The 54,410-nt window shown below is 65.0% G+C and carries 60 protein-coding genes (2 of these 60 only partly in view); 36 read left to right on the top strand and 24 right to left on the bottom strand.

Going from position 1 to position 54,410, the window contains the following annotated elements:
- Positions 1-371, bottom strand: the 5' end (the start) of a protein-coding gene (locus tag AC1DW9_RS01355) for an elongation factor G (RefSeq protein WP_441505232.1). The gene continues 1,708 nt to the left of window position 1, outside the view; 371 of the gene's 2,079 nt are visible here — the first part of the coding sequence; it begins with the start codon at positions 369-371; its stop codon lies off the left edge, out of view.
- 395 nt (positions 372-766) lie between these two features.
- On the opposite strand from AC1DW9_RS01355, the gene AC1DW9_RS01360 reads away from it, so the two are divergent.
- Positions 767-1,069: a putative quinol monooxygenase gene (locus tag AC1DW9_RS01360; protein WP_476769944.1), complete on the top strand. Its 303-nt coding sequence runs from the start codon at positions 767-769 to the stop codon at positions 1,067-1,069.
- 169 nt (positions 1,070-1,238) lie between these two features.
- Here the strand turns inward: AC1DW9_RS01360 and AC1DW9_RS01365 are convergent, their stop codons facing one another.
- The gene (locus AC1DW9_RS01365; RefSeq protein WP_441505230.1) at positions 1,239-2,027 is read right to left on the bottom strand and encodes an SDR family NAD(P)-dependent oxidoreductase; all 789 of its coding nucleotides are present in this window, start codon (positions 2,025-2,027) and stop codon (positions 1,239-1,241) included.
- Between the two features lie 454 nt (positions 2,028-2,481).
- On the opposite strand from AC1DW9_RS01365, the gene AC1DW9_RS01370 reads away from it, so the two are divergent.
- The 8 genes from AC1DW9_RS01370 (at position 2,482) to leuD (ending at position 7,234) form a co-directional block, all read left to right on the top strand.
- Positions 2,482-2,868: a hypothetical protein gene (locus AC1DW9_RS01370; RefSeq protein WP_476775174.1), complete on the top strand. Its 387-nt coding sequence runs from the start codon at positions 2,482-2,484 to the stop codon at positions 2,866-2,868.
- 127 nt (positions 2,869-2,995) lie between these two features.
- On the top strand, positions 2,996-3,391 hold the full coding sequence (rplS, locus tag AC1DW9_RS01375) for a 50S ribosomal protein L19 (RefSeq protein WP_043233560.1): 396 nt from the start codon (positions 2,996-2,998) through the stop codon (positions 3,389-3,391).
- A gap of 115 nt (positions 3,392-3,506) precedes the next feature.
- On the top strand, positions 3,507-3,683 hold the full coding sequence (locus AC1DW9_RS01380) for a hypothetical protein (protein ID WP_162531536.1): 177 nt from the start codon (positions 3,507-3,509) through the stop codon (positions 3,681-3,683).
- Between the two features lie 93 nt (positions 3,684-3,776).
- Positions 3,777-5,195 carry a 3-isopropylmalate dehydratase large subunit gene (leuC, locus tag AC1DW9_RS01385; protein ID WP_476775175.1) on the top strand — a complete coding sequence of 473 codons (1,419 nt, stop codon included), beginning with the start codon at positions 3,777-3,779 and terminating at the stop codon, positions 5,193-5,195.
- Between the two features lie 22 nt (positions 5,196-5,217).
- The gene (locus tag AC1DW9_RS01390; protein ID WP_113512190.1) at positions 5,218-5,463 is read left to right on the top strand and encodes a hypothetical protein; all 246 of its coding nucleotides are present in this window, start codon (positions 5,218-5,220) and stop codon (positions 5,461-5,463) included.
- The gene (locus tag AC1DW9_RS01395) at positions 5,463-5,936 is read left to right on the top strand and encodes a metallopeptidase family protein (protein WP_441489458.1); all 474 of its coding nucleotides are present in this window, start codon (positions 5,463-5,465) and stop codon (positions 5,934-5,936) included. Before AC1DW9_RS01390 ends, AC1DW9_RS01395 begins: the two co-directional genes overlap by 1 nt.
- Before the next feature lie 3 nt (positions 5,937-5,939).
- On the top strand, positions 5,940-6,572 hold the full coding sequence (locus AC1DW9_RS01400; RefSeq protein ID WP_476775176.1) for a LysE family translocator: 633 nt from the start codon (positions 5,940-5,942) through the stop codon (positions 6,570-6,572).
- Positions 6,573-6,631: 59 nt separating this feature from the next.
- A complete protein-coding gene (gene leuD, locus AC1DW9_RS01405; protein ID WP_043233564.1) occupies positions 6,632-7,234 on the top strand; it encodes a 3-isopropylmalate dehydratase small subunit in 603 nt (200 codons plus the stop codon).
- Positions 7,235-7,240: 6 nt separating this feature from the next.
- Here leuD and AC1DW9_RS01410 read toward each other — a convergent pair whose 3' ends face one another.
- The 3 genes from AC1DW9_RS01410 to AC1DW9_RS01420 all read right to left on the bottom strand — a co-directional run bounded on the left by AC1DW9_RS01410 (position 7,241) and on the right by AC1DW9_RS01420 (position 10,899).
- Complete coding sequence (locus AC1DW9_RS01410) at positions 7,241-8,503, bottom strand: DUF1501 domain-containing protein (RefSeq protein WP_476769948.1); 1,263 nt, start codon at positions 8,501-8,503, stop codon at positions 7,241-7,243.
- Positions 8,504-8,508: 5 nt separating this feature from the next.
- Entirely contained in the window at positions 8,509-9,939 is a 1,431-nt protein-coding gene (locus AC1DW9_RS01415) for a DUF1800 domain-containing protein (RefSeq protein WP_476775177.1), read from the bottom strand.
- Positions 9,940-10,095: 156 nt separating this feature from the next.
- Positions 10,096-10,899 carry a DUF4394 domain-containing protein gene (locus AC1DW9_RS01420; protein ID WP_441489462.1) on the bottom strand — a complete coding sequence of 268 codons (804 nt, stop codon included), beginning with the start codon at positions 10,897-10,899 and terminating at the stop codon, positions 10,096-10,098.
- 201 nt (positions 10,900-11,100) lie between these two features.
- Here AC1DW9_RS01420 and AC1DW9_RS01425 point away from each other — a divergent pair, with 201 nt between their 5' ends.
- Positions 11,101-11,664: a sigma-70 family RNA polymerase sigma factor gene (locus AC1DW9_RS01425; RefSeq protein ID WP_441489463.1), complete on the top strand. Its 564-nt coding sequence runs from the start codon at positions 11,101-11,103 to the stop codon at positions 11,662-11,664.
- Positions 11,661-12,437, top strand: a complete 777-nt coding sequence (locus AC1DW9_RS01430) for an anti-sigma factor (RefSeq protein WP_476775178.1) — start codon at positions 11,661-11,663, stop codon at positions 12,435-12,437. Before AC1DW9_RS01425 ends, AC1DW9_RS01430 begins: the two co-directional genes overlap by 4 nt.
- An 18-nt stretch (positions 12,438-12,455) precedes the next feature.
- Here the strand turns inward: AC1DW9_RS01430 and AC1DW9_RS01435 are convergent, their stop codons facing one another.
- The 3 genes from AC1DW9_RS01435 to dapB all read right to left on the bottom strand — a co-directional run bounded on the left by AC1DW9_RS01435 (position 12,456) and on the right by dapB (position 16,270).
- Complete coding sequence (locus AC1DW9_RS01435) at positions 12,456-13,547, bottom strand: ATP-dependent DNA helicase (RefSeq protein ID WP_476775179.1); 1,092 nt, start codon at positions 13,545-13,547, stop codon at positions 12,456-12,458.
- A gap of 80 nt (positions 13,548-13,627) precedes the next feature.
- Positions 13,628-15,271: a methyl-accepting chemotaxis protein gene (locus tag AC1DW9_RS01440; RefSeq protein ID WP_476775180.1), complete on the bottom strand. Its 1,644-nt coding sequence runs from the start codon at positions 15,269-15,271 to the stop codon at positions 13,628-13,630.
- A gap of 195 nt (positions 15,272-15,466) precedes the next feature.
- Complete coding sequence (gene dapB / locus AC1DW9_RS01445) at positions 15,467-16,270, bottom strand: 4-hydroxy-tetrahydrodipicolinate reductase (RefSeq protein WP_476775181.1); 804 nt, start codon at positions 16,268-16,270, stop codon at positions 15,467-15,469.
- 92 nt (positions 16,271-16,362) lie between these two features.
- Here dapB and AC1DW9_RS01450 point away from each other — a divergent pair, with 92 nt between their 5' ends.
- Positions 16,363-17,223 carry an alpha/beta fold hydrolase gene (locus AC1DW9_RS01450; RefSeq protein WP_476775182.1) on the top strand — a complete coding sequence of 287 codons (861 nt, stop codon included), beginning with the start codon at positions 16,363-16,365 and terminating at the stop codon, positions 17,221-17,223.
- Between the two features lie 6 nt (positions 17,224-17,229).
- On the opposite strand, the gene AC1DW9_RS01455 is transcribed toward AC1DW9_RS01450, so the two are convergent.
- Positions 17,230-17,814 (bottom strand): GNAT family N-acetyltransferase, encoded by a 585-nt coding sequence (locus AC1DW9_RS01455; protein ID WP_476775183.1) that lies wholly within the window; start codon positions 17,812-17,814, stop codon positions 17,230-17,232.
- 91 nt (positions 17,815-17,905) lie between these two features.
- Here AC1DW9_RS01455 and AC1DW9_RS01460 point away from each other — a divergent pair, with 91 nt between their 5' ends.
- The gene (locus AC1DW9_RS01460) at positions 17,906-18,520 is read left to right on the top strand and encodes a LysE family translocator (RefSeq protein ID WP_476775184.1); all 615 of its coding nucleotides are present in this window, start codon (positions 17,906-17,908) and stop codon (positions 18,518-18,520) included.
- Positions 18,521-18,536: 16 nt separating this feature from the next.
- Here the strand turns inward: AC1DW9_RS01460 and AC1DW9_RS01465 are convergent, their stop codons facing one another.
- Both AC1DW9_RS01465 and AC1DW9_RS01470 read right to left on the bottom strand, forming a co-directional pair.
- Positions 18,537-19,232: an SDR family oxidoreductase gene (locus tag AC1DW9_RS01465; protein ID WP_441505217.1), complete on the bottom strand. Its 696-nt coding sequence runs from the start codon at positions 19,230-19,232 to the stop codon at positions 18,537-18,539.
- Positions 19,233-19,265: 33 nt separating this feature from the next.
- The gene (locus AC1DW9_RS01470; RefSeq protein WP_476775185.1) at positions 19,266-22,865 is read right to left on the bottom strand and encodes a hydantoinase B/oxoprolinase family protein; all 3,600 of its coding nucleotides are present in this window, start codon (positions 22,863-22,865) and stop codon (positions 19,266-19,268) included.
- A gap of 240 nt (positions 22,866-23,105) precedes the next feature.
- On the opposite strand from AC1DW9_RS01470, the gene AC1DW9_RS01475 reads away from it, so the two are divergent.
- The 4 genes from AC1DW9_RS01475 (at position 23,106) to AC1DW9_RS01490 (ending at position 26,650) form a co-directional block, all read left to right on the top strand.
- The gene (locus tag AC1DW9_RS01475) at positions 23,106-23,654 is read left to right on the top strand and encodes a TRAP transporter small permease (protein ID WP_476775186.1); all 549 of its coding nucleotides are present in this window, start codon (positions 23,106-23,108) and stop codon (positions 23,652-23,654) included.
- Positions 23,655-23,657: 3 nt separating this feature from the next.
- Complete coding sequence (locus AC1DW9_RS01480) at positions 23,658-24,965, top strand: TRAP transporter large permease (RefSeq protein ID WP_069879665.1); 1,308 nt, start codon at positions 23,658-23,660, stop codon at positions 24,963-24,965.
- A gap of 35 nt (positions 24,966-25,000) precedes the next feature.
- Complete coding sequence (locus tag AC1DW9_RS01485; protein ID WP_476775187.1) at positions 25,001-25,996, top strand: TRAP transporter substrate-binding protein; 996 nt, start codon at positions 25,001-25,003, stop codon at positions 25,994-25,996.
- 96 nt (positions 25,997-26,092) lie between these two features.
- Positions 26,093-26,650 (top strand): winged helix DNA-binding protein, encoded by a 558-nt coding sequence (locus tag AC1DW9_RS01490; protein WP_441489475.1) that lies wholly within the window; start codon positions 26,093-26,095, stop codon positions 26,648-26,650.
- Positions 26,651-26,748: 98 nt separating this feature from the next.
- Here the strand turns inward: AC1DW9_RS01490 and AC1DW9_RS01495 are convergent, their stop codons facing one another.
- Positions 26,749-27,369 carry an NAD(P)H-dependent oxidoreductase gene (locus AC1DW9_RS01495; RefSeq protein ID WP_476775188.1) on the bottom strand — a complete coding sequence of 207 codons (621 nt, stop codon included), beginning with the start codon at positions 27,367-27,369 and terminating at the stop codon, positions 26,749-26,751.
- A gap of 79 nt (positions 27,370-27,448) precedes the next feature.
- Between AC1DW9_RS01495 and AC1DW9_RS01500 the strand changes: the two genes are divergently transcribed.
- Positions 27,449-28,099 (top strand): TetR/AcrR family transcriptional regulator, encoded by a 651-nt coding sequence (locus tag AC1DW9_RS01500; protein WP_476775189.1) that lies wholly within the window; start codon positions 27,449-27,451, stop codon positions 28,097-28,099.
- Between the two features lie 313 nt (positions 28,100-28,412).
- Here AC1DW9_RS01500 and AC1DW9_RS01505 read toward each other — a convergent pair whose 3' ends face one another.
- Together AC1DW9_RS01505 and AC1DW9_RS01510 are read right to left on the bottom strand one after the other, a co-directional pair.
- Positions 28,413-28,955: an SRPBCC family protein gene (locus AC1DW9_RS01505; RefSeq protein WP_441505210.1), complete on the bottom strand. Its 543-nt coding sequence runs from the start codon at positions 28,953-28,955 to the stop codon at positions 28,413-28,415.
- Positions 28,948-29,274, bottom strand: a complete 327-nt coding sequence (locus AC1DW9_RS01510) for an ArsR/SmtB family transcription factor (protein WP_476775190.1) — start codon at positions 29,272-29,274, stop codon at positions 28,948-28,950. Before AC1DW9_RS01510 ends, AC1DW9_RS01505 begins: the two co-directional genes overlap by 8 nt.
- A gap of 155 nt (positions 29,275-29,429) precedes the next feature.
- On the opposite strand from AC1DW9_RS01510, the gene AC1DW9_RS01515 reads away from it, so the two are divergent.
- The 6 genes from AC1DW9_RS01515 (at position 29,430) to AC1DW9_RS01540 (ending at position 34,436) form a co-directional block, all read left to right on the top strand.
- Positions 29,430-30,317, top strand: a complete 888-nt coding sequence (locus AC1DW9_RS01515; RefSeq protein ID WP_441505209.1) for a DMT family transporter — start codon at positions 29,430-29,432, stop codon at positions 30,315-30,317.
- A gap of 172 nt (positions 30,318-30,489) precedes the next feature.
- Positions 30,490-31,620 (top strand): iron-containing alcohol dehydrogenase, encoded by a 1,131-nt coding sequence (locus AC1DW9_RS01520; protein WP_476775191.1) that lies wholly within the window; start codon positions 30,490-30,492, stop codon positions 31,618-31,620.
- Between the two features lie 146 nt (positions 31,621-31,766).
- Positions 31,767-32,240 (top strand): hypothetical protein, encoded by a 474-nt coding sequence (locus AC1DW9_RS01525; RefSeq protein ID WP_441489482.1) that lies wholly within the window; start codon positions 31,767-31,769, stop codon positions 32,238-32,240.
- A 36-nt stretch (positions 32,241-32,276) separates the two neighbouring features.
- Entirely contained in the window at positions 32,277-32,921 is a 645-nt protein-coding gene (locus tag AC1DW9_RS01530; RefSeq protein WP_476775192.1) for a ribonuclease T2 family protein, read from the top strand.
- Between the two features lie 31 nt (positions 32,922-32,952).
- Positions 32,953-33,804 (top strand): 23S rRNA (adenine(2030)-N(6))-methyltransferase RlmJ, encoded by an 852-nt coding sequence (locus AC1DW9_RS01535; protein WP_476775193.1) that lies wholly within the window; start codon positions 32,953-32,955, stop codon positions 33,802-33,804.
- 29 nt (positions 33,805-33,833) lie between these two features.
- Positions 33,834-34,436 (top strand): glutathione S-transferase, encoded by a 603-nt coding sequence (locus tag AC1DW9_RS01540; RefSeq protein WP_476775194.1) that lies wholly within the window; start codon positions 33,834-33,836, stop codon positions 34,434-34,436.
- Between the two features lie 184 nt (positions 34,437-34,620).
- On the opposite strand, the gene AC1DW9_RS01545 is transcribed toward AC1DW9_RS01540, so the two are convergent.
- Positions 34,621-35,316 carry an outer membrane protein gene (locus AC1DW9_RS01545; protein ID WP_441489485.1) on the bottom strand — a complete coding sequence of 232 codons (696 nt, stop codon included), beginning with the start codon at positions 35,314-35,316 and terminating at the stop codon, positions 34,621-34,623.
- A 375-nt stretch (positions 35,317-35,691) separates the two neighbouring features.
- On the opposite strand from AC1DW9_RS01545, the gene AC1DW9_RS01550 reads away from it, so the two are divergent.
- The gene (locus AC1DW9_RS01550) at positions 35,692-36,480 is read left to right on the top strand and encodes a glycosyltransferase family 2 protein (RefSeq protein WP_476775195.1); all 789 of its coding nucleotides are present in this window, start codon (positions 35,692-35,694) and stop codon (positions 36,478-36,480) included.
- The gene (locus AC1DW9_RS01555) at positions 36,473-37,219 is read left to right on the top strand and encodes an SDR family oxidoreductase (RefSeq protein WP_441505202.1); all 747 of its coding nucleotides are present in this window, start codon (positions 36,473-36,475) and stop codon (positions 37,217-37,219) included. Before AC1DW9_RS01550 ends, AC1DW9_RS01555 begins: the two co-directional genes overlap by 8 nt.
- A gap of 109 nt (positions 37,220-37,328) precedes the next feature.
- On the opposite strand, the gene AC1DW9_RS01560 is transcribed toward AC1DW9_RS01555, so the two are convergent.
- The 5 genes from AC1DW9_RS01560 to AC1DW9_RS01580 form a co-directional block, all read right to left on the bottom strand.
- Positions 37,329-37,616, bottom strand: coding sequence for a hypothetical protein (locus AC1DW9_RS01560; RefSeq protein ID WP_069879647.1), 288 nt, complete (start codon positions 37,614-37,616; stop codon positions 37,329-37,331).
- A gap of 90 nt (positions 37,617-37,706) precedes the next feature.
- Positions 37,707-38,480 carry a peptidoglycan editing factor PgeF gene (gene pgeF, locus AC1DW9_RS01565; protein WP_441505200.1) on the bottom strand — a complete coding sequence of 258 codons (774 nt, stop codon included), beginning with the start codon at positions 38,478-38,480 and terminating at the stop codon, positions 37,707-37,709.
- Between the two features lie 20 nt (positions 38,481-38,500).
- On the bottom strand, positions 38,501-39,595 hold the full coding sequence (locus AC1DW9_RS01570; protein WP_476775196.1) for a class I SAM-dependent methyltransferase: 1,095 nt from the start codon (positions 39,593-39,595) through the stop codon (positions 38,501-38,503).
- Positions 39,592-40,431 (bottom strand): prolipoprotein diacylglyceryl transferase, encoded by an 840-nt coding sequence (gene lgt, locus AC1DW9_RS01575; protein WP_441505198.1) that lies wholly within the window; start codon positions 40,429-40,431, stop codon positions 39,592-39,594. The genes AC1DW9_RS01570 and lgt overlap by 4 nt, the downstream gene beginning before the upstream one ends.
- Positions 40,432-40,619: 188 nt before the next feature.
- The gene (locus AC1DW9_RS01580; protein ID WP_476855010.1) at positions 40,620-41,636 is read right to left on the bottom strand and encodes an NADP-dependent oxidoreductase; all 1,017 of its coding nucleotides are present in this window, start codon (positions 41,634-41,636) and stop codon (positions 40,620-40,622) included.
- A gap of 154 nt (positions 41,637-41,790) precedes the next feature.
- On the opposite strand from AC1DW9_RS01580, the gene uvrC reads away from it, so the two are divergent.
- The 5 genes from uvrC (at position 41,791) to AC1DW9_RS01605 (ending at position 46,336) form a co-directional block, all read left to right on the top strand.
- The gene (gene uvrC, locus AC1DW9_RS01585; RefSeq protein ID WP_476775198.1) at positions 41,791-43,812 is read left to right on the top strand and encodes an excinuclease ABC subunit UvrC; all 2,022 of its coding nucleotides are present in this window, start codon (positions 41,791-41,793) and stop codon (positions 43,810-43,812) included.
- A gap of 66 nt (positions 43,813-43,878) precedes the next feature.
- Positions 43,879-44,490 carry a CDP-diacylglycerol--glycerol-3-phosphate 3-phosphatidyltransferase gene (pgsA, locus tag AC1DW9_RS01590; protein ID WP_043232683.1) on the top strand — a complete coding sequence of 204 codons (612 nt, stop codon included), beginning with the start codon at positions 43,879-43,881 and terminating at the stop codon, positions 44,488-44,490.
- Between the two features lie 26 nt (positions 44,491-44,516).
- Positions 44,517-44,768 (top strand): molybdopterin converting factor subunit 1, encoded by a 252-nt coding sequence (gene moaD / locus AC1DW9_RS01595; protein ID WP_113512320.1) that lies wholly within the window; start codon positions 44,517-44,519, stop codon positions 44,766-44,768.
- A 19-nt stretch (positions 44,769-44,787) separates the two neighbouring features.
- Positions 44,788-45,243 carry a molybdenum cofactor biosynthesis protein MoaE gene (locus tag AC1DW9_RS01600; protein ID WP_441489493.1) on the top strand — a complete coding sequence of 152 codons (456 nt, stop codon included), beginning with the start codon at positions 44,788-44,790 and terminating at the stop codon, positions 45,241-45,243.
- A 4-nt stretch (positions 45,244-45,247) separates the two neighbouring features.
- Complete coding sequence (locus tag AC1DW9_RS01605; RefSeq protein WP_476775199.1) at positions 45,248-46,336, top strand: DUF1176 domain-containing protein; 1,089 nt, start codon at positions 45,248-45,250, stop codon at positions 46,334-46,336.
- Between the two features lie 40 nt (positions 46,337-46,376).
- Here AC1DW9_RS01605 and AC1DW9_RS01610 read toward each other — a convergent pair whose 3' ends face one another.
- A complete protein-coding gene (locus AC1DW9_RS01610) occupies positions 46,377-47,264 on the bottom strand; it encodes a branched-chain amino acid aminotransferase (RefSeq protein WP_476775200.1) in 888 nt (295 codons plus the stop codon).
- Between the two features lie 172 nt (positions 47,265-47,436).
- On the opposite strand from AC1DW9_RS01610, the gene AC1DW9_RS01615 reads away from it, so the two are divergent.
- The 3 genes from AC1DW9_RS01615 (at position 47,437) to AC1DW9_RS01625 (ending at position 50,247) form a co-directional block, all read left to right on the top strand.
- A complete protein-coding gene (locus AC1DW9_RS01615) occupies positions 47,437-47,955 on the top strand; it encodes a MarR family winged helix-turn-helix transcriptional regulator (RefSeq protein WP_069879639.1) in 519 nt (172 codons plus the stop codon).
- Between the two features lie 110 nt (positions 47,956-48,065).
- Entirely contained in the window at positions 48,066-48,794 is a 729-nt protein-coding gene (locus AC1DW9_RS01620) for a response regulator (RefSeq protein WP_476775201.1), read from the top strand.
- 106 nt (positions 48,795-48,900) lie between these two features.
- Entirely contained in the window at positions 48,901-50,247 is a 1,347-nt protein-coding gene (locus AC1DW9_RS01625; RefSeq protein WP_441489652.1) for an ATP-binding protein, read from the top strand.
- Between the two features lie 73 nt (positions 50,248-50,320).
- On the opposite strand, the gene AC1DW9_RS01630 is transcribed toward AC1DW9_RS01625, so the two are convergent.
- Positions 50,321-51,229, bottom strand: coding sequence for a LysR family transcriptional regulator (locus AC1DW9_RS01630; protein ID WP_476769485.1), 909 nt, complete (start codon positions 51,227-51,229; stop codon positions 50,321-50,323).
- Between the two features lie 99 nt (positions 51,230-51,328).
- Between AC1DW9_RS01630 and AC1DW9_RS01635 the strand changes: the two genes are divergently transcribed.
- Positions 51,329-51,952: a glutathione S-transferase gene (locus AC1DW9_RS01635; protein WP_476775202.1), complete on the top strand. Its 624-nt coding sequence runs from the start codon at positions 51,329-51,331 to the stop codon at positions 51,950-51,952.
- A gap of 6 nt (positions 51,953-51,958) precedes the next feature.
- Positions 51,959-52,891: a pyridoxamine 5'-phosphate oxidase family protein gene (locus AC1DW9_RS01640; RefSeq protein ID WP_476775203.1), complete on the top strand. Its 933-nt coding sequence runs from the start codon at positions 51,959-51,961 to the stop codon at positions 52,889-52,891.
- 7 nt (positions 52,892-52,898) lie between these two features.
- Here the strand turns inward: AC1DW9_RS01640 and AC1DW9_RS01645 are convergent, their stop codons facing one another.
- Entirely contained in the window at positions 52,899-53,258 is a 360-nt protein-coding gene (locus AC1DW9_RS01645; RefSeq protein WP_441505188.1) for a tRNA-binding protein, read from the bottom strand.
- Positions 53,255-54,410 carry the 3' portion of a methyl-accepting chemotaxis protein gene (locus AC1DW9_RS01650; RefSeq protein ID WP_476775204.1) on the bottom strand. Its footprint extends 824 nt past the window's final position, so 1,156 of the gene's 1,980 nt are visible here — the last part of the coding sequence; its start codon lies off the right edge, out of view; it ends in the stop codon at positions 53,255-53,257. The genes AC1DW9_RS01645 and AC1DW9_RS01650 overlap by 4 nt, the downstream gene beginning before the upstream one ends.

The following is a 54,410-nucleotide window of genomic DNA, read 5'->3' on the forward strand; positions in this document are numbered from 1 at the left end:
GCCGGTGCCTTGCGGTCGTCAGCCTCGCATACCACCACCGCGGCATCGACGACAGGCAGGACGTGACGCATCTCGTGCAGGAACTCGACCGAGCCGGGACAATCGATGAAGCTGTAGCTCTCCCCGAGGAAATCGACGGTCGCGACATTCGGCTCGGTGCTCATCTGGTGAGCCCGTGCCTCCGCGGAGGCATCGCCGGCACTGTTCTTCGCCTTGACGGAGCCGGCCCGTGAAACCGCGCCGCAGCGCTCCAGAATGCTCTCGAGCAAGGTCGTCTTGCCGCTTTGAAAGGGACCAACGATGGCGATGCATCGCGGCCCCAAAGCTCTCTTGCCGGCGGCCGAACCTCCATTGCCTGATGTCGCAGCCATAGCGTCCTCCTTCGGGTTTTGGCCGCGCAACAGCGTCAGAGCAGACGCCCGGCGCAACGCGGCGAAGAACCGACGAGAACGATGTCACAGCGCCCACGCCGGAAAGGCGGCGGTCGCTCAGGCCCGACAGGGTCGGGCGGCCGTCGAAGAGGGATGTCGACGCAAAGGTTCGCGCTGTTGGCCGCGCAGCGCAAGAAGAATGTTCCAGGTCCGATCTCTCGGTTCGCACCCAGGCCAGCGTGCCGGACAGTCTTGAACGGTGCCGGATGCCGCTCGATATCCCCGGCATCCTGCGAATGGCTCACCTTTCAGACGGGCGAGCGGTGCAGGAGAGGAAGTCCGCCGGTGGTGTCTGCAAACAGCAGCCGCTCCGCGGGGCCTAAAATCGAAGAGGAATGCTCGTGCTGAAGGTAATTGCCCAGGATTTCATCAAGACCGAGGCCATCGGGCTCGTCATGCCTCTCTATGAAGAGCTAGTCGAAAAGACCCGGCTTGAAGAGCGTTGCATTTCCTATGATCTCTTCATCGATCAGAAGGACCCTGGGCACTTCATCTTCATCGAGGAGTGGCCGGATCGCGCTGCCCTCGATGCACATTGCCGCACCGAGCATTTCGTGCGGCTCGTCCCCCTGATCGACAAGCATCAACGGGCAGATGGCACCTACATCCTGATGGAGCCATTTGCAGCGCGAGGTTAGATGCTGAGGAGCGAACCGACGGATCGAGCCCGGAGCGCAAAGACTCGGTCCGTTCATTGAAAGCGCGGGAAACTCTCCGCCTACGAGGGAATATTTCCCGCCCCCTCACCCGCTGGCCCCGTGTTCCTGAGCGTCCCCAAGCATGCCCTCGGCGCGCCCCGTCACGACATCAGCGATTGCGCCTTTCGCCACGCAAGGTCGTCAGACCGATCCCGACCGCATCAAAGCCGCCATCCACCGCAAGCGTCTGTCCGGTGATGTAGCTGGCCTTCTCGCAGCACAGGAAGAAGATCGCCTCGGCGAGTTCGTCTTCCCGCCCGTAGCGGTTGAGCGGGATGACGTCATGGTAGTCGGCCCGGATTTCCGGGCTATGCACCGCCTTGGCCATTGCGGTGTCGACCGGGCCCGGCGCGACTGCATTGACCCTGATTCCGAGGCTGGCGAGTTCGGCCGCCTGCTGCTTGGTGAGATGGGCGAGAGCCGCCTTGCTGGTGCCGTAGGCGACGCGCAAGGTCGAGGCGCGCAGGCCGGAGATCGAGGTGATGTTGACGATCGCGCCGCCGCCCGTATCGGCCATCAGCGGCGCCGCAACCTGCGTACAAAGAAAGGGTCCGGTGAGGTTGACCGCGAGCACACGCTGCCATTCCGCGAGCGTCGTCTCGAGGATCGGCTTGAACACGGCGGTGCCTGCATTGTTCACGAGAGCATCGAGCCGGCCAAAGCGCTGCATCAGCGCCTTGAAGGCGGCTTCGACCGCGGCAGCCTCGGCAACGTCGCAGGTCAGCGCCAGCGTCGTGTCCGGTGCATTGAGTTCCGCCATCGCCAATGTCAGCGTCGCCCCATCGATATCCAGCAAGGCGACCTGCCAGCCCTCGGCCAGAAAGCGTTTCGTGGTCGCCAACCCGATGCCGCGCGCGGCGCCGGTGACGAGAGCGACTTTGGCGATGTCCTGAGGCATTGAAGCAATCCGAAACAGAGACGAACACGGGTCCGTTTACGCTATGCGCCCTGGCAGCGCCCCAGCAAAGCGCGTGAATGCGGGCACGGTATTCCGAATGCGATTGGAAATCGCGAACGGAGTGACCTGCGATCAGCCGCTACGCCCGACACCACCTCGCGCGCCCATGGAGCGATACCCGCCCTCGCAGACAGATCCCGGTCTGTGTCCCCCCGCGATCTGTCGCATAGCACCGGCTTGGTCAGAGGTCACAATACGAAGTAAGCAGATCTTGTGTTGTTGCCTCGATCGGGACATCCTCACTCCAGGCTGCTCGCCATTTCATTGAGTTTGCATTGAAATGACGCGATCCACCTGCCCTCTTTCTATCCTGACCAGAAAATCCCTGTCCCAATAGAACCAAAGATGGCCCGGCCGACCGGATTCTGATCCCTGACCTGCGAGGGAGATTGCCTTGAAAGCATCGACTCTGAGCTTCCGCGCCGCCGTCCTCATCGCCCTCGCTGGCATGATATGGGGCATCGTCATGGCAATCTCGCGAGATCATTCGGCGTTGCCGGCGCATGCCCATCTCAATCTCTTGGGATGGGTCTCCTTGTTTCTGTTCGGCATCTTCTATCGGCTGCATCCATCCCTGGACCTCGCCAGAAGCGCGGTGATCCAGGTCTGGTTCTGGATCCTCGGAACGCTCGTCCTGACCGTCGGCGTGGCCCTGGTTCATTCCGGAAACGCAACCGGCGATCCGATTGCCGGCGTGGGCGCCTTGACGGTGCTGGCCGACATGGCTTTGTTCGGCTGGCTGGTCTTCAGGCAGGGGCAAGCTGGCATGGCAGCGAAATAGCGCGCGACACCAGCGCCTCATTCCCCTCGACAAGGCCCTACCTCTCCTGTATGGCCAGCCACTCAACTGAAAACAGCGAGCCGTAACGCCCGCGTGAACACACGCGACAACGGCCATGGAGAGACCCATGAACATCATCGAGCAGATCGACCAGGAACAGATCGCCAAGCTGAGCGCAGGCAAGGAAATCCCGCATTTCCAGCCCGGCGACACCGTGCAGGTCAACGTCAAGGTCAAGGAAGGCGAGCGTAGCCGCGTTCAGGCCTATGAAGGCGTCGTGATCGCCCGCAACGGCGGCGGCCTGAACGAAGCCTTCACCGTCCGCAAGATTTCCTATGGCGAAGGTGTCGAGCGCGTTTTCCCGCTCTATTCGCCGAACATCGATTCCATCAAGGTTGTGCGCAAGGGCAAGGTCCGTCGCGCCAAGCTGTATTATCTGCGCGATCGTCGCGGCAAGTCGGCCCGTATCGCCGAGCGCGTCGAAGCCCGTCCTGCCAAGGGCGACAAGTCGGCTGCCAAGTAAGCGCCACTGCGCTGCAGTGAATACCGGAACGCGGTCCCTCGGGGCCGCGTTTTGCGTTGGGCGGCCCGGCGTCGGCTTCGTTGCCGGCACAGTTTGGAACTGCTAGAACATCGTCATGAACACTGTCCTGCCCAGTGAGGATGACTGCTGCCGCATCGTGCGCCGCGAGGCGAACCTGCGCCGCATCCCGACGACGCAGGATTTTGCGGCGCTGCATGACCATGCGCGCCTGCCCTGGCGCTTCTTCGGTCGTTTCACGACCTCGGCGGCAGCGGGCCTTAGGCGCGCCTGAGACCGGCCCGTTGGCCGGCGACAGGCTGTTTGCGTTGCGCCAGCCGGCCTTGAGCGCCGGCATCACAGATTTCCACGACCGAGGCTTATCGACATGACGTCGTCCACCGCCCCCCGCACGCTTTATGACAAGATTTTCGACGACCACATCGTCGACCGCCAGGAAGACGGCACCTGCCTGCTCTATATCGACCGGCATCTGGTGCATGAGGTCACGAGCCCGCAGGCTTTCGAAGGCTTGCGCATGACCGGCCGCAGGGTGCGCGCGCCTGAGAAGACGCTGGCCGTCGTCGACCACAATATCCCGACGACCGACCGCAAGGCCGGCATCGCCGAGGAGGAGAGCCGCATCCAGGTCGAGGCTCTGGCCAGGAACGCCAAGGACTTTGGCGTCGAGTATTTCAACGAGCTCGATATCCGCCAGGGCATCGTCCACATCGTCGGCCCCGAACAGGGCTTCACCCTGCCCGGCACCACGATCGTCTGCGGCGACAGCCACACCTCGACCCATGGCGCCTTCGGCGCGCTGGCACATGGCATCGGCACATCGGAGGTCGAGCATGTGCTCGCCACTCAGACGCTGATCCAGAAGAAGGCCAAGAACATGCTCGTCCAGGTGGACGGCGCTCTGGCCAAGGGCGTCACCGCCAAGGACGTCACCCTCGCCATCATCGGCGAGATCGGGACGGCGGGCGGCACCGGCTCGGTCATCGAATATGCCGGCGAGGCCATTCGCTCCCTCTCGATGGAAGGCCGCATGACGGTCTGCAACATGTCGATCGAAGGCGGAGCACGTGCCGGCATGATCGCGCCGGACGAGAAGGCCTTCGCCTATCTCAACGGCCGGCCTAAGGCCCCGAAGGGTGCGGCCTGGGATGAGGCCCTGCGCTACTGGGAGACGTTGCGCACCGACGAGGGCGCGCATTTCGACCGTATCGTCAAGCTCGATGCCGCCAACCTGCCGCCGATCGTCTCCTGGGGCACCAGCCCCGAGGACGTGATCTCGGTCGCGGGAAGCGTGCCGAACCCGGATGACATCGCCGATGAGACCAAGCGTTCGTCGAAATGGCGCGCGCTCGACTATATGGGCCTGAAGCCCGGCACCAGGATGACCGAGATCCCGCTCGACGTGATCTGGATCGGTTCCTGCACCAATGGCCGCATCGAGGATCTGCGCGCCGTCGCCAAGATCGTCGAGGGTAAGACGATCGCCGGCTCGCTCGACTATGCCATGATCGTCCCCGGCTCCGGCCTGGTGAAGCAGCAGGCCGAGGAAGAAGGTCTCGACAAGATCTTCCTCGCCGCCGGCTTCGAATGGCGCGAGCCCGGCTGCTCGATGTGCCTCGGCATGAACCCCGACCAGCTCAAGCCCGGCCAGCGCGCCGCCTCGACCTCGAACCGCAATTTCGAGGGTCGTCAGGGCTTCAAGGGCCGCACTCATCTGGTCTCGCCGCAAATGGCCGCAGCCGCTGCGCTCGTCGGTCATTTCGTCGATGTGAGGCAGATGGGCTGATGCGCGAGCGGGGACACAGGTCATGACCGGCGATCCCCGCGAAGCCGCCCGGGCAGCCGAAGCCAAGGCAGTGCTGGAGCGCGTCAAGCGCGACGAGGAGGGGCTGCTGAGCTCCTCCATGGGCCGCGCCGCCGATCACTTCTCCGGCCGCGACGCACCTGAAGGCGACACTGTCGAACTCTGGGGCAGACGCATCGGTCGCGCGCTGTCGCTGGTCGGTGTCGTGCTGCTCGCCTGGTGGCTGGGGCATCAGCTCAAGATCTGGTGATGGGAACCGTGCCTTCGATCAAAGCATCCGCCAGCGCCTCGGCATCCGCCGAGGTGTCGTCCGCTGTTGCCTGGGACGAGGTCAAGGCGCCCAGCGCCGCTGATTTCGAAAGCCTCGCGCAGACCGCCTATGACCGCCTGCCGGACGAGTTCCGCGCGCTCTGCGCGGACCTGATCATCAACGTCACCGAGTTCCCCGAGGACGATGTGCTGAAGGAACTCGAGATCGAGAGCCCCTTCGACATCCTCGGCCTCTTCACCGGTGTCGGCCTGCCACAGCAGGGCTCGGGCCCGCAAACGGGCCAGATGCCCAACATGATCCATCTCTATCGCCGTCCGATCCTCGACTACTGGTCCGAACATGACGAGGGCCTGGGCGCCATCGTCACCCATGTCCTGGTCCATGAGATCGGCCATCATTTCGGCTTTTCGGACGAAGACATGGAAGCGATCGAGGCCGGGGCGGAGCGATAGACGATGATGGACGATCTGATCCGGCATCTGCCGAGCCTGGCCCTGGTCTATTCCGCGTTCTTCCTTGCAGTTGCCAGCCCGGGCCCGAGCAATCTTGCCGTGATGGCGACGTCGATGGAGCGTGGTCGGCGCGCCGGAATGACGCTCGCACTCGGCGTGACGACCGGCTCCCTGACCTGGGGCATCCTGGCCGCCATCGGCGTCTCGGCCGTGATCGTGGCCCATCCCGGTGCGCTCTATGCCATCAAGATCGTCGGCGGCGTCTATCTGCTCTATCTCGCCTGGCGATCGGCGCGTTCAGCGATGCGAGTGGACATGCCCCCGCCGAAAGCCACGGTTTCGGGGCATCGCATCTATTTGCGCGGCTATCTCATGCACCTGACCAACCCGAAGGCGATCTTGAGCTGGACCGCGATCATCGCGCTCGGCCTGCGCCCGGAAACACCCGTGGCTGTGGTGCATGCCATCATCATCGGCTGCCTGCTGATCTCGCTTCTGATCAATCAGGGATATGCCCTGCTGTTTTCGACCCCCTCCATGATCGCGGGCTATCGCAAGATCCGCCGTCGTGCCGAGGCCTGCCTTGCCGCCTTCTTCACCTTCGCCAGCTTCAAACTCCTGACCGCGCAGCTGTGAAGCGCGTTGTCGGCCACGTCACGATATCCTAGCCAGAAAGACCTGTTGGAGCCCTCGCCATGCAGCCCTTCACCACCCTGACCTCCACCCCGGCGCCGCTGAAGGTGATCAATGTCGACACCGACATGATCATCCCCAAGCAGTACCTGAAGACGATCAAGCGCACCGGGCTGGGCACCGCGCTGTTCGCGGAGATGCGCTACAACGAGGATGGCGCTGAGAACCCCGATTTCGTGCTGAACCAGCCGGCCTACCGCAAGTCGGAGATCCTGGTTGCCGGGGACAATTTCGGCTGCGGCTCGTCGCGCGAGCATGCTCCCTGGGCCCTGCTCGACTTCGGCATCCGCTGCGTGATCTCGACCTCGTTTGCCGACATCTTCTACAATAACTGCTTCAAGAACGGCATCCTGCCGATCGTGGTCTCGCCCGAAGACCTTGAGAAGCTCTTCGACGACGCCGATCGCGGCTCCAACGCGACGCTGACGGTCGATCTCGCAAAGCAGGAAATCAAGGGTCCGGATGGCGGCACGGTGACGTTCGACATCGACCCCTTCCGCAAGCACTGCCTGCTGAACGGGCTCGACGATATCGGCCTGACCATGGAGAAGGCGCCGAAGATCGACGCCTTCGAGGCCAAGCTCGCCAAGCGCGCCTGGGCCTGATCGGGATCAGACGACCAAGCCCGGCATCGGCGCAATATCGCCGGTGCCGGGAAATACCTTCTCGGCCAGAACCGGTCCCGACAGGCCGAACAGATCGGTCACGACACCCTTTGCGACCGCCCGGATATCCGTGGTCGGCTTCAGGTCGCGCTGCTCCCAGAGCTGCTCCGGTTTCAGCCCCGGCCAGTCCGCGATCACACGACCGCCCCTGACCGCGCCGCCGACCAGGAACGCGACAGTACCGGTACCGTGATCGGTTCCGACCGTGCCGTTGACCCTGGCGGTTCGACCGAACTCCGTGACGACCATCACAACCGTGTCCTTCCAGACCCGCTTCAGCCCGGTCTCGAACGCATTGAACGCACCATCGAGCCCGCCGAGCAGCCCGGCGAGCCGCCCCTTGGCGCCGCCCTCGTTGGCGTGGGTATCCCAGCCCTCGAAGGCCAGCGCCGCAATACGAGGACCGTCATCGGCACCAACGAGCCGCGCCGCTCCCTCAGCGATCTGGATCATGCCCTGGGGATTGCCCGGGCCGCCGCGTGATCGCATCCTGTCGCCGCCCATGCCCTGGCCGAGCACGATCGTCTCGGTCTCGATCGCCCGAGCAAGCACGTTTGCCAGCATGGGGTCGCGCTGCCCGTAAAGGTCGCCCAGTCGCTGGATCAGATCATCTCCGGCGCGCGGCATCACCGGCGGCGCCCAGCCCAGCACCGGGGCCTGGCCCCTGACGATCAATGGTGGCACCACACCGACCCCGAGTACCCCGTGACGCGCGATCGTCTCACCGGCCGGCAGCGCCGCGATCATGCGGTTGAGCCAGCCGCTATCGACGCGTCCCGGGCCTTGCTGACCGCTTTCCAGCACATCCTGCCCATCGAAATGCGAGCGCTCGCGATAGCCCGTCGCTGCCGCATGCACGATCGCGGCATGCCCCTGGCCGTAGAGCCGGGCGAGGTTGGGCATGGCGGGGTGGAGGTGGAAGAAGCCATCGAGCGGCAACGCCGCATCCGATCCATCGCGCTGCAGCGCGATATCCTGACGCAGATCGGCATAGTTCGGGTCGCCGATCGGCGGAACGGCGGCGAGGCCGTCGAGTGCGCCGCGCAGCACCACGGTGATGAAGCGCGCATCCCGACTGCCGGCCGCCGCATGGGCGAATTTCGGCATGAATGACCAGGCGAAGAGCGCGCTTGCCGCCCCCAGCACGGACCGGCGTGATGGTGTCATCGCCTCGCAATCGTCGTCATCGTCGCGGATCGCGTCTGACATCTGGCTCACCTCCGCTGGAATTCGGGCGACATCAGCAAGAGCGCGATCGCCTGCGGCTTGCTCTCGGCGCGGGCCACCGCCTGTTTGGTCTCGGCTGAAGCGAGCGGGCCCAGCACCGCCTCGAGCAGGGCCCGTGGGTCGCTGGCGGTACCAGCCGCCTGACGCCCCCACGCTGCCGCCACGTCGATCCGCGTCTTGATGCCTTCCGGTGTCGCCCACGCATCGTTGTTTCCGGGAAAGCCATTCGGTCCCGAGGGCTGCCAGAGTGGTTGGCCCATCGTCGCGAGCGCTCCTGCGATGGGACCGAACTCCGGCTTGCGTCCAAGCGCCCGCAGCATCGCCAGCAAAAGCTCCTGCGGCTGGCGCAGCTTCGCGGCCTCCGCCCCCCATGCGTCGTTCGACTGAATGAGCGCGGCCGATACCGCGGCGAGATCGCCCTCCGTACGGCGCCAGGTTTCCACCATCTGGGAAACGAGCGCCGGCGGGGGATCGTCCGCCACGAAATGCCGCGCGAGCTTCAACGCGACATGCCGGGCTGTCGCGGGATGATGCGCGAGGTCGAGCAGTGCGAGCCTGCCCTGCTCCGCCCCAGCCTCCTCGTAATCCTTGCCGAGCAGCGGATGAACGCCAGGCTCATGCACGCCGGCATTGAAGGCAAAGGCGCCGGGGAAGCCGAGCCGGCCGTCGCGGCCAGCAACTGTCCAGCCCGTGATGATGCGAGCCAGACTCGTCACATCGCCTTGCGAATAGCCGCCGGAGACGCCCAGCGTATGCAGTTCCATGATCTCGCGGGCGAGGTTCTCGTTGAGCCCGCGGCCGCGGCGCTTGCCTGCCGGAGAGTTCGGCCCGATCGATTGCTGATTATCGAGATAGATCAGCATGGCCGGATGGCTCTCGACGGCCAGGAGCATGTCTTCGAACCGGCCAAAGACATAGGGGCGTATCGCCTCACGCTCGTAGGCTCCCGCCAACACCCGCACGAAGTTGCCTTGCGAGACGGAGATGCAGAAATGGCTCGACCAGAACTGCGCCAGCCGCTCGCCAAAACCGGCGAGCGGTTCCAGCCCGGCACGCATCCGCGCTGCCACCTCGTCGCGATAGATCCTTTGCGGCAAAGGAGGCTCGGATGGTGCTGGCGGCGCCGACGCTCCCTGCCCTTCGTTCATCCCGCCCGGGGCAGGCATCATCGCCGCCTGCATGGCCGGGCGCGGGGCCTCTCGCTCGGCCTTCTCCTTATCCTGGAAGGCATAGAACGCCGATCCGATCTGCGCCTGCCCGACGAGCTCGAGGCCAATCGGAACGGGAACGCTCCTGCGCTTGACCTCATCGAGAAAGAGGTCCCGGGCGTCGCCGCCGATCGCCGTGAGATCGCCAGGTCGGAGCCCCAAGCCGAAGCGCTGCAAACCGAGAATATTCAACCGCGAATCGCGCGCCATCGACGGCTCCCTCGCCTTGAGCAGGCAAAACCGAGCATCCGGGCCAACTATGGCAAAAATCGCATACCCCGATGCGGTGCGCCGAGATAGAACATCGAAAGACCGCCACGCCCTGCGGCGTGGCGGCCCCTCCGAGGCGGTTTCGGTCCCGTTTGCCTACATCGCCGGCAGCGCCGCGACGTCGCGCACCGGCCCGTTCAGCCCGGTGACCTTGCCCACCATCGAAGCCTTGCCCGTTGCCAGATCGACTTTATGCAGGGTGCCGTCCGCCAGCAGCCAGCCGGTATTGGCGCCTGACGCATCGGTCTCGATATCGAAGGCGATCGCCTTCCCTGTGACGCCGAGCTTGCCGACAGCGCCCAGCACGCCGTCATTCGGCGGCGCCTGTTTCAGCAACCCGCCGATCTTGGCGTCGATATCGTAGAGCGCCGTCTCCTTGGTGCCCTTCACCGAGTTGGAATAGGCGCCGGCAACGACCATCGGCGTCTCGCCCTTGTGCATGTCGGTCTCGGCGAATTTCAACTTGCCGTCGACCGTGGTCTTGCCGTCCTCGACATTGACGCGAAGGTTTGTGCCGTCGGCGCCGATGACCCGCAACCGGTCGGCGGCCGGGTTGAAATCGACCGTCGCCATCATGCCGGCGGCAAGCGTGGTATCCATCTTCGACTTCATCGTCGCTTTCCCGCTCGTCATATCGACCGTGAAGATCGTGCCGTCGGTCGACAGCGCGTAGAGCATTCCGTCGGCGGGGCGAATATCGATGCCGGCGATCTTGCCGGTCATGCCGGTGACCTTGATGGACTTGCCGGCCTTCTGCGTCGCCGTATCGATCATTGTCAGCGTGTCGTCGCCCGTCAGGGCGGCGAGGGTTCCGGCGGGGGCTGCCAAGGTCGCGGCGAAGGAAGCCCCCAGGATCGTGGAAGCAATCAGCGCGAGGCGTGTGGCGCGTGCAATCTGCATGTTATCCTCCCAATCGTCTGCCGCATTGTTTCGAGGGCTGTTCGCCGCCTGACCTGGCGCGGCACCCAATCTGGGTAAGCTTGCGGCACAGGAGCGGATGCGACGGAAAAAACAAAAAACTGAGACGCATCCGAAGCTGGCCGAGCCGCGTATTCATCTATTCGCGCAAGGCTGAGGCGCTGCGCCGAGGAGGAGACAGGGATGGCGATGAACGCCGTAGTGCCGCCAAAGGCTACGGACATCGAAACCGCGCTGCGCGACTGTGCCTCCGGAGATAAACTTGCGCTCAAGCGCATCTACGACGCCGAGGCCGCGCGTATGATCGGCGTGGCCCAGCGTCTGCTCAAGCGGCGCGCGCTGGCCGAGGAGGCAGTGCAGGATACCTTCGTCCTGATCTGGCGACATGCGACGCGGTTCGATCCGCAGCGCGGTGCCGGCTTGACCTGGATCTACGCGATCCTGCGCAACCGCTCGCTCTCGATCCTGCGGGATGAGAAGCGCACGGAAACCACCGATATGCCTGTCGCCGAGGAAACCGCGAGCGAAGAGGACGATCCTGAGACGGTGATGTCGAAACTGTCCGACGCCAAGGCACTCCGCGCCTGCCTGGAGACGCTGCCACCGCAGCGGCGCGGCATCGTGCTGCTTGCCTTCGTCCAGGGGTTGACCCATGGCGAGATCGCCGGTCGCCTCAAAATGCCGATCGGCACCGTCAAATCCTGGATTCGCCGCTCCCTGATCTCGCTCAAGGAGTGCCTCGGATGAGCCCCTCCTCCACCAGATCTCTCGGCCCGGAGGAGCGCACCGCGCTGGCGGGCGAATATGTGCTTGGCCTGATCGAGGGGGCCGACCTCACGGCCTTCGACCAGCAGCTCGAGACCGATCCTGATCTCGCTGCAGCGGTCGAGCGCTGGCGCGTTCACTTCGCGGCCATCGATGCCACCGCCGCGCCCATCGAGCCGCCAGCCGCGCTATGGAGCCGGATCGAGACCGAGCTGGCGGCCGCCGCGCAGCAGGCGGCTCCCGCAGGCATGAGCAGTGCAGCACCGGCTCAGGCGTCGCGCCCCGCCGCGGCCGCAACCAGCCGCCTGGCCGATTGGTGGAACAGCCTCTTCGTCTGGCGCGGCGCAGCGCTCGCCGGAGCGCTGGCGATAATCGTTCTCGCTGCAGGTCTCCTGAACGCCCTCGATCGGGCCAGGCGCCAGCCCGTGATGGTCGCCGTGCTGATGACCGAAGCCAGCGTCGCTGCAGCGGTCGTCAACACCTTCGCCGACGGCAGGGTGGAGATGGTGCCGCTGCAGGCAATCCATGTTCCCGAAGGCAAGGCCCTCGAAATCTGGACACTGTGGGACCGCGCGGTGGGCCCGCGTTCGGTGGGGCTGATCGAGCGTGCCCGCTCGACCCATCTCAGGCTGGACCAACTGCCGCTTGGCAAGGATCAGCTCTTCGAGATCACCCTGGAACCCGCGACAGGCTCGCCGACAGGGAGGCCGACCGGCCCCATCATTGCCAAGGGGACCACGGCGCAGGCCCTGTGAATCCCAGGGGGTCTGCCGCTACACCACCACCGTGATCGTCTCGGCCGCACGCGTCAGCCCGGTATAGAGCCAGCGCGCCCGGTGCTCGCGAAAGGCAAAGGCCTCGTCGAAGAGGACGATGTCATCCCATTGCGAGCCCTGCGCCTTGTGGACCGTCAGGGCGTAGCCGAAGGTGAATTCATCGGTGTGCTTGCGCAGCTCCCACGGCACCTCCTCCTCGGTGCCGTCGAAGAAATTGGGCATCACGGAGACCTTGACCGGCTTTCCACCGGTATCGTCCTCCGGCGTGACTCGCATCGTGATCAGGCCCTTCTTCGAGGTCTTGAGTTCCTGCACGATCCAGGAGCCGCCATTGAGCAGGCCCTTGCTCTTGTCGTTGCGCAGGCAGACGAGCTTCTCACCCGCGACCGGCACGGTGGAATCGCGCGCCATGAGCTGCCGGATGCGCGCATTGTAGAGCCGGCGCGTCTTGTTCATGCCGACCAGGACCTGATCGGCACCCAACACCAGCTCGGAATTGACCGCATCGCGGCGAATGACCCGGCTCTCGCCGTAGTCGCCGACATCGAGGCGCCCTCCCTCGCGGACGATCATCGACATCCTGACGATGGGATTGTCCGCAGCCTGGCGATGGACCTCGGTCAGCATCACGTCCGGCTCGGTCTCGGTGAAATACCCGCCGCCCTTGACCGGGGGCAACTGCGCCGGGTCCCCCAGCACAAGGACCGGCGTACCGAAGGAGAGCAGATCCTTGCCCAACTCCTCGTCGACCATCGAGCACTCGTCGATGATGATCAGCCCGGCCTTGGCCGCGTTGCTCTCGCGGTTGAGCACGAAGGTCGGGCTTTCCTCATCGACGCCACGCGAGCGGTAGATCAATGAATGGATGGTCTGGGCGCCATCGCAGCCCTTGTTGCGCAGCACCAGCGCCGCCTTGCCGGTGAAGGCGGCGAAGAGGACTGTGCCATCGACACCCTCGGCAATATGGCGCGCGAGCGTCGTCTTGCCCGTGCCGGCATAGCCGAACAGGCGAAAAACCTGAGGCTCGCCAGCCTGCAGCCAGCGTGCGACCGCGCTCAGCGCGGCATCCTGTTGCGGCGACCAGCTCATCGCGAAGGAATCCGATATGCGATCATGCCGCACAAAGGCGCGAGTCGCTCGCGCAATGCAAGCGCAAGAACAGAACGGGATCAGGCGGCGCGCAGGCGCCTGACGAATTCCTCCGCCTCGCCCTGCAGCGCTGCGATGCGCTCGTCGAGGTCGCGGGCCCCGAACGCGCCCCTGCCAGCCTGTTCGACAGTCTGCGCATTCGCCTCGGCGATCTCCGCCATTGCGCCCGCAGCCGTTTCCGTCACACCAGAAATACGCGCGACCGTGTCCCCGAGCGAGCCCATCAATTCGGAATGCGAGGCGACCATGGTCGAAATCTCGGTGCTGGCCTGTTCGACGGCACCGACGCTGGCGACGATGCCTGAAACCGCCTGCGCCGCCTGCGACAGGACCGCGTTGACCGCTGCAATGCGCCGCACGATCTGCGCTGTCGCGTCGGCCGTCTGGCCCGCCAGCGCCTTGACCTCGCTCGCGACGACGGCAAACCCCCGGCCATGCACGCCGGCGCGCGCCGCCTCGATCGTTGCGTTCAGCGCAAGCAGATTGGTTTGCCGAGCGATCGTCTCGATGATGTCGACGACATCGCGGATTTGCCCCGCATTCTCGGTCAGACGCAGGACAAGGCCGGAGGTGCCAGCGGCATCCTGCGTCGCCACCGTCGCCGTTTGTGAAACCCGGTGCACTTCGGCATTGATCTGGCCGATCACCTGCTCCAGGCGCAGGGCTGCCTCGGTGATGCGCCGTGCCTCCAACCCCGCCCCGTCGACGGCGGAAGCGGCAGTGCCCGTGCTCTGCGAGACCTGCTGTGCCCGCACCGCAGAATCCTGTTGTGCGGTGCGCAGAGCTTCGCTCAACCCGGCGATATCGTGAAGCACGGCACCAATCCGGTGTTCGAATTCCTCGGCGATGCGGCCGAGCTCCTCGGTTCGCTGGTTCTGGTGGAACAGAGCCCGGTGGGCCTCGGCATCGCGGGTGACCAGGGTCGCCCGCACTTCGCTCAGCGCCCGCACGGTGCGGGCAAGCTGGCCAATCTCGTCGCGACGCCGGACATGCGGCACCGCGATGACGGCAGAGGTCGCCGTCGCGGTGGCGATAGCGGCCATCAGATCGCGCAGGGGGCGGGTGAGCTGGGTCCTGAGCAGGTACATCGCCAGCAGCGCGCAGGCGAGCGGGAGACCAACCGCCGTCGCGATCACCCGCAGGCGCAGCGCGTGGGCTAGCCCCGCAGCCTCTGCAGCGCCGAGCTGCGCACGCCTGTCCAGGCCATCGGCGAGCTTCGACGTGACGAGGATGATCTGGCGGACATTCTCGCGCGCCGCCTCGGCCGAGGCCTCGATGAGCGCGGCCTTTGCCGAGACCTCGCGCCCCATCGTGACGATGTCGCGCTGGAATGAAATGAACGTCCTGATCCGGGCATCCAAGGTCGGATTGGCGTCGCGGAATTCGCCCGGCAACGAAGAGATCAGACTGGCTCGTGCGGCATCGACCAGCTCCACAGCTCCATCAAGGGAATCGAGCGCGGTCTCGATCGCACGCGGCGTGGCCGCGTCATCGAAGCGGCTGAGCAGCGAGGCCTGCGCCACGCGATTCGAGAGCAGCGCCGCGCGGTTGACCAAGGCCATGCTCGAGAAAGCATCGCGATCGATTTCGCGGACCGCGTCAAAGCCCCGAACCGCGCTGAACAACCCGAGGCCAGCGGCAATCCCCATGAGCGCAAACAGCATGGTGATCTTCGCAGTCAGCCCCAATTGCCGCATCGCGTTGCCCCCTTGTCGTCGCCGCCCTTCCCTTCGCAGATGCGAACGAACGTTAGGTTAACACGACAGGAGGAACGCAATAAAAATCAACAAGTTAGCCGGATACGGACCGAGCTGTCGAAGCCGCCTCGCGTGCGAAAGACAACCGGCAACGCCAGTGGATCAGGCCATCAGGCTGTCCAGGCCACGCCGAAGCCCGATCTGGTCCGCAACCCGCCGCGCCGCCAGCAAGGTACCGCCGACATAAGGCGCAGCAGAGGTGCCGGCATCATGCCGGATCACCAGCCGCTCGTCCGGGAGGCCGAAGACCGCCTCGCAGGAAAGGACGAAGCCCGGCATCCGCAGCGAATGGACCTGTACCGCATGCGGCGCACCAATTGCGGCGCCGCGCGTCTCGCGGGCGCCGCCGAGCTCCGCAACGGGCTTCGCGGTTCCGGCCATACGCTCGGCACCAAGCGTCTCGGCGAGTTCGCGCCCGGTTCCGGACGGCGTGTCCGGCTTCGACGCAGAGGCGTAGTCGATGATCTCGACATCCGGCACATATTTCACCGCTTCGCGGGCAAAGCGGCGCAGCAGCGTCGCGGTGATCGAGAAATTGCCCGCGGCAAGCACGCCGACGCCGGCCTTGAACGCAGCGGCCTCGATCTCCGCATAATCCTCGCCGGTCATGCCAGACGCGCCGACGACGACATGGCGCCCCGCCGCAACGGCTGCCAGCACATTGCCCTTCACGCTGTCGGGCTTGGTATAGTCGATCAGGACATCCGACGGCACGGCGAGCGCCTCCCCCACGGTCGCAAAGATCGGTTTGCCATTGGCTGGCTGCCCGGCCGCCTCGCCGAGATCGCTGCCTGCTGCCTTGCGCGAGACACCCGCAACAAGCTCAAGGTCGGACGCGGAGTCGATTGCAGCGACAAGCGCCTTGCCGACCCAGCCGGAGCAGCCGGCAAGCGTGATGCGGATCATCGGAAACTCCCAACATAAGGCTGGAAACAATTGAGTTCGATCATCCGCCCCTTACAGTTCGAGGCCTGGATGCGGCTGGGGGAATCGAACCGATGCGTGTCACTGTCAACGGAGTGCGCCTCTATGTCGACATCGAAGGTGCGGGGCTCGCGCCCGATGGCCCGGCCATGCGGGAAAAGCCGACGCTGATCCTGCTTCATGGCGGCCCAGGCGCCGACCACAGCATCTACAAACCCGGGTTCTCCGGACTGAGCGATATCGCCCAGATCGTCTATTACGATCATCGCGGCTGCGGCCGCAGCGAAGACGGCCCGCGTGAGAGTTGGACATTGGACCAGTGGGCCGATGACCTGAAGGTGCTCTGCGACACACTCGGCATCGAAAGACCGATCATCCTCGGCACGTCATTCGGTGGCTTTGTCGCGCAGGCCTATGCGACGCGCCATCCCGGGCATGCCGCCAAGCTGATCCTGATTTCCACGGCCGCCAAGTTCGATTTCCCGGCGGTCTACGCAGCCTTCGAACGGGTCGGTGGTCCAAGAGCCAGTCAGGCGGCCCGGAACTACTGGTCGGCGCCAGCGCCTGAGACACGTGCGCCCTATACTGAGATTTGCTTTCCGCTCTACGCAGCGCGACCGCGAATCGGCTCGACCGATTGGATACAAAGGCTCATCTCGCGCAACGAGACAGGCGTCTGGTTCAATGGGCCGCACAACGAACAGGGCCGCTTCGACTTTCGCGCTGCGCTAGGAGCCGTGAATTGCCCAGTCCTCGTTATGGGCGGCGAGGAAGACCCCATCACGCCGATTGCCTTCAGCGAGACGATTGCAGCGTGCCTTCCGCCCGAATCGGTTCGTTTCAAGCGTTTCGCTGGTTGCGGCCACGGCATCGTCGGCGACGACCCAGAGGCCGCGTTCGCGACGATCCGCGAGTTCATTCTCGATGAAGCGTGATATCACTCAGAGTGCGAGCCGCATCAGCGGCCGCCCCTCCTTCTGCCGCGCGACCTCGACGAAGCCGGCTCGCAGGAAGACCCGCTCGGGGCCGACATAAAGGCCCTCGCTGCTACGCTTGAATTCATGGTCCATGGGGGCAGCCTCGAGCAGGCGGGCCCCGTTCTCGCGCGCGAAAATGATCGCGCCGTCGAGCAGCGCCGCCGTGACGCCCCTGCCCCGCCACGCCTTGCGGACGAAGAAACAGGACGCCGCCCAGACGCGCTCATCGTCGGCCGGTGCATCCGGCAGCGGCGTCGAGGCGCGCCGCGGATTGTTCCATTCGGGAATGTCGCGCCGAGGGCCGACCTGGAGCCAGCCGACACAGGTCTCGTGATCATGGGCCAGGACGCCAGGGGGCGGCCCCTCGCGAACCCGTTGCTCGAACAATTGCCGGGCCCCCTCCCCCAATAGCGGCAGGCGCTGCTTCTGGGGCATGCGGAAATGGTTGCACCAGCAGCCATAGCAGGGCCCCTTCGGACCGAAGAGATCCTCGAGATCCGGCCAGCGCTCGGGCGCCAGCGGCAGAACAGTGAAGGCAAAGGCCGACATACTCCTGGTCCCTTTCGCCAGCGGCACGAGGGGGCTCGACTCATCGGCCCCAGGCTGAGATGACTCAGCAATCGAGATGGAGACTGCCGCCATGTCCTTCGAGCTTTTTGCCGCTTATCTCGTTGCCTGCTTCGTCATCGTCATCGTGCCGGGCCCGACCGTAACACTGATCATCGCCAACAGCCTGAAGCATGGTGCCCGCGCCGGGCTCCTGAATGCGGCAGGAACCCAGCTCGGCCTCGCGATCATGATCGCGATCGTCGGCATCGGCCTGAGCTCGGTCATCGCGGCGATGGGCCACTGGTTCGACTGGGTGCGGCTCGCCGGCGCCGCCTATCTGATCTGGCTCGGCTGGAAGATGGTCCGGGCCGGCGGCGTCGAGGATGGCGCCATGCAGGCCCGAGCACCGCGCGGCGGGTTCTTCCTGCAAGGCGTCCTGGTCGCGCTCAGTAATCCGAAGACACTGCCCTTCTTTGGTGCCTTCTTCCCGCAATTTCTCGACCCCGCCCGCGATCACGTCACGCAGATCGCGATCATGGGGCTGACCGCGATGCTCTTCGCCGCGGTCAGCGACAGCGGCTATGCGCTGCTTTCGGGGCGGGCGGGACGGCTGCTGTCGCAGAAGCGCGTGCGCCTGCTCTCGCGCGTCAGCGGCGGCTTCCTGATTGGCGGCGGCCTCTGGCTGGGCTCGTCGCGCGCCAGTTGATCCGCCGCCTCAGGCCTCACCAGGCGATCGCTTCGCCCTTCCAGGTCCGGAAGCTGTTGGTGTCGGAGATGCCGGACCGGTCGATCGTTGCGATCAGGCCGGCGGCGCTTTCTGTCGGCGGAATGTCGGCTCCGCCACCGCCCATGTCGGTCTGCACCCAGCCCGGATGGAACAGCAGGATGCTGACGCCGCGCTCGCGCACGGCGTTGCCGAACACGACCATGGCCATGTTCACGGCCGATTTCGAAGAGCGATAGGCGAGCGCTCCCGAGGGATTGCCGGCGATTGAGCCCATGCGGCTGCTGATCGTCGCGATCTTGCGCCCTTGCGAGGCCTCGACATTGGGCAGGAATGCCTGCGCCACGCGCAGCGGCGCATAGACATTGACCTCGAACACGTCGCGCCAGGCGTCAAAATCCATGTCGAGCGCGCCCTGCTTGTCGCGCGGGCCGTAGACGCCTGCATTGTTGACCAGGACATCGATCGGTCGGTCGGCGAGCGCAGCCTTGGCAGCGGCGACGCTCGCATCGGACGTCACATCGAGGGTGACCGGCGTGACGAGCCCGCCATGCTTGGCGACCAGCGCCGCAAGGCCGGGACTTGCCGGATCGCGCGCGGCGGCGATGACATGGTCGCCACGCGCCACCAGGGCGGTAGCAAGAGCAAGGCCGATGCCGCGATTGGCGCCGGTGATCATCCAGGTCTGAGGCATATCCATCTCCCGTGTGGAGACAGGACCTAAGCGTCAGCCCTTCGCTTTTCCATAGCCTCCTGCCGTCGGCGTGATCACGGTCACGGCCTCGCCCGCCTCGAGCAGCGTCTGGTCGCTCGGCTTCAGTTCCTCGACGGCGCCGGAAAGCCGGCGCACGATCGTCTTGCCGAGCTGCCCCGCTTCACCGCCCTTGACGCCGAAGGGGCGCACGCGGCGATGCGAGGCGAGGATCGCGCAGTCCATCCGCTCGCGGAAGCGGATCGTGCGGCTCGTGCCATCGCCGGCATTCCATTCTCCCTTGCCGCCCGAGCCCGGACGAATATGGAAATCCTCAAGCACGACGGGGAAACGCGTCTCCAGGATCTCCGGATCGGTCAGGCGCGAATTGGTCATGTGGACATGCACGCCGGAGGTTCCATTGAATCCCGGCCCCGCCGGCGAGCCGGAGCAGATCGTCTCGTAGTACTGATACTGATCATTGCCGAAGGTCAGGTTGTTCATCGTCCCCTGCGAGGCCGACATCGCCTCGAGCGCACCGAACAGCGTATTGGTGACAGCCTGGCTGACCTCGACATTGCCGGCAACGACGGCGGCCGGGTAGTGCGGCGCCAGCATCGAGCCTTCCGGCACGACGATCCTGATCGGTCGCAGGCAGCCCGCGTTCATGGGAATCGCGTCATCGACCATGACGCGGAAGACATAGAGCACCGCCGCACGGGTCACCGGCGCAGGCGCGTTGAAATTGTCCTCGCGCTGCGGCGAGGTGCCGGTGAAATCGACCGTCGCCTCGCGCCTCGAACGATCGATCGTGATCTTCACCTTGATCGCGCAGCCCTGATCCATCGGATAGGTGAACTCGCAATCATGCAGCTTGGCGAGCAGCCGTGCGACGCTCTCGGCTGCATTGTCCTGGACATGGCCCATATAGGCCTGGACCACATCGAGGCCGAAGGAGCGGATCATCTTCTTCAGCTCCGCCACACCCTTCTCATTGGCGGCGATCTGCGCCTTGAGGTCGTTGACGTTCTGCACGACGTTGCGGACGGGATAGCGAGCGCCAGTCAGCAGCTTGACCAGCTCCTCCTCGCAGAAGCGGCCCTGATCGACGATCTTGAAATTGTCGATATAGACGCCCTCTTCCTCGATATGCGTCGCCAGCGGCGACATCGAGCCGGGCGCCACGCCACCGACATCGGCATGGTGGCCGCGGCTCGCCACCCAGAACAGGATATTCCGGTCCTCGGCATCGAAGACCGGGGTGCAGACCGTGATGTCGGGCAGATGCGTGCCGCCATTATAGGGCGCATTGAGGCAGTAGACGTCGCCCGGCCGGATGACGGGGTTGTTCCTGATCACCGTCTCGACCGACTTGTCCATCGAGCCGAGATGCACCGGCATATGCGGCGCGTTGGCGACGAGGCTCGCGGTCGAGTCGAACACGGCGCAGGAGAAGTCGAGCCGCTCCTTGATGTTCACGGAATAGGCGGTGTTCTGCAGCGTCACGCCCATCTGCTCGGCGATCGACATGAACAGGTTGTTGAAGATCTCGAGCATGACGGGATCGGCCTTGGTGCCGATCGCGGCATTCTGCACCAGCGCCTTGCTGCGATGCAGGACGAGATGGTCCTTGGCCGTCAGCTTCGCAGTCCAGCCATCCTCAACGACGACGGTCTGGTTCGCTTCGATGATGATGGCGGGTCCCGCGACGCTCTGCCCCGGAGCCATCGCTTCGCGCCGCACGATCGCGGCTTCGTGCCACTGCCCCTTCGAGAACAGGCGCGTGCGTTCGGCAACCGCCGGTTCACCGGCCCGCTCGCCTGCCGCCGCCTCCTCGAACCTGGCGCCCCCGCCAACGGCCTCGACCTCGACCGCCTCGACGACCAAGGCCTTGGTCTCGTCCATGAAGCCGAAGCGCGCCTTATGCGCGACCTGGAAAGCTTCCTGCATCTCGGCCCGGCTGCCGGACGCAATCGCGATCGCCGTATCGGTGCCGGCATAGCGGATATGGGCTCGGATATGGATGGCGATCTCGCCATCTGGCACCCCTTGTCCGATCAATTCGGAACGCGTCTCGGCGCTGAGCCGCTCGGCCACCTCCGCAATCGCAGCCTTGACCTCGGCATCGAGCGGTACGTCGAGTGCGGCCGTCCGCGTCGAGCGGATTTCGGCGAGCCCCATGCCATAGGCCGAGAGCAGGCCGGAGAACGGGTGCAGCAGCACGGTCTTGATGCCGAGCGCATCGGCGACGAGGCAGGCGTGCTGTCCGCCCGCACCGCCAAAGGAGTTCAAGGCATAGCGGGTGATGTCGTAACCGCGCTGAACGGAGATCTTCTTGATCGCCTCCGCCATGTTCGCAACAGCGATCTGGATAAACCCGTCAGCGACCTCTTCGGCGCTGCGGCCGTCGCCGACCTCGGCCGCGAGCTTCGCGAATTTGGCGCGGACCGCGTCCACATCGAGCGGTTGATCATGCTGCTCGCCAAAGATCGCCGGGAAATAGGTCGGGATCAGCTTGCCGACCATGACGTTCGCGTCGGTGACCGCGAGCGGGCCTCCGCGTCGATAGGCGGCCGGCCCCGGATTGGCGCCGGCCGAATCCGGGCCGACGCGGAAGCGCGCACCGTCGAAATGCAGGATCGAGCCGCCACCAGCCGCAACCGTATGGATCAGCATCATCGGCGCGCGCATCCGCACGCCGGCGACCTCGGTCTCGAAAGCGCGCTCATACTCGCCATCGAAATGCGCGACATCGGTGGAGGTGCCACCCATGTCGAAGCCGATCACCTTGTCGAACCCGGCCGAACGCCCGGTCTCGGCCAGGCCGACGACGCCCCCGGCGGGGCCGGACAGGATCGCATCCTTGCCCTGGAACAGCTCTGCCGCGGTGAGGCCACCGGACGACATCATGAACATCAGCCGTGCGCCGGTGCGCCCGATGTCGAGCTCTTCGGAAACCTGCGCGACATAGCGCCCGAGAATCGGCGAGAGATAGGCATCGACCACAGCCGTATCGCCACGCCCGACCAGCTTGATCAGCGGCGAGACCTCGTGGCTGACCGACACCTGCGGAAAGCCGATCTCTCGGGCGATGCGCGCTGCCACCTGCTCATGTTGGGGATAGCGATAGGCGTGCATGAAGGCGATCGCCACGGCGCGGAAACCGGCATCGTACTGTTCCTGCAGGGCCGTGCGGATCGCGGCCTCGTCCGGAGCCCGTTCGACCGCGCCATCGGCCAGCACGCGTTCCGCGATCTCGACCACCGCCTCGTAGAGCTGCTCGGGCTTGATGATCTCCTTGGCGAAGATGTCGGGCCGCGCCTGGTAGCCGATGCGCAGCGCATCGCGGAAACCCTTCGTGGTGACGAGCAGCGTGCGGTCACCTTTGCGCTCGAGCAGGGCGTTCGTCGCAACCGTGGTGCCCATGCGCACCTCGCCGATGCGTCCGGCAGGGATGAGCTCGCCGGCCTTGAGGCCGAGATGGTCGCGAATGCCCTGGACGGCTGCATCGCGATAGGCACCCGGATTCTCCGAGAGCAGCTTCCTGGCGTGAAGCTTGCCTGCCGGATCGCGGCCGATCACGTCGGTGAAGGTGCCGCCGCGGTCGATCCAGAAATCCCAATGGCTCGCCGTCATGACACTCTCCCAGCGTGGCGTGAATTCGTTTCGACAATTCATCGATAAATCGTCGATGAAATATTGACAAGGCGGATTCGGCGGCTACGATCGCAATTGTGACCGGAACATGGCTGAGGGGCCGGGCCGGTCGAGGGAGGATGCGATGACAGGATCGACCCTGGCAATCGGACTCGGCACGCGCCGGCAGTCCCGCGCGGCGGCCCCGCTGCGGCCGACACCTATGGCGTGGGGCGCTCGATGATCCGCACGGCCCTCGACAAGCTCTATCTCTTTGCAGGTTACGCAGCGGGTTTCTTCCTGGTCGCCATCTTCGTCCTGATGATGGGCCTCTCCATCGGGCGTGAGGTCGGCTTCAACATCCCCGCCGGCGATGATTTCGCGTCATGGAGCATGGCAGCACTCGCTTTTCTCGGCCTCGCCCATACCTTCAAATCTGGCGAGATGATCCGGGTCGGCTTGCTGATCGATCGTTTCAAGGGGCGCACGCGCTGGGCCTTCGAGGTCTTCTCGCTCGTGCTTGGTCTCGGCTTCACCGGCTTTTTTGCCTGGCACGCTGTGGTGATGACCTGGCAATCCTATGAGTTCAACGATGTTGCCGGCGGCGTCGTGCCGATGCCGCTCTGGATTCCGCAACTCGGCTTCTCCGGCGGATTGGTCATCCTCTTCATCGCCTTCGTCGATGAGTTCGTTCACGTCGTCCTGCGTGGCAACGAGCCCCGCTATGAGAAGCCGCCCCCGCAAAGCGACGAAGAAGTCGTCGAGCGCGCGATGCAGAGCGGGGTCTGAACCATGGCGATGATCGAGATTTCTGGACTGCTGCTCATCCTGCTGGCCGTCTTCCTCGCCGGCGGCGTCTGGATCGCCATCTCGCTGATGGCCTGCGGCTGGGTCGCGATGCAATTCGTCGGCGGCGGCATCCCCGCCGGCTCGGTGCTCGCGACGACGATCTGGGGCAACAGCGCTTCCTGGACGCTTGCCGCCTTGCCGCTCTTCATCTGGATGGGCGAAATCCTTTACCGTACGAAACTTTCGGAAGAGATGTTCCGCGGCCTCGCCCCGTGGCTCAATTGGCTCCCTGGCCGTCTGATGCATGTCAACGTCCTGGCCTGCGGCATCTTCGGCTCGGTCTCCGGTTCCTCGGCCGCGACCTGCGCCACCGTCGCCAAGATCGCCCTGCCGGAGCTGAAGAAGCGGGGCTATGACGAGACGGTCAGCCTCGGCTCGCTCGCCGGCGCCGGCACGCTGGGCATCCTGATCCCGCCCTCGATCACCATGGTCGTCTATGCCGTCGCGGCCAATGTCTCGATCATCCAGGTCTTCCTCGCCGGCTTCCTGCCGGGCCTGCTCGTGATGGCGCTCTACTCCGGCTACATCATCGTCTGGCACATGCTGAACCCGGACAAGGCGCCGCCGCCGGAGCCGAGCATGCCCCTGCGCGAGAAGCTGCGGGAATCGGCCAATCTCATCCCCTGCATGCTGCTGATTGCGCTCGTCTTCGTCTCGCTGCTGATGGGTTGGGCGACAGCAACCGAATGTGCGGCCTGGGGCGTTCTCGGCTCCTTCGGCGTCGCCTGGTGGTCGGGGTCTCTGACCCGCGAAGCCTTCTGGGCCAGCGTGATGGGCACCACCCGCATCACCTGCATGATTATGCTGATCCTGGCCGGCGCCTCCTTCATGTCGACCTCGATGGCCTATACCGGCATCCCGGCCGCCCTTGCGGAATGGGTCGACAGCCTGCATCTCTCGCCCTACGCGCTGATCGCAGCGTTGACGGTGATGTACATCGTGCTTGGCGCGGCGCTCGATGGCATCTCGATGATCGTCCTGACCACGGCCATCGTCATTCCGATGATCAAGCAGGCTGGCTTCGACCTGGTCTGGTTCGGCATCTTCCTCGTGCTCATCGTCGAGATGGCCGAGGTCTCGCCTCCGGTCGGCTTCAACCTCTTCGTGCTGCAGACCATGTCGGGCAAGGATTCCAATACGGTGGCGCTCGCCGCCCTACCCTTCTTTTTTCTACTGGTCGTGGCGGTCGCGATCATTACGATCTTCCCGCAAATCGTGATGATCCTGCCGCAACTGGCCTTTCCGGGATGATGCAGCGTCAACAACAAGGGAACGGAGACACCATCATGAAACGAAGCGACTTCATTAAGGGCTTTCTTGCGGCCGGTGTCGCAGCCGGCGCTCTGGCGCTCTGCGCGACAGCGGTCTCGGCACAGACCAAATGGAACCTCCCGAACGCCTACCCGACAGACAACCCGCACACGGAAAACCTCGTCGCCTTCGCCAAGGATGTCGAGGCGGCGACCGGCGGCAAGCTGACGATCACGGTCCATGCCAATGCCGCGCTGTTCAAGGCGCCCGAGATCAAGCGCGCCGTGCAGACCGGCCAGGCCCAGATGGGCGAAGTACTGATGTCGATCCACGAGAACGAAGATCCGATCTTCGGCATCGACGTCGTACCGTTCCTGGCGACCAGTTTCCCGGAATCGAAAAAGCTCTACGCGGCCTCGAAGCCGGCGATCGAGAAGAAGCTCGCGAGCCAGGGCATCAAGCTGCTCTTCATGGTCCCCTGGGCGCCGCAGGGCGTCTACGCCAAGAAGGACCTGAACTCGACGGACGACATGAAGGGGCTGAAATGGCGCTCCTACAACGTCGGTACGGCCCGCCTTGGCGAAATGCTCGGTATGCAGTCGGTGACGATCCAGGCGGCGGAACTGCCGCAGGCGCTCGCCACCGGCGTGGTCAACTCCTTCATGTCGTCTGGCGGCACGGGCTTCGACTCCAAGGTCTGGGAATCGCTGACGCATTTCTATGATGTGCAGGCCTGGATCCCGAAGGATGCGACCTTCGTCAACAAGGCAGCCTTCGACGCCCTCGACAAGCCGACGCAGGATGCGCTGCTCAAATCGGCTGCCGCAGCCGAGGAGCGCGGCTGGAAGGCCTGGGAGGCCAAGACCGGCTGGTATCTTGACCAGCTCAAGTCCAAGGGCATGAAGGTGCAGGCGCCGAGCACGGAACTCGCCGCAGGCTTCAAGAAGGCCGGCGAAACCCTGACCTCCGACTGGCTGAAGAAGGCCGGCGCCGACGGCCAGGCCGTGATCGACGCCTACAAGAAGATGTAAGCCCGACCGGCCCGATCCCTCACGAACGGCCGCTTCGTGCGGCCGTTCGCACGTCCGGCGCCACGACGGCTGCCTTGCATGAGAGCGCCAGAGACGATGTCCACATCGGCACCCCCGCCCCCGAAACCACCGGCTGAGCTGGCCGACGCGCTGCTCGGCCCGATCGTCTCGTCCGGCCACCTGGCCTCGGGCGCGATGCCGGCGCTCTCCGAGTTCGAGTTCGCGCTCAGCATGACGGTGCACGCCTTCCAGCGCTGGATGCTCCGCGCCATGACCTCGGCCGGCATTCCGGATCTCACGCCGGTGGATGTGCTGGTGCTGCACAACGTCAACCACCGCGGCAAGCCGAAGCGCCTCGCCGATATCTGCCTCGTCCTCAATATCGAGGACACCTATGTCGTGAACTACGCACTCAAGAAGCTCGAGCGGCTCAAGCTGATCAAGAGCGGGCGCAAGGGCAAGGAAAAGACCGTCGCAATCACCCCGGCGGGCGAGGATGCCTGCCGGCGCTACGCCCAGATCCGCGAGCAGCTCCTGGTCAAATCAGTGCTGGCGCTCGGCATGGATCCGGTGCGCCTCTCGGAGATCGCAGCGACCATGCGCTCGCTGTCAGGCCAGTACGACCAGGCCGCGCGGGCCGCGGCCAGCTTGTAGGCGCGTGCCGAGCCTCATGTCGGATTTCGTCGGGGGAAATAGCCGCGAACGCCCCTGGAATGGTGGAGATCATCGCCAGGCAGCAGCCTGCTACGCCGTCACGCAGCCACTTGTGCCGCGGTAGGTCTGAAGGCTTTGAAGAGAGTGCCGCCAATGGCGCGCGCCGCCGCCAGATGCTTGGCCGGATCATCCTGCCCCGAACCAAGCAGGAGCTCGGACGTCACGACAGGGGCGCCGCAATAATCGAAGATTCCGTCGTCGATCTGGGTCTTCATCGCGCCGAAATAGCCGTGTCGGGCATAGGTTCGCAGGCTGGCGCCACCGATGGCGACCAGATGGACCGGGAGATGGCCGAGCTTCTTTACCATCGGTGTATCCGGGCCTTCGTCATAGGCCCATCCATTGGCGAAGACGCGATCGATCCAGCCCTTGAGAAGCGCCGGCATCGACCACCAATAGACGGGATAGATCAGGACAAGGGCATCGGCGCGATCGATCCGCACCTGCTCGGCGATAATGTCGGCCGGCGGCTGCGCCTCGCGACGGTGAACTGCGAGATCGGCCTCGGTGAAGCGTGGGTCGAAACCTTCGACCGCGAGATCGGCGATTTCGAAGGAATTGCCCGGCCCGGACAGGGACACTCCCTCCCCGACATGCGCAGCGACGCCATGACTGAGCGACGCACGATCAGGATGGGCGACGACAATGAGCGCGTGCATTTCAAGAACTCCGGCTGAGTGATTGCGGGGGGAACCCGAGTGATATATACTTTTAGTAAGTTACTTTTGGTATATAAACATGTCAAGTGCCGGACCGAACGATCACCCACCAGCTCTGCCGCCGCGTCGCCGCCTGGCGAGGGAAGACCGCTATCGCCAGCTTCTGGATGTCGCGTGGCGGCTGATCCGGGAGGAGGGAACGGAGGCACTGACGCTGGGGCGGCTAGCCGAGCGGTCAGGGGTGACAAAACCCGTCGTCTACGACCATTTCGGCACACGCAGCGGGCTGCTGGCAGCGCTTTACCAGGAGTTCGACGCGCGCCAGACAGCACTCATGGATGCCGCGCTCGACGCGAGCGAACCGACCTTGGCAGGCAGGGCAGCGGTCATCGCGTCATCCTATGTCGACTGCGTGCTCCTCCAGGGCCGTGAGATCCCTGGTGTGATCGCGGCGCTTGCCGGCGCGCCCGAGCTCGCAAAGCTCAAGCGCGATTACGAAGCGATCTTCATGGGGAAGTGCCGAGCCGCGCTCGCGCCCTTCGCCGGCTCCGGTACGATTGCTCCAGCGGGCCTCTGGGCGCTGCTCGGTTCAGCCGAGGCCCTGTCTTCTGCCGCCGCGGCGGGAGACATCACGGCCGCGCAGGCTCAGAACGAGCTCTTCGAGACGATCGTCGCAATGGTTGCCAGAAGCGCGCGCGGCGGTTCTCCTTCGGGCGCCGGAGGCATGTGAAACCGCGCTACGACGGACCGCCGCGTCTCAGAAACTGAGCCTGACCTGGAGCTGGCCGCCAAGACGGTTGGGGGCGCCGGATAGGCTGAGATAGCCGGCAACCGGCAGTCCGTCGATCTGACCGGCCATCGTCGAGCCGCAGGCCGAACGCGCTTTGCGACGAGTACGGTCGCTGGACCTCGATCAAGCTCGCAATGTACGCCGACACACACCGCGAAGCGGATCGGGCGCGGCCAGCGTCCTTGCCGGGCGCGGGCCGCGCCGCCTCGAGAGCGGCCCGCGCCCGGCACGCCGTCGGCATGAGGCCCCCGCCCTACTCCGGCAGGCTCGCAAAGAGTGCGGCGTACTCACTCTCGAGCTTCGCCTGCCGGGACCAGAAGCCACGCGGCGTCTGCCCCGCAAGCTGGTCCTCGAGCAGGCCGAGATGCATGTGCCAGCCGCCGGAGACATTCGTCATCGCAGCCTTGTCGGCGAGCTTGCGATGGGTCAGCACCAGCAGCACCTTGCCATCCCTTGGACTGAGCTCGAAGGTGACCTCCGAGAGGGGATTGCCGTCCCCGTCCCAGGTGAAGGCAAGCGCATGTGGCGGCTCGCAGCGGGTGATCGTCCCGGTCGCGAGAAATCCCTTGTCATTCACCTCGCGATAGCGCTCGGGCGGCGGCTCATCGGTGATCTCCGAATGCTTGAACAGAAGCTTCGTCTCACCGCCGACGCGCAGGTCGAAATCACCAGAGGCCAACCAGGTGCCGCGCTTGCCGGACTCCGCCAGATAGGCCCAGACGCGTTCGACCGGCCCCGGCAGGAGCCGCTCGAACCGCACCGCGCCACTTTCAAGAACAGTGCCATACTCACTCATCCGTCTCTCCCTCATGACTGTCGGCTTGCGCCAGTTTCTGCCCCAATATGTCGAGTCGCGAGCCCCAGAAGCCGCGGACCTTCTTGACCCACAGATCGAATGCATCGAGCCCGTCAGGATCGAGCCGGTAGATGCGGCGCTGGCCGCTGACTTCGACCCTGACGAGGCCAGCCTCCTTCAGCACCTTCAGATGCTGGGAGATCGCCGGTGCGCTGATGCTGAACCGCGCTGTGATCTCACCGGCCGCCAGGGCACCTTCACCGAGCATCTCGATGATGCGGCGGCGCGTCGGGTCGGCGAGAGCGATGAAGCGGTCCATGCATCGTTAATTAGCTAACCGCTTAATTAAGTCAATAATTAAATTAATGCCCCCTCTGCCCTGGGCGCACAACCCCTGCGCGTGGCACCACTTGCCTCGCGGAGCGCGAAAGGCGACAGGAAACGCCCACACGATAGGCATTCCTGCAGACCACCATGCCCACCAAAAACGCCACCTTGACCGGCATCACCATGATGCTGCTCGGCATCCTGCTGTTCTCCGTGAATGACGTGCTGGGGAAATGGCTGGTCGCAACCTATACGGTCGGCCAGGTGGTGCTGCTGCGCAGCGTCGCGGCGCTGATCGTGATCGCCCCGTTCGTGGTGAAGCAGGGCATTGGTCGCACATTGCGCCCGGAGCGGCCGTGGCTGCAGGTGCTGCGCGTGACGCTTGGCTCCTGCGAAGTCGCGCTGTTTTACTGGGCGGTATCCTACCTGCCTTTGGCCGACACCATGACACTCTGGCTCGCCGCTCCAGTCTGGGCGGTGATCCTGGCTGCGCTGCTGCTCGGAGAACGCGTCGATGCCGGGCGCTGGCTCGCCGTCGTCGTCGGCTTCATCGGTGTCGCCGTTGCATTGAACCCGTCCGGCCAGAGCCTGACCCTTCCGGCCATCATCGCGCTCGTCGGCAGCGTCTCCTTCGCGGCCATGATGATCATGGGCCGCCAATTGCGCGGCACGCCGGATGTGACGCTCGTGGCCTGGCAAACGCTGGGCGCCTTTGTCATGGGGCTGATCCTGCTGCCCTTCGGCTGGACGACGCCGAGCCTCGCCCATATCGGGCTGCTCGGCTTGCTCGGTATCGTCGCCATGGCCGCACATCTCTGCGTCACACGCTCGCTCAAGCTGGCGGAGGCCTCTGTCGTCGTGCCCTACCAGTATACGCTGATCGTCTGGGCCCTGATCTTCGGCTGGTTCATCTTTGGCGACTGGCCGTCGCTCTCGATGCTGATCGGCTCGGGCCTCATCGTGGTTGCCGGCCTCGCCCTGATGGTGCTCGAACGGCGGGCGGGAAAGACCACTGAGATGCTCGACCCGCCCTGAGGCGCGCCGCGCTCCCGCTGACGAGGCAGGCCCGGACATTCTCATGCATTCGCCTCGCCCTCCCCGCGCGGGCTCTGCAGTCGACGCCTGGCGGCGGCCATGCCACACCAAGAGCTCATCTCAATAAGGCCGAGCCGCTAGACGAGACGAGGCCAGCCCCACGAGGACGCCCATGGCCCTGATCACCTATCTCACCACGACCCGTTTCGGCTTCGGCGAGGTCGCCGGCATCGATGCCGATCTCACCGCGCTGGGCATGCGCAAGCCACTGATCATTGCGGACAAGGGCGTCGTCGCTGTCGGTCTCGTCGGCACGGTTCAGGCGCATTCTCCAGCCTTGCAGGCCGCCCCGATCTTCGATGCCACGCCGACCAACCCGACAGAAGAGGCCGTGCTCGCAGCACTGGCGCTGTATCGCGAAAACGGATGCGACGGGCTTGTCGCCATTGGCGGCGGCTCGCCAATCGATCTCGCCAAGGGCGTGGCGCTGCTCGCAGGTCATGATGGACCACTCGAAACCTATGCGGCGATCCTCGGCGGCATTCCGAAAGTGACCGCAGCCGTCGCGCCGGTGATCGCGATCCCCACCACCTCGGGCACCGGCAGCGAGGTAGGGCGCGCCGCGCTGATCACCCTGAAGGATGGGCGCAAGCTCGGCTTCATCTCGCCACATCTGATTCCAAGGCTCGCGATCTGCGACCCCGAGCTCACGCTCGCCCTGCCTGCCTGGCTTACCGCCGCAACCGGCATGGATGCGATCACCCATTGCATCGAGACCTATCTCAGCCCGCGCGAGAACCCGCCCGCCGAGGCGATCGCACTCGACGGGCTGAAGCGCGCAGTCGCACATATCGAGCGGGCCGTGACCGATGGATCCGATCGCGAAGCCCGCAAGGAGATGATGATGGCGGCCCTTCAGGGCGGCCTGACCTTCCAGAAGGGCCTCGGCGCGGTGCATGCTCTCTCCCACCCGCTTGGTGGCCTCAAGGATATCTCGCTTCACCACGGCACGCTGAACGCCGTGTTGCTGCCGGCGGTGCTGCGCTTCAACGAGCCGGAATGCGGCCTGAAATACGTGGAGATCCGCCGCGCGCTCGATCTCGCTCCCGACACCGACCTCGCCAACTGGATCGCCGACCTGAGCCAGCGCCTCGGCATGCCGGCCTCCCTCACGCGAATGGGCGTCCCGCGCAGTGTCGTCCCGGCCATAGCCGAAGCTGCGGTGAAGGATCACTCTACCGCAAGCAACCCGCGCGCGGCGGCTGCCGCCGATTATGTCGCGATGCTGGAGGCCTCCTTCTGAGCAGCAACGCGCTCTACGCAGCCGGATCGAAAATGACACAGTCTCGGTCCGGTTGCCCTCCACTGGCGCCAATCACCTTGACCCTCCCCCGTCCGAACGTCATCGTGCGGCATCAGATTCACCCAGCCTGCACGAGGCTTGCCCCTATGCGCCGCGCCCTGCTGAAAACCACCCTCGTCGCAGCGACTTGCCTTGCTGCGACCATCAGCGTCGAGGCCACGAGCCGCCGCTATGTCGACCCGGCGGATCGGGCCGAGGCACGCATCATTCCGATGTATGGCAACCTGCCGGCCTGCGAGGATCCCGCCGTCCTCAGCGAGATCACAAGCTGGTTCAATTCGCGAGAGGCCAAATTCTGGGGGCCGCTGCAGGCGGTCGCCTATGATCGCATCCGACCCATCGGCTTCCGACCCTGGGGCGACGATTTCATCCCGCGCCGCTTCTGCACGGGGCGGATCGCGTTGAATGACGGCTCGCTGCACCGCATCGACTACTCCGTGCGCGAGAATCTCGGCCTGTTCGGCTTGACCTGGAACGTCAACTGGTGCGTCAACGGCCTCGATCGAGGTCTTTCCTACGCGCCCAATTGCCAGATGGCCCGGCCCGGCCCCGAAAAGTAACCTCCGGCTGTGAGACTGCCGCGCGCCTGGTTGTCGATGCTGACGCTGTTTGGCCTTATGGCCCCAGACGCGCAAGCGCAGGGGCAATATGGCCGCGGCGGCGTTCCCGGTGATTTCGACTTCTACGTTCTCGCCCTGTCATGGTCGCCGGGCTTCTGCGAACTGGACGGTGGACGCGGGCGCGCCCGCGAGCAATGCGAGAGCGGCGCCAATCTCGGCTTCGTCGTGCATGGCCTCTGGCCGCAGAACGAGCGCGGCTACCCCACCGATTGCGGACCGGCCGGCCGCACGCCGTCTCGCATCGCCCTCGACCAGGCCGACGGCCTGTTCCCGTCCGAGGGGCTCGCCCGGTATGAATGGCGCAAGCACGGCACCTGTTCGGGCTCGAGCCCGAACGACTATTTTTCGGATGTCCGGCGCGCCCGCCAGAAGGTCGCGATTCCTCCGCCGCTGCAGAAGGCGGATCGCGATCAGAACTGGAGCGCGATCGATCTCGAGCGCGCCTTCGCCGCTGCTAATCCGGGCCTGCGCAGCGACATGATGTCGATCGCCTGCAAACGCGGCGTGCTGCAGGAGGTCCGGATCTGCTTCAGCAAGGACCTGCGCAATTTCCGCACCTGCCAGGAGGTCGACCGCTCCGGCTGCCGCACGCGCGACATCACCGTGAAGGCTCAACGCTGACAGAGCGCTGCGAGGCGGCTAAGACCGCTTCATGAATTATCATCACAGCTTCCACGCCGGAAATTTCGCCGACATCCTCAAGCATGTCGTGCTGATGCGCATCCTGACCCATCTCGGCGCCAAGGATACGCCCTATCGCGTCATCGACACCCATGCCGGTGCCGGCCGTTACGATCTCGGCTCCGAGGAAGCGCTGCGCACGCATGAATGGAAGGACGGCGTGGCTCGGCTCGACCAGTCGCCGCTCGCCTCCAGCGTGGAGGCGTTGCTGGCACCATGGCGCGAAGCTGTCGCGGTCGCACGGGAAAGCCATGGCGCCGGCAACTATCCCGGCTCGCCCTGGCTCTGCCGACACGCCATGCGGGCGGAGGACCGGCTTATCGCCGCCGAACTGCATCCAACCACTTACAAGAAGCTCGCCGCGACGCTCGGTCGCGATTCGCGCTGCAAGGCGCTGGCGATCGACGGCTGGACGGCGCTGCGCGCCAATGTCCCGCCGAAGGAACGACGCGGACTCGTGCTGATCGACCCGCCCTTCGAGGAGAAGGACGAATTCACGACGATGGCGGCCGAGTTTATCGCCGCGCACCGCAAATGGCCGACCGGCATTTACGCGCTCTGGTACCCGGTCAAGGAGCGCCGGGCCGCCGACGGCCTCGTGAATGCGATCGAGGATGCCGGCATCGGTCGCCTGCTCAGGCTCGAGATCGATGTCGACCGCCCCGAAGCCGCGGGAGGTCTCGGGGCCACCGGTCTGCTTGTGGTTAATCCGCCCTGGAAACTGGCGGAGGAAGCTCTCCTCCTGTTGCCGTCATTGTGCGAACGCCTCGCGCAAGGCCCCCGGCCGCGCTACCGTTGCGAGCCGATCCGCCCGGACGGCTGACATCTCCAGAACTGACCGGAATATGACCGATGCTGACCTTGCGCACCTCCCCAGCCTCCCCCTTCGGCCGCAAGGTCAAAATTGCCGCCCATGAGCTCGATCTCCTGGGCCGCATCGAGATCGTCGCGGCGGATACCACCGATCCCAAGGACACGTTGCGCGCCCAGAACCCGCTCGGCAAGATTCCGGCGCTGGTGCTCGAGGACGGCTCGGCACTGTTCGATTCCCGCGTCATCGCCGAGTATCTCGACCATCTCGCCGGTGGCGGCCTGATTCCGTCAGGCGAAGCGCGCTTTGCGCAGTTGCGCCTGCAAGCGCTGGCAGACGGCATCTGTGATGCGGCCCTGCTTCAGGTCTATGAAGGCCGGTTCAGGACGCCCGAGATGCGTAATGCCGCCTGGGTCGAGAATCAGGCCGGCAAGGTCGCGCGGGCGCTCGCTACACTTGAGGCAGCGCCGCCAGCCTGGTCTGGCAAACCCCGCATCGGTGAAATCGCACTGGCCTGCGCGTTGGGCTATCTCGATCTGCGTTTCGACGGAACGTGGCGGGCAGCTCACCCCAAGCTGGTCGCCTGGCTCGACGATTTCGCGGCGAAGGTGCCCTCCTTCGAAACCACCCGATTCAAGGGCTGACCGGCTCCGAGCTAAAGCATCGGCCCGAAAGGTGGATTGCGGTTTTCAGGAAAGCCGATGCAAAGACAAAGGGTTAGATCATCGGACTGGATACGATATCCGGTCCGATGATCTTGTCTCGCACAACAAAAAACCCGGTGGCCGAAGCCACCGGGTTCATTCTGAGCCCCGTGAGGGGATCGGACTAGAACTTGTAGTTCAGGCCAGCGCGGACGACCGAGAACTTGGTCTCGACGTTCGAGGTGAAGGTGCCGCCGGGAACGTTGAACGACTCCTTGTCGAGGTCGACGTAGAGATACTCGAGCTTCGCCGTCAGGTTGTTGGTGAAGGCGTACTCAAGACCAGCACCGACGGTCCAGCCGTACTGGGTGTTGTCGTTGCTGCCAGCGAACACGCCGTTGGAGACCTTGTTCTTCACGCTGCCGTAAGCGAAACCGCCGGTGACATACGGCAGGAACCGGTCGAAGGAGTAACCGACGCGGCCACGAACGGTGCCGAACCAGTTGACCTCGGTCGAGGCGCGGAGGTTGTTAGCCAGGTTGACGGACGTCGACTTCAGGTCAGCGCCCTGGAAATCGGCTTCAGCGCCGAGGACCCACTGGCCGATCTGGTAGTTGTAGCCGATCTGGCCACCACCGGTGAAGCCATCGGGATCGCTGAAGTTGCCGAGGTTGTTGGTGAAAGCGCCCGTGGTCGAGTCGATCTGACCCCAAGCATAGCCAGCGTTGACGCCGACGTAGAAGCCGGTCCAGGTAAACACTGGCGGCAGATAGATCGGGGCGGCAACCGGGCCCTTGCGGGACGGCAGGTCGGCAGCGGAGGCGGCGCCGGCAACGACGAGGCCGAGGGCCGCGACGCTCGTAAGCAGGTACTTCTTCATTTTAGACTCCTTTAGTCGTCGCTGGTGCCGGCGTGGCCCGGCGGTGATGTCGATGACGCCTTTATAGCCCGCGCCGGCGTCGATGTCTGTTGCGGCTAAAGCACAGGTACATTGCAGACCGCGGCAGAAATGCGGCACGAATGGGGATGACTAAGACCAATTGTTCAACACGCGTTAATTATTATTAAGCCACTGTGAATGGTAAACCGAATACTAACAACGCGTTGACCATATAGTGGAAGCAAGCAGGGAACGCGCGACATATCCTAAGGTTCCAGACAAAATGCGGCCACAATCTGTCCCGGTCCTTCGCTTGCTCGTTCCGGGCTCGCGTGCTTAAGCCTTGCAGCACACTCCACGGAATGGACCAGGCCGGTGCCGCCGCTTTCTATATTCATTATTGCTCGGGATGAAGCCGACAGAATCGGCCGCACCATCGCCGCCGTGCGAGAGCTGAGCGATGACATCGTCGTGATCGATTCAGGCTCGACCGATGGCACGCAGACAATCGCCGAGCAATGCGGCGCCCGCGTGATCTTCAATCCGTGGCCGGGTTACGGGCAGCAAAAGCGCTTCGGAGAAGACCAGTGCCGCTATAACTGGCTCCTCAACCTGGATGCCGACGAAGTCGTGCCCAGGGAGATGGCCGTCGAGATTGCAGCGCTCTTCGCTCATGGCGATCCGCCCGCGGATGCCTACAGGACGCGCATCGCCGAGATATTCCCTGGCGAGCGCGCGCCGCATCGTTTCACCTACGCCTTGTCGCCGGTTCGGCTCTACCGAAAGGACAAGGGACGCTACTCGCCTTCGCCGGTTCACGACCGTGTCGATCTCTCTTCGGATGCCCGCATCGGCAGGCTGAAGGGCACGGTTCATCATTACTCCGTGCGTTCTCTCGGCGAGCAGATGGCGAAATTGAATAACTACAGCGACGCACAGGCCGACGATCTCGACAAGCGCGGCGAGACCCTTTCGGTCTTCCGGCTGGTCGCCGAGTTCCCGGCCAATTTCGTCAAGGCCTATATTGGCCGGCGTCACGCCCTGCGCGGCGTCTATGGCTTCATGACCGCGATGAACTACGCTTTCTACCGCTATTTGCGCGCAGCCAAACATTGGGAACGGCGCCTCAAGCGTCACTCCGATAAAGATGCACGCAATGGCTGAGGTTGCGCTCGTCACCGGTGGAGCACGCCGGATTGGACGCGCCATCGTCGAGCACCTTGCGGATGCGGGCTACGCGGTTGCGATCCACTACCGCACATCGCACGTCGAGGCCGAAGCGCTCGCAGCGGACGTGCGCGGTCGGGGCGGCAAGGCAATCACCGTCGCTGCCGACCTGGCCGATCCCGCGTCGGTCGACACCATCATTCCGGCCGCCGAAGCAGCGCTTGGGCCGGTGACCCTGCTGGTCAACAGCGCCTCCAGCTTTCTGGTCGATGACATCCGCACGATCGACGTGCCGACCTGGAACCGGCAGTTCTCGACCAATCTGCGCGCGCCCTCTGTGCTCTCCGGCGCGATGGCCAATCATCTTCCCGCGGATCGAGAAGGCTGCATCGTCAACATTATCGATCAGCGGGTCTGGAAGCCGACCCCGGAGTATTACTCCTATACCTTGACCAAATCGGCGCTTCTCACGGCAACGACCACGATGGCGCAGGCGCTTGCGCCGCGGATTCGCGTGAACGCCGTCGGGCCAGGGCCGACCTTTCCGAATCCGCAGGACGGCGAGGCCTTGCTCGCGCGCGAGGCCGCGGGATCGCTGCTGCAAAGGAAGGTCGACGCGGCGGATATCGCCGGGGCGGTGCTCTATCTCGCCCGCGCCCGATCGGTCACCGGGCAAATGATCGCCGTCGACAACGGCCAGCACCTGGCCTGGCGAACCCCTGATATCGTGACCTGACGCCCCACCCCACGTCATCTGCAAGACGTTGAGCCGACAGGCAGCCGGGCTCGTCAATCACGCAAGATGGCGACGCCGGGCGAGGCGCGCGACGTCGCCACTGTAACGCTCAGGCTGCGGCCTTGTTCTTGATCGCGCCGATGATAGCGGTCAGGATAGCTCCGCCAGCGCCGCCAGCGATCAGGTTCGACAGGATACCGCCGACACTGAGATTGCCGCCCGCCGCCGCCGCCGTGATGGCTGGCAACACGATGGGTACCAACTGGCCAAGAACGCCGCCGCCGACCAGACCGGCGATGGTGTTTCCGAGAGTTCCGAGATCGAAGCTGGACGAGGCTTTACCCGCAGCATTGCCACCCAGCGCGCCTGCGACGAGGTTGATCAGAAGCTGTTCCATGAGACCCCCAAAGCCATGATGCATGGCCTTGGGAGGATGACTCCGCCCGTTTCTCGAAGCAACCTGAGATTGAACCGGCCGAAAGCCGGCCTATTTCGGTCGCGTCAACGTGATCGCCGAGATCAGCCGGCCGTAATCCGGCTCCTGCCGATGCGTCGTGCGGCGATAGCTGAAGAAGCGCTGTTCATCGCCATAGGTGCACAGGCCGAGGTCGATGAAGCGGCCGATGCCGGCCTCCTGTGCCTTGAAAGCGATGAAGGCAGGCAAATCGAACATGGCGCGCGCAGGATGCTCCGAGGCGTGGAAGAAGCGCGCATAGGTCGCATTCTCCGACTTGAAGCGCTCGATGAATTCCGGCCCAACCTCATAAGCCTTGGCGCTGATCGTTGGCCCAAGCACCGCCAGGATGCGTTCGCGACGCGCGCCGAGCTTTTCCATCGCGGTCACAGTCGCGCCGACAATCCCCGTGAATGCCCCCTTCCAGCCGGAATGGGCGGCGCCGATGACGCCCGCCTCGCTATCGGCGAAGAGGATGGGTCCACAATCAGCGGTGGAAACGCCGAGCGCCACGCCGTGAGCCGTGGTCACCATGGCATCGGCCTTCGGCTTCTCCCCGAGCCACGGGCCGGTGACGAGTGCGGCATCCGCGGAATGGACCTGGTGCACACCGACAAGATGCGTGGGCTCGACCTCGAGGTGAGCCGCCATCCGCGCCCGGTTCTCGGTAACATGCGCCTTGTCGTCGTCCGAGCCGAGCCCGCCATTGAGCGAGGCGTAGATGCCCGAGGATACACCGCCCTCGCGGGTGAAGAAGGCATGCGCAATGCCGTGTTCGGCGGAAAGATCGGGCGAAGTGATGAACATGGCGGGTTCCGGCTCAGGCGTCAGCCCTGCTCTGGCATCTGATGAAGGTCAAATCCGGGCAGCAGCGGCAGTCGTGAATCCGATAATGCCAGAACCTTGAACAATTCACCCATCTCGGTCGCGCCAATGGCGGTGAGCCGTGCGAAAGCCGCCTGGATCGCCTCCGCCTGCTCCGGCCGTGCTCTGCCGCAGAGCGCCTGCGCACGTTCCGCCAGCCCGAGCGCCAGCAGGAAATCGCGCTGCGTCGCCGGTCCATGCGCCGCAGCCCCGGCCCGCCACGCAGCCTGCGCCATCCGTTCGAAATCGACATGAACCGTGAGGTCGGCCTCACCGGTATCGGCAAGCGGATCAACCATTCGATGCCGATGGACCGCCTGAAGCGTATCTCCGAAGCCTGAACGCCCGGAACCGTAGTCGATGAACAGCGCAGCGCCGCCTTGCTCGGCGAGATGGCCGCCCACCGTCGTCACGACATCAAGCGCTGCGGTCGGCTGTTCGAAGATGCTTCCCTCAGGGGCGGCAATCCCAAGTGCAGGCTCCGGCGCATGGGCGAGCCCGAATGCCAGCTGGCTTGCGGCATTGATTCCGACTAGACGTTCGCGCCAGCCATCTCCGACGCGCACGAATTGATCGAGCGGCAGCGCGTCGAGGAACTCGTTGGCGAGGAGGATCGTCGGCCCCTCCAGCGCAGTCCCGATGCTGTCGTGCCAGACCGGCTCGGTCGCGGAGGCCAAGGTCCGAGCCTGGGCTTGCCGCAGCACGGGGCTCATCTCGACGAGATGCACGGAAACCGCCTCGCGGAAACCCGGAACGATCCGCGCGGCCCGCAGCACATCGGCCATCAACGTGCCACGCCCCGGTCCAAGCTCGACGAGGCGCAAGCTTGCAGGCTCGCCCATCATCCGCCAGACCGCACCAGCCCACAGCCCGATCAGTTCCCCGAACATCTGGCTGATCTCGGGCGCCGTCGTGAAGTCTCCCTCGGCACCGAAAGGGTCGCGGGTCATGTAGTAGCCGTGACGGGGATGGCCGAGGCAGAGCGCCATATAGCGCGAGACGCTGAGCGGGCCCTCGTCCTGGATCAGGCGGATGATCTCCGCCTTGAGCGCATTCACGCGCTAGCCCGTCTGGCGCGCAGCGCCAGATAGAGCCCGGCGAAGAAGAGCGGCACGGACAACAGCATGCCCATGGTGATGCCCCCGCTCAGCGCATCGACACTTCCGCCGAACAGGAAGCCGAGCTGCGGATCGGGCTCGCGGAAAAACTCGCAGACGATGCGCGCGACCGCATAACCCATGCCGAAGACACCCGCGACGAGGCCGGGTCGCTTGAAGCCGCCAGCCCGAACGACGAGCGCGAGCAGGATGAAGAGCAGGATCCCCTCCCCCAGCGCCTCATAGAGCTGGCTCGGATGGCGCGGCAACGGCCCGGCATTGGGAAAGACCATGGCGAAGGGCAATCCCGGTGCCGGCCGGCCCCAGAGCTCGGCATTGATGAAATTGGCGATGCGCCCGAGGAAAAGCCCGATCGGAACGACGGCGGCGGCGAGATCGAAGACGCTCAGCGCCGGGTGCCCGCGCCGGCGCGCAAACAGGAACAGCGCCGTCGCCGCCCCCAGCAACCCACCATGGAAGGACATGCCGCCCTGCCAGATCGCGATGATATCCTGCGGCCGGGCGAGATAGCGCTCAAGGTCGTAGAACAGCACGAAGCCGATGCGCCCGCCGAGCACCACGCCGAGCGCCACCCAGAGCAGCATGTCGTCGAGCTCTTCTGCCGCGGGGTGCTTCGAGCTCCCCCAGAGCGCAGGAGACGAGACCAGCCGGCGTGCATACCACCAGCCGCCGATCAGCCCCACGACATAGGCGAGGCCATACCATTTGACCGACAGCGGTCCGAGTTGCAGCGCGACCGGGTCGATCACCGGGAAGGGGATGGCGAATACGGGCATGGGCAAAGGTCCGGTGGCGGAAGTCGCAGTCTCGCTCAGGCGGTTGCGCACCGCCCATCACGCGTCATCCCGGGCGACCCAAGGGACGCTCGGGAGGACTGCGCGAAGGAAAACCTGCCGCGACATGGCCGGCTGGAGGCGAAGTGGTCAAGCAAAAAGGGCGCCGGTATGCACCCCGCCTGCCCTGCTCAGACCTTGATGATGAGCTTGCCGAAATTCTTCCCGTCGAGCAGGCCGATGAACGCCTCAGGCGCCTGGGCGAGGCCCTCCACGATGTCCTCCTTGTATTTCAAGGCGCCTCCGGCGATCCAGCCGGACGCCTCCCGTTCGAAGGCCGGGCGCTGCGCGACGAACTCACGCTGGATGAAACCACGGATCGTCAGACTCTTGGTCAGGACCTGGCGCATGACGATGGGCAGCCGGTCCGGGCCCTCGAAATCGCCCGTGCTGTTATACTGCGCAATCAGCCCGCAGACAGGAATCCGGGCAAAGCCGTTCAGCAGCGGAAACACCGCATCCCAGACCTTGCCGCCGACATTSTCGAAATAGACGTCGATGCCATTCGGACAGGCCGCCGCCAGTTGGTCGGCGAAATCGGGAGCGCTGTGATCGACGACGGCATCGAATCCGAAGGTCTCGCGGATGAAGGCGCATTTCGTCTCGCCACCCGCGATCCCGACGGCGCGCGCGCCCTTGATCCGCGCGATCTGCCCCACCGCCGATCCCACAGGCCCGCTGGCGGCTGCCACGACCACGGTCTCCCCCGCCTTGGGTTGGCCGATCGTCAACAGGCCGGCATAAGCGGTGAAGCCTGGCATCCCGAGCACGCCCAGCGCGGTCGTGATTGGCGCGGCGGCCGGATCGATCTTGCGCAGATGGGCCCCGTCGGCCACCGCGTAGGACTGCCAGCCGGAATGTGAAAGCACGATATCGCCTGGCCTGAAGTCGGGGTGACGGCTCTCCAGAACCTCCGCAACGGTGCCGCCTTCCATCACCTGACCGATGGCCACCGGAGCGGAATAGGATTTCTCATCGCTCATGCGCCCCCGCATATAGGGGTCGAGCGAGAGATAGAGGATGCGCAGAACCACCTGGCCGTCGGAAGCCTCCGGAACCGCAGCGTGCTCGAGCCTGAAATCGCTGGGGCGGGGCCGGCCGACCGGGCGAGCGGCCAGAACGATCCTGAGATTATCCTGTTGGGGCATGGGGTTTCGTCCTCCCTCGAGCGCGTCGTTTGGATTGGTCAATTCATATGGGAGCAACGTTGCTCCGGGAGCACCACCTCACCCGTGCATTTTGCCACAGGGCGGAGCACGCTCCTGACATGACGAAACGCCTCGGGCATCTTACATCGGGCTCATGAATCGCCAGCGCACCGACGACCTGCCGGAAGACGAGATCGAGGACGAGGAGGACAGCCTCCCGCTCCCCGACGCAACCGTCGATGCCGGCGAGACAGCCCCCTCCGAACTGAAGCACGGCATCGAGGTCATCGCCGGGTTCGCCAAGCACCTGCCGAACAAGCCCGGCGTCTACCGTATGTTCGATCGGGCCGGCGAGGTGCTCTATGTCGGCAAGGCCAAGAGTCTGAAGAATCGCGTCACGGCCTATGCGCGCGGGCTTGCCCATACCAACGCCGTCGCCCGGATGATCTCCGAGACGGCGAACATGGAATTCGTCACCACGGGGACGGAAACCGAGGCGCTGCTGCTCGAATCCAACCTGATCAAGCAGCTCAGGCCGCGCTACAATGTCCTGCTTCGCGACGACAAATCCTTTCCCTATATCCTGCTGACGGGCGACCACCCTGCCCCGCAGATCGCCAAGCATCGCGGCTCGCGCCAACGCAAGGGCGATTATTTTGGGCCGTTCGCATCGGTCCAGGCGGTGAAGCGCACCATCGACGCACTGCAGAAGGCGTTCCTGCTGCGCTCCTGCTCCGACAGCTATTACGAGAACCGCACGCGGCCCTGCCTGCTCTTCCAGATCAAGCGCTGTGCCGCGCCTTGCACGGGCGAAATCTCGCATGCCGATTACCAGGCACTGGCTGATCAGGCGCGCGATTTCCTGTCAGGCCGCTCCTCGACCGTGAAGCGGACGCTGTCGGAGCGGATGCAGGCGGCAGCGGAGGCTCTCGAGTTCGAGCAGGCGGCGCGCTACCGCGACCGGCTGGCGGCGCTCTCTGCGGTCCAGGCCGGCCAGGACATCAACACCCAGGGCGTCGAGGAGGCGGATGTGTTCGCCATCGATGAGCAGGCCGGGCATTTCTGCGTCGAGATCTTCTTCTTCCGCAACCACCAGAACTGGGGCAATCGGGCGCTCTTCCCTCGCGCCGACAAAAGCCTCACGCCCGCCGAAGTCCTGGCCTCCGTCGTCACCCAGTTTTACGACGACAAGCCGCCGCCACGCCTCGTGCTGCTCTCGCATGAGGTCGAGGAGATCGAACTGATCGGCGAAGCGCTCTCGGCTCGCGCCGGCCGCAAGGTCGAGATCGCGGCGCCCAAGCGTGGCGAGAAATTCGATCTCGTCGCCCACGCCCGGAAGAACGCGCATGAGGCACTCTCCCGCAAGCTCGCCGACAATGCCGGGCAGCAGAGTCTGCTTGTCGCGCTCGGCGAAGCCTTCGGGCTGCCAAGGCCGCCGCGCCGCGTCGAAGTCTACGACAACTCCCACATCATGGGGACGAATGCGGTCGGCGGCATGATCGTCGCCGGCCCGGACGGTTTCATGAAGAGCCATTACCGCACCTTCAACATCTCCTCCGACACCATTGCCGGCGACGATTTCGGCATGATGCGGGAGGTGCTGAAGCGGCGGTTCTCGCGATTGGCGAAGGAGAGCGTGGCAGCGGAGGGCGGCGACGCCGTCGATCTCGCAGCGGCCGAATCTCCTGCCCCGCCCCCCGAGGCTCAGGACGAAACCGCCTTTCCCTCGCGCCCCGATCTCGTCATCGTCGATGGTGGCAAGGGCCAGTTCGAGGCCGCGCGCCTGATCATGGCCGAATGTGGTGTCACCGATATTCCACTTGTGGCCATTGCCAAGGGCGCCGACCGCAACGCCATGCGCGAGACGTTCTTCATGGCCGGCAAGGAGCCGTTCAAGCTGCCACCGCGCGACCCCGGCCTCTATTTCATCCAGCGCCTGCGCGACGAGGCGCATCGTTTCGCCATCGGCACGCATCGCGCCAGACGCAAGCGCGACATCACCAAGAACCCGCTCGACGAGATTGCGGGCATTGGCCCTTCGCGAAAGCGGGCGCTTCTGCTGCATTTCGGCACGGTCAAGGCGATCCAGCGCGCCAAGCTCGACGACCTGATGCGCACGCCCGGCGTCAATGCCGCCACCGCCAAGGCGGTGCACGATTTCTTTCACGATGCGTAGGGCTCGTACATGCCTCGCGGGATTGCGTGTTGACGCTGTCACAAGCGCGCTGCTTTGGTGTTTCCCGTGACGATTCTTCCAGATGCCATCAGGCGGCGGGGCCCTTGGTCCCTGCCAAATTTGCTGACCTACGGCCGGATCGCAGCGATTCCGGCGCTGGTGGCGCTGCTATTCTGGCCGCGCGACGACTGGATGCGCTGGATCGCGTTGGCGATCTATGTCGCGGCGGCTGTGACGGATTATCTCGACGGGTGGATCGCCCGGGCGTGGAGCCAGCATTCGGCGATCGGCCGGATGCTCGATCCGATCGCCGACAAGCTTCTGGTCTGTGCCCTGCTGCTGATGCTTGTCGCAGACGGCACGATCTATGGCTGGTCGCTCTGGGCGGCCATCGTCATCCTCTGCCGCGAGATCCTGGTATCGGGCTTGCGCGAGTTCCTGGCCGAGCTGCAGGTCAGCGTTCCCGTCAGCAAGGTGGCGAAATGGAAGACTACGGCGCAACTCCTGGCGCTCGGCTTCCTCGTTGCCGGCCCCGCCGGCGACAAGGTTCTGCCGTATAATACGCAGATCGGCATCGTCATGCTGTGGCTGGCGGCAATCCTGACCATCTATACCGGGTGGGATTATCTTAACTCCGGAATCCGCCATCTGGTGGATGAGGATGAGCGCGCATCATGATCGACAGTCTGGCCGAGACCCGAACCCTGAAGCTCGTCTATTTCGCCTGGGTCCGCGAACGCATCGGCGTTGCGGAAGAAACTGTGGAGGTGCCCCACGAGGCACGGACCGTGGCTGACTTGGTGGATTGGCTGAGAGGGCGCGACGAAGGCTACGAGATGGCCTTCGAGAATGCCGCGATCGTGCGCGCCGCCATCGACCATGTCCATGTCAAGCCGGAAGCCTCCCTCGCAGGCGCCAGGGAGATCGCCTTCTTCCCGCCGATGACGGGCGGCTGAGGCAAGCCGGGCCCACGCCATGACTCCGGTCGTCCGCATCCAGCGCGAGGATTTCGACCTCAACGCCGAGGTCGCGGCGCTGACCCGCGACCGGACCGATATCGGCGCCGTCGTCACCTTCGCCGGGCTTTGTCGCGATGAAGGTGGCCAACTGGCAGCGCTCGAGCTCGAGCATTATCCCGGCATGGCCGAGGCCGAGATCGGGCGCGTGGCAGCGGAGGCAGTCGAGCGCTGGCCGCTCAATGGTCTGGTCGCCATCCATCGTTACGGGCTGATCAGGCCGGGCGGACAGATCGTGCTGGTGGTCGCCGCATCACGCCATCGCCGCGCCGCCTTCGAGGCAGCCGAATTCCTGATGGACTATCTCAAGACCCGGGCTCCCTTCTGGAAGCGCGAGCACCTGAGCGACGGCACCATCGGCGGATGGGTCGAAGCCAAGGCCGACGATGATACCGCCGCAGCACGCTGGAACTGAATGAATGTCTGGCCAACAGAAGAGCCCGCTGATCTCCGCAGTCGGCGTAGCCACTCTGCTCGGCCTGGGCCACGCCCAAGCCGCCGAAACCGGCATCAAGACCTTCCGTGACTGGATCGCCGGATGCGACAATCTCAAGGGCTGCACGGCCTTGTCGCTGCCCGCGGAAGCAGCGAGCGATATCGGCTTCCTGAAGCTCGAGCGCTCGGCCGGACCGGCCGGTGCAGCCTCGCTCTCCCTCCGTCTCAGAGGCGAGCAGCTCAAGGCGCCGCTCTCCGTACAATTGCTTCTGGATGGCGCCCCCTTCCCCGCCGCAGGCAAGAGCCTGCCCGCCCGTCGCGACGGTGAGGACAGCGCAACCCTTCTGCTGTCCGACGCCGATACCGAGGCCCTCATCGCCGCAGCGCGAAAGGCGACCCGGCTGACGGCCAAACTTGCCGGCAAGAGCTATGACATCTCGCTCGCGGGTTCGGTCGCCGCCATGCTCTGGATCGACGAACAACAGGGCAGGCTTGGCGGCACGAGTGCACTGATCCGCAAGGGCCCGGCCACAACCGTGCCTGCGGCGCCGGCCCTGCCTGTAATCGCCGCGCGGGCGACTGCCGGGTTTCCTGCGCCCGACGCCAAGGCGACGAACGCCATGGTGGTTGCGCTGCGCAAGTACCTCAAGCAGCGCGACCCCGACCTTTGCGACGACGGCGGCGACGCGGACTCGGATTCCGACAGCGTCTGGTCGCTTGACGCCTCCACGAAGCTGGTTGGCCTGCTCTGCTCGCGCGGCCCCTACAATGTCACGACCGGCTTCTGGAGCGTGACTGGCACTGATGTCGCGAAGGCCAGGAAGGTCGCTTTCCCTCAGCCCGGCGCCAACAGCGACAATCTCCTGATCAATGCCAGCTTCGACCCAGCGACCGGACAGGTCGGCTTCTTCGGCAAGGCGCGCGGCATCGGGGATTGCGGCAGTGCCGGCAACTATGCCTGGACCGGCTCGGGCTTCGTTCTGACCGCCTTGAGCGAGATGCCGGAATGCCGCGGCGTGGATCCGGAGGACTGGCCGACGCTCTATCGAAGCGACGTGAAGCTCGCCAAATAGCAAAAGGCCCGGTCTCTCGACCGGGCCTTTGTTCGATCGCTCACGCTGCCTTGGAGGCTGGCCTCACCGCAGCGGAATAATCTTCCATGATCACCTTGCCCATATTGCCGGTGATGAACTTGTAGGGCCCGATTTCGGAGACCAGCGTCACCTCGGCGGCCGAGCCGGTGATAAAGCATTCCGAGAAGCCCTCGAGCTCCTCCGGGCGGATGCGCCGCTCGACCACTTCGAAACCGCGTGCCCGGCACAGATCGATCACGGACTGGCGGGTAATGCCATTCAGGAACCTGTCGGCGGTCGGGGTGTGAACCACGCCATCCCTTATGAAGAAGATATTGGCGCCGGTGCATTCGGCGACATTGCCTTCCCAGTCGAGCATCATCGCGTCGGCATAGCCGGCCCGCTCCGCCTTGTGCTTGGAGAGCGAGCAGATCATGTAGAGTCCGGCAGCCTTGGCATGGACCGGCGCGCAGGCCGGGTCGGGACGGCGATAATCGGCAACGTCGAGACGCACGCCCTTCAGTTTCTGGGCCATGTCGAACATGCTCGGCCACTCCCAGACCGCGATCGCGGTATGGATGCTGTTGTTCATGCCGGACACAGCCATCATCTCCGAGCCGCGCCAGGCGACCGGGCGGAGATAGGCATCCTTGAGGCCGTTCTCCTTGAGGCAGAGATATTTGGCTGCGTCGATCTCGGCGACCGAATAGGGGATCGCGAATTCCATGATCTCGGCCGACTTGTGGAAGCGCTGCGAATGCTCGGTGCACTTGTAGATGACGCCGTCATAGGAGCGTTCGCCCTCGAAGACACAGGAGCCGTAATGCAACCCGTGGGTCAGTACGTGCACCTTGGCGTCCTTCCACGGCACGAGCTTGCCGTCGAACCAGATCACGCCGTCGCGCTGGTCGAAAGGAATGACAGACATGGGGCAACTCCTCTGCGAGTCTTCATGCGCCGAACTGGGCCACAAGGGCGTAGGGCGCGCAAGCACTGAACAATTACTGCGCTGCAGCAACCGAAAGCGACATAATCAGTCGCCCCGGATGCTTGACCGGTAATCTTCCGTCTGAGATATGTCAACATGGCTGACGTAAAATATGGAGCGCCTCGTGACTGACACGCAAGTCCGATCGACCGATGCGCCCCGGCCCGCGCCCGCCGAGGACGTACCCTACGACCTGATCGAGCTCTTCTTCTTCGCCTATCGCGATTTCGTCAGCGACCCCGACCGCATCCTGGCGGATTACGACTTCGGCCGGGCGCATCACCGCGTGCTGCATTTCGTGCAGAGGCGCCCGGGCCTGACGATCGCCGAACTGCTCGACATCCTGCAGATCACCAAGCAGAGCCTTAACCGCGTGCTGAAGGAGCTTGTCGAGACCGGCTTCGTCGAGTCCCGCATGGGCACGCAGGACAAGCGCCAGCGCAACCTCTATCCGACGGATACCGGCAAGGAGCTGGCCGTGAGGCTGGCGCGTCTCCAGGGCAAACGGATCAATGCGGCGCTCAGCGCCGTCGGCCCCGAGGCAGGCGAGCAGGTGGCGCGCTATCTCGCGGGGTTGATCGATCCCGCCGAACGCAAGAAGGTACTGGGCTTTCTCGCTACGCCGGTGTGAGCTGCGCGGCGAAGAGCATCCAAGCCGGACATGGCACCGTCGCCAAACCGGGGGATCCTGGTCTCCCGGCGGCGGGGATCGCGCTCCGGCTACGAAGAGGACCAAGCCCGATGACCGCAGTCAAGGCCCTGAAGCCGGTCCCAGACGAGGCCCCGCATATCCTCGTGGTCGACGACGACCGCCGCCTGCGCGACCTGCTGGCGCGCTTTCTCGGCGATCACGGCTACCGTGTCACCACGGCCGCCAATGCGGCCGAGGCCGATTCGCGCCTTGCCCATCTCGTCTTCGACGCCATCGTGCTCGACATCATGATGCCCGGCGAGAACGGCTTCGACTTTGCCCGTCGTTTCCGCGGAGGTTCCAACGCCCCGATCCTGATGCTGACCGCGCGCGCCGACAGCGCCGACCGCATCAATGGGCTGGAAATCGGCGTCGATGACTATCTCACCAAGCCTTTCGAGCCGCGCGAGCTCATCCTGAGGCTTGGCAACATCCTCAAGCGAACCATCGTCGTGGATGCCCCGCAATCGGGCAGCCACCCTGATTTCGTCCGCTTCGGCCCCTTCATCTATGGTCTCGCCCGCGGCGAATTGCGCCATGGCGAGGAAACGATCCGGCTCACCGAGCGCGAGCGCGAGATCCTGACGGCCCTGGCCGAGCGCGCGGGTGAGCATGTCCCGCGCGAACAGCTCGCGGCGCAGGGCTCGGCGGCCAATGACCGCACCATCGACGTCCAGATCAACCGGCTGCGCCGCAAGATCGAGCGCGACCCGGCAGACCCGCTCTATCTCCAGACCGTTCGGGGTGTCGGCTACCGGCTGGTCACGGATCGGGGCTGAATCGATGCAAGTCGGCGCGCGTGGCATGCGCTTGGCTCAGGCAGTCGGCCTCGGCCTTCGGCGGGTCGGGGCCGCGATGGGACATGTGCGGGTCGGGCTCGCACGCATGCTCAGGCCCGTGCTCAAGCTCGGCGGCCGGCCGCTGCGGATGATCGGTCGCTACATGCCGAAGGGCCTCTATCCGCGCGCCCTCGTCATCGTCATTGCGCCGGTCGTGCTGCTGCAGTCGGTCATCGCCTATGTCTTCATGGAGCGGCACTGGCAGACGGTGACGCAACGCCTGTCCTCGGCCGTCTCGGCCGACATCGCGGCGCTGATTGACGTCTATGAGAGCTATCCGCAGGATGCGCAGGCAAGCGTGCTCAGTCGCATCGCACTGGAGCGCCTCGGCCTGGATGTCGACATCATCCCGGACGCCGATCTGCCGCCACCGGGCCCCCGCCCGTTCTTCTCGCTGCTCGACAGTGCGCTCTCGACGGAACTGAGCCAGCAGGTCGCACGGCCCTTCTGGCTCGATACGGTCGGCCGCTCCAGCCTGATCGAGATCAGGGTGAAGCTCGGGCCGAACGTGATGCGGGTACTGACGCGGCGCAGTCAGGCCTATGCCTCGAACAGCCATATCTTCCTGATCTGGATGATCGGCACATCGCTGATCCTGCTGACCATCGCCGTGCTGTTCCTGCGTAACCAGATCAGGCCGATCCTGCGCCTGGCCGACGCTGCGGAGGCATTTGGCAAGGGACGCGACTCCGATTTCCGGCCGCGCGGCGCGCGCGAGGTCCGGCGTGCCGGCAACGCCTTCATAGAAATGAAGCGCCGCGTGGAACGCTCGGTCGGCGAGCGCACGACCATGCTCAACGGCGTCAGCCACGACCTGCGCACGATCCTGACTCGCTTCAAGCTTTCACTCGCACTTCTCGAACGCTCCTCGGAGATCGACGCGCTGGAGAAGGATGTCGACGAGATGAGCCGTATGCTCGAGGACTATCTCGCCTTCGCCCGCGGCGACGTCGGCGAGGCTGCGGTCGAGACCGATATCCGCGCCCTTCTGGAAGATCTGAAGGTCAATGCCGAACGGCAAGGCCATCAGACCGAGCTCGAAGTCGTCGGCGACCCGCTGGTCGTGATTCGACCGGACGCGATCCGCCGCCTGCTGACGAATCTCGTCTCCAACGCAGCGCGCTTCGGCGATCGCATCGCCATTCGTGCTACCCACGACGCCCGCTATCTGATCGTGATGATCGACGATGACGGCCCAGGCATCCCCGCCGGCTTGCGGGAGGATGTTTTCCGTCCGTTCTTCCGGCTGGATGAGGCCCGCAATGTCGACAGCGGCGGCACAGGCCTCGGTCTTGCCATTGCCCGAGACATCGCCCGGGCCCATGGCGGCGACATCATCCTGGCGGACTCGCCGCTGGGCGGCCTGCGCGCCACCGTCCGACTTCCGGTCTGATCTGCGCGACATCACGCCCCGCGGACCCGCGGGGAAGCGCTGTCGTCTCGGCCATCGCGGGCTTTGCTGGACCTCACGACACGCCTTCGGGCCGGATCGCGCCGAGGCGCTGGAAATACGCGGCCGCCTGATCAAGGAAGGCCCTTACCTTCGCCGCCAGATGCTGCCCGCTCGGAACAACGAGATGCACAGGCAGCGGGGCCGGCTCGAAATCGCGCAGCAGCCGCACCAATGTTCCCGCGGCAATGTCGTCTGCCACCTGGTAGGACAGCGGCCGTGCCAGCCCGCGACCGGCGCGGGCCGCAATCAGGCCCGATTCAATCTCGTTGACGATGAACCGGGGCGCGACGGCCACGCTCGACCCGCGTGCCGATCCGCCAAAACGCCAGAGCATGCCCTGCCCTGCTGCCACGCTGGCAATGGTGTCATGCTGCAGCAGGTCCGAGGGGCGCGACGGCATGCCACGGCTTGCGAGATAGGATGGAGCCGCGACCAGGAGGCGTCTGACCTCGCCGACTTTGCGTATGACCAGCCGCGAATCCGGCAATGGACCGATCCGGATTGCGACGTCGAGCCCTTCATCGATCATGTCGAGATTGCGGTCGGCCAGAACGAGCTCGACCTGTACCTCGGGATGCAGGTCCAGGAACTCCGTCACCAAGGGCGTGACATGGCGCCGGCCGAAGGCCAACGGGGCAGTGACGCGCAGCAGGCCACGAACCGGGGCCGCGGAGACACCCGACATCGACGCCTCGTAGTCGGCCAGCATCCGCCTCGCGGAGGTCGCGAGCGCACGCCCGGCATCCGTCGGAGTGAGTTGGCGCGTGGTACGGGCAATCAAGCGTGCGCCGACGCGTTCCTCGAGCCCGGCAAGAGCCCGCGTCACCGCCGGGCGCGAACGGCGCAGCTGCCGGCCCGCACCCGCGAGGCTGCCGGTATCAAGGATGGCGACGAAGATCGCCAATTCGTCGAGGCGGTCCAATCAATGTTCCTATCCATGGAATTCTGACTTTCAAAGATAGCGTGTTTCGCTCAGGAACTGAAACAAACAGACTGCGACCTCATCTCGGGAGGTCACCCCATGTCACAAACCGGCATCACCCTTCACAGCACGCCGCTCTCTGGCCATGGCCATCGCGTCGAGCTGCTGCTGCTGGCTCTCGGACTCGATTATCGCTTCGCTTCGGCTCCGGCTGATGTGCGCAGGAGCGAAGCCTTTCTCGCGCTCAATCCGCTCGGCCAGATCCCGGTGCTTCAGGACGGGGCGCTGACGCTGGCCGACAGCAACGCGATCATGGTCTATCTGGTGAAGCGCTATGCTCCGGACAGCGCCTGGCTGCCAAGCGAGCCGCTCGCCGCGGCCCAGGTCCAGCGCTGGCTCTCGATCGCCGCCGGAGAGGTCATGCATGGTCCCTCGACTGCGCGATTGATCACCCAGTTTGGACTGAAGGACGATTCCGCCCGCGCCGAACAGATCTCCTCGCGGCTGCTCACCTTCATGGAAAGTCACCTGGCGGAGCGCGCCTTCCTCGCGGCGGAACAGCCGACACTGGCCGACCTTGCCTGCTATTCATATGTGGCGCACGCTCCGGAAGGCGGCATCTCGCTCGAGCCCTACCCGGCAGTGAGAGCCTGGACCGCGCGGATCGAGGCTCTGCCCTTCTTCAAGCCGATTCCGCCCTCCCCGCTTCCCGCCAAGGGATGATGCGCCATGGACGTGTCCCCCTTCCATCGAGGTGAACGCGAAGCGCAGGCCCGCGCAGGCCAGTTCTCGCGCGGAGCCGGCATCCGCAGCCTCATGCCGGATCAGCACAGGACCTTCTTCCCGCTCCTGCCCTATCTCTTCATCGGCGGGCTCGGTCGCGATGGCTGGCCGATCGCAACCGTGCTGAGCGGAGAAGCCGGCTTCGTGCAAAGCCCCGCACCAACCCGCCTGCGCATCGCTGCGCTGCCCTCGGCAGCCGATCCGGCGGCCGCAGCGCTGGAAACGGACCGTCCCGTCGGTCTGCTTGGCCTCGACTTCACGACGAGGCGACGTAACCGCGCCAACGGCATCATTGCCGCACGCGATCCCGACGGTCTGTCGTTCGAGGTCTCACAGAGCTTCGGGAACTGTGCGAAGTACATCCAGACCCGCGTCCCGACAGCTATTGCCCGCTCGCCGGAGGTGGCGGAGCCACTGACCCGTTTGGACGCGGCTGCCCGGACCGTGATCGGAGCCGTGGATACCCTGTTCATCGCCAGTTCGTCCGGGCCGCAGGGCGGATCAGCCACGAGTGTCGACATTTCGCATCGCGGCGGCCGGCCGGGCTTTGTCCGGATCGACGGCGACGTCCTGACGATCCCGGATTTCACCGGCAACAGCTACTTCAACACACTCGGCAATCTGCTGCTGGAGCCGCGCGCCGCGCTGCTCATTCCCGACTTCGCGATGGGCGACATCATTCAGCTTCAGGGCGAAACGGAGATCGTCTGGAGCGGCCCGGAGCTCGGAACCTTAAGCGGCTCGCAGCGGCTCTGGCGCTTTCGCATCGCACGCGCCTGGCGGCGCAAGCGCGCACTGCCCTTCAACTGGTCGGCAGCCGAACCGGCGCCGACCACACTGGAAACCGGGACGTGGCAGCGAGACCGATCCGCTGCCTGAGCCCTCGTCAGAAGAGCCGGCCACCATTAGGGACAGCGAGGCTGGGCCCGATCAGCACCACCTCGCCGTTACCGTCAGGCATGCCGAGCGTCAGGACCTCTGACATGAATTTTCCGATCTGGCGCGGCGGGAAATTGACCACCGCGAGGACCTGCCGGCCCGGAAGATCCTCGCAGCGATAGTGCGTGGTGATCTGCGCCGACGATTTCTTGAGACCAATCTCACCGCCGAAATCGATCACCAGCTTGAACGCCGGCTTGCGTGCCTCGGGATAGGGCAGTGCCTCGACGATGGTGCCGACACGAATGTCGACCTTGAGGAAATCGTCGAAGCTGATCGTCTCCGGCGGTTCGGACGTCGTACTCAAAATTCCTCCCAGGCGCGATCATGTGCGCTCGGCTCGAGTTTGCGGACGGGCGCCGCCCTGTGCTGGGCGGCAGGCTTGCGGCTCGGGGCGGCTGCGCGAGGAGCGGGCGGGACGACGCTCGCCATCTTGCGTGCCATATCCTGCAAGCCGGCAACGTCTCCGCCAAGCCTGAAGCGCGCGACCTGAGCCGCGAGGCGATCAGCCTCCTGCGACAGCGCATGCGCCGCGGCCGTCGACTCTTCCGCCATGGCGGCATTCTGCTGCGTCGCCTGGTCCATCTCGTTGACGGCGCTGTTGACCTCCTGGAGTCCAGCAGCCTGCTCCTGGGCTGCCGACGCAATCTCGGCAACCAGCGCGGTGACGCGGGTGATCTCGCCGGCCATCCGCTGCAGGGCATTGCCGGTCTGGCCGACCAGTGCGACGCCCTTGTCGACCTCGACGGTCGAAGCGGTGATCAGTCCCTTGATCTCCTTGGCCGCTTCGGCAGAACGCTGCGCCAGTGCCCGGACCTCGGACGCGACGACGGCAAAACCCTTGCCGGCATCGCCCGCGCGCGCCGCCTCGACGCTGGCATTCAGTGCCAGCAGATTGGTCTGGAAGGCAATCTCGTCGATGACACCCACGATCTGCGAGATCTCGTCCGCAGACTTCTCGATGCCGCCCATGGCCGACACTGCGTCGCGCACGATCTGGGTCGACTGCTCGGCCTCCGTCTTGACCTGAGTGGTCGCCTGGCTTGCGAGGCGCGCACTTTCGGCGGTCTGCCGTACGGTGGCGGTGAGTTCGTCGAGCGCGGTTGCCGTCTCCTCCACCGATGAGGCCTGCTGCTCGGTCCGGCTGGCGAGGTCATCGGCCGCCTGGCTGATCTCGCCCGAGCCTGCCTTCATGCTTTCGGTGTTGGTCGCAATCTGGCGCATCGTCTCCTGCAGCCGGGCGATCGCGCCATTGAAGTCGTCCTTGAGCTTGACGTAGTCGGCGGCAAAGACATCCGCGATCCGGTAGGTCAGGTCCCCCTCGGCGAGATGTTCAAGACCCGCCCCGAGCGCACGGACAACCGTTTCCTGCTGGGCGGAACTCTGGGCCCGCTCGGTTTCGTTGCGGCGACGATCCAGGTCGGCGGCATCGCGATGCGCGCTCGCCTGCGCCTCGACG

The organism is Allobosea sp. P4_E12, assembly GCF_056401655.1.

Bases quoted from the DNA above. Each gene is read 5' to 3' on its own strand.
- AC1DW9_RS01390 (WP_113512190.1), top strand. From the start codon at position 5,218: ATGACCGGCGATCCCCGCGAAGCCGCCCGGGCAGCCGAAGCCAAGGCA.
- AC1DW9_RS01600 (WP_441489493.1), top strand. From the start codon at position 44,788: ATGACTCCGGTCGTCCGCATCCAGCGCGAGGATTTCGACCTCAACGCC.
- AC1DW9_RS01415 (WP_476775177.1), bottom strand. From the start codon at position 9,939: ATGGCGCGCGATTCGCGGTTGAATATTCTCGGTTTGCAGCGCTTCGGC.
- uvrC (WP_476775198.1), top strand. From the start codon at position 41,791: ATGAATCGCCAGCGCACCGACGACCTGCCGGAAGACGAGATCGAGGAC.
- AC1DW9_RS01515 (WP_441505209.1), top strand. From the start codon at position 29,430: ATGCCCACCAAAAACGCCACCTTGACCGGCATCACCATGATGCTGCTC.
- leuD (WP_043233564.1), top strand. From the start codon at position 6,632: ATGCAGCCCTTCACCACCCTGACCTCCACCCCGGCGCCGCTGAAGGTG.
- AC1DW9_RS01360 (WP_476769944.1), top strand. From the start codon at position 767: ATGCTCGTGCTGAAGGTAATTGCCCAGGATTTCATCAAGACCGAGGCC.
- AC1DW9_RS01455 (WP_476775183.1), bottom strand. From the start codon at position 17,814: ATGTCGGCCTTTGCCTTCACTGTTCTGCCGCTGGCGCCCGAGCGCTGG.
- AC1DW9_RS01490 (WP_441489475.1), top strand. From the start codon at position 26,093: ATGTCCACATCGGCACCCCCGCCCCCGAAACCACCGGCTGAGCTGGCC.
- AC1DW9_RS01605 (WP_476775199.1), top strand. From the start codon at position 45,248: ATGTCTGGCCAACAGAAGAGCCCGCTGATCTCCGCAGTCGGCGTAGCC.
- AC1DW9_RS01640 (WP_476775203.1), top strand. From the start codon at position 51,959: ATGGACGTGTCCCCCTTCCATCGAGGTGAACGCGAAGCGCAGGCCCGC.
- AC1DW9_RS01520 (WP_476775191.1), top strand. From the start codon at position 30,490: ATGGCCCTGATCACCTATCTCACCACGACCCGTTTCGGCTTCGGCGAG.
- AC1DW9_RS01475 (WP_476775186.1), top strand. From the start codon at position 23,106: ATGATCCGCACGGCCCTCGACAAGCTCTATCTCTTTGCAGGTTACGCA.
- AC1DW9_RS01380 (WP_162531536.1), top strand. From the start codon at position 3,507: ATGAACACTGTCCTGCCCAGTGAGGATGACTGCTGCCGCATCGTGCGC.
- AC1DW9_RS01480 (WP_069879665.1), top strand. From the start codon at position 23,658: ATGGCGATGATCGAGATTTCTGGACTGCTGCTCATCCTGCTGGCCGTC.
- AC1DW9_RS01485 (WP_476775187.1), top strand. From the start codon at position 25,001: ATGAAACGAAGCGACTTCATTAAGGGCTTTCTTGCGGCCGGTGTCGCA.
- AC1DW9_RS01540 (WP_476775194.1), top strand. From the start codon at position 33,834: ATGCTGACCTTGCGCACCTCCCCAGCCTCCCCCTTCGGCCGCAAGGTC.
- AC1DW9_RS01500 (WP_476775189.1), top strand. From the start codon at position 27,449: ATGTCAAGTGCCGGACCGAACGATCACCCACCAGCTCTGCCGCCGCGT.
- pgeF (WP_441505200.1), bottom strand. From the start codon at position 38,480: ATGTTCATCACTTCGCCCGATCTTTCCGCCGAACACGGCATTGCGCAT.
- AC1DW9_RS01505 (WP_441505210.1), bottom strand. From the start codon at position 28,955: ATGAGTGAGTATGGCACTGTTCTTGAAAGTGGCGCGGTGCGGTTCGAG.
- AC1DW9_RS01460 (WP_476775184.1), top strand. From the start codon at position 17,906: ATGTCCTTCGAGCTTTTTGCCGCTTATCTCGTTGCCTGCTTCGTCATC.
- AC1DW9_RS01525 (WP_441489482.1), top strand. From the start codon at position 31,767: ATGCGCCGCGCCCTGCTGAAAACCACCCTCGTCGCAGCGACTTGCCTT.
- AC1DW9_RS01530 (WP_476775192.1), top strand. From the start codon at position 32,277: ATGCTGACGCTGTTTGGCCTTATGGCCCCAGACGCGCAAGCGCAGGGG.
- AC1DW9_RS01450 (WP_476775182.1), top strand. From the start codon at position 16,363: ATGCGTGTCACTGTCAACGGAGTGCGCCTCTATGTCGACATCGAAGGT.
- AC1DW9_RS01625 (WP_441489652.1), top strand. From the start codon at position 48,901: ATGCTCAGGCCCGTGCTCAAGCTCGGCGGCCGGCCGCTGCGGATGATC.
- AC1DW9_RS01510 (WP_476775190.1), bottom strand. From the start codon at position 29,274: ATGGACCGCTTCATCGCTCTCGCCGACCCGACGCGCCGCCGCATCATC.
- AC1DW9_RS01495 (WP_476775188.1), bottom strand. From the start codon at position 27,369: ATGCACGCGCTCATTGTCGTCGCCCATCCTGATCGTGCGTCGCTCAGT.
- AC1DW9_RS01555 (WP_441505202.1), top strand. From the start codon at position 36,473: ATGGCTGAGGTTGCGCTCGTCACCGGTGGAGCACGCCGGATTGGACGC.
- AC1DW9_RS01395 (WP_441489458.1), top strand. From the start codon at position 5,463: ATGGGAACCGTGCCTTCGATCAAAGCATCCGCCAGCGCCTCGGCATCC.
- AC1DW9_RS01560 (WP_069879647.1), bottom strand. From the start codon at position 37,616: ATGGAACAGCTTCTGATCAACCTCGTCGCAGGCGCGCTGGGTGGCAAT.
- AC1DW9_RS01545 (WP_441489485.1), bottom strand. From the start codon at position 35,316: ATGAAGAAGTACCTGCTTACGAGCGTCGCGGCCCTCGGCCTCGTCGTT.
- AC1DW9_RS01430 (WP_476775178.1), top strand. From the start codon at position 11,661: ATGAGCCCCTCCTCCACCAGATCTCTCGGCCCGGAGGAGCGCACCGCG.
- AC1DW9_RS01610 (WP_476775200.1), bottom strand. From the start codon at position 47,264: ATGTCTGTCATTCCTTTCGACCAGCGCGACGGCGTGATCTGGTTCGAC.
- AC1DW9_RS01620 (WP_476775201.1), top strand. From the start codon at position 48,066: ATGACCGCAGTCAAGGCCCTGAAGCCGGTCCCAGACGAGGCCCCGCAT.
- AC1DW9_RS01365 (WP_441505230.1), bottom strand. From the start codon at position 2,027: ATGCCTCAGGACATCGCCAAAGTCGCTCTCGTCACCGGCGCCGCGCGC.
- leuC (WP_476775175.1), top strand. From the start codon at position 3,777: ATGACGTCGTCCACCGCCCCCCGCACGCTTTATGACAAGATTTTCGAC.
- AC1DW9_RS01535 (WP_476775193.1), top strand. From the start codon at position 32,953: ATGAATTATCATCACAGCTTCCACGCCGGAAATTTCGCCGACATCCTC.
- AC1DW9_RS01635 (WP_476775202.1), top strand. From the start codon at position 51,329: ATGTCACAAACCGGCATCACCCTTCACAGCACGCCGCTCTCTGGCCAT.
- AC1DW9_RS01615 (WP_069879639.1), top strand. From the start codon at position 47,437: ATGGAGCGCCTCGTGACTGACACGCAAGTCCGATCGACCGATGCGCCC.
- rplS (WP_043233560.1), top strand. From the start codon at position 2,996: ATGAACATCATCGAGCAGATCGACCAGGAACAGATCGCCAAGCTGAGC.
- AC1DW9_RS01470 (WP_476775185.1), bottom strand. From the start codon at position 22,865: ATGACGGCGAGCCATTGGGATTTCTGGATCGACCGCGGCGGCACCTTC.
- AC1DW9_RS01410 (WP_476769948.1), bottom strand. From the start codon at position 8,503: ATGTCAGACGCGATCCGCGACGATGACGACGATTGCGAGGCGATGACA.
- AC1DW9_RS01400 (WP_476775176.1), top strand. From the start codon at position 5,940: ATGATGGACGATCTGATCCGGCATCTGCCGAGCCTGGCCCTGGTCTAT.
- AC1DW9_RS01425 (WP_441489463.1), top strand. From the start codon at position 11,101: ATGGCGATGAACGCCGTAGTGCCGCCAAAGGCTACGGACATCGAAACC.
- AC1DW9_RS01435 (WP_476775179.1), bottom strand. From the start codon at position 13,547: ATGAGCTGGTCGCCGCAACAGGATGCCGCGCTGAGCGCGGTCGCACGC.
- lgt (WP_441505198.1), bottom strand. From the start codon at position 40,431: ATGCCCGTATTCGCCATCCCCTTCCCGGTGATCGACCCGGTCGCGCTG.
- AC1DW9_RS01420 (WP_441489462.1), bottom strand. From the start codon at position 10,899: ATGCAGATTGCACGCGCCACACGCCTCGCGCTGATTGCTTCCACGATC.
- AC1DW9_RS01465 (WP_441505217.1), bottom strand. From the start codon at position 19,232: ATGCCTCAGACCTGGATGATCACCGGCGCCAATCGCGGCATCGGCCTT.
- AC1DW9_RS01440 (WP_476775180.1), bottom strand. From the start codon at position 15,271: ATGCTGTTTGCGCTCATGGGGATTGCCGCTGGCCTCGGGTTGTTCAGC.
- dapB (WP_476775181.1), bottom strand. From the start codon at position 16,270: ATGATCCGCATCACGCTTGCCGGCTGCTCCGGCTGGGTCGGCAAGGCG.